Below are 55999 nucleotides of genomic sequence, written 5' to 3' on the forward strand. Positions count from 1 at the left end.
GAAGATGGCGTGTGCGGCGTCGGCCATGATCTCCGGCGTGCGGCAATAGGCCAGTCCCGCCTTGCCGGTCAGGGCGAATTCGATGGCCGCCGTGGCGATGCCGGTGCGGGGCCACAGGGCGTTGCAGGCGATGCCGTCCCCCTTGAACTCTTCCGCCATGCCCAGCATGGCCAGGCTCATGCTGTATTTGGCCATGGTGTAGGCCACGTGCGGCCCGAACCATTTCGGCGACAGGTCCAGCGGCGGCGACAGGGCCAGGATGTGGGGGTTCGCCGCCTGCTTCAGGTGCGGGATACAGGCCTTCGACACCAGAAAGGTCCCGCGGGCGTTGACCTGATGCATCAGGTCATAGCGCTTCATGTCCGTGGCCAGGGTGCCGGTCAGCTGGATGGCCGAGGCGTTGTTGACGCAGATGTCGATGCCGCCGAACCGGGCGACCGCCGCCTCCACCGCCGCCAGCACCGAGGCCTCATCCCGCACATCCACGATCAACGGCAGCGCCTGTCCGCCGGCCGCCTCGATCTCGGCGGCCGCGGAATAAATGGTGCCCGGCAGGTGCTTGTGCGCCTCGGCCGTCTTGGCGGCGATAACCACATTGGCCCCGTCCCGCGCGGCTCTCAGGCCAATGGCCAGTCCGATGCCGCGGCTGGCGCCCGTGATGAACAGCGTCTTGCCCTGAAGTGACATGAGGCTTGGCTCCCGGTTGGTTTCAATAGAAAACGCTTGGATCGCCACAGACGCAGATTCCGCACAGGAGCGAAAGACCCATGTCGGCCTTCGAGATCACCCGCGACGGCGCCGTCGCCCATCTGCGCCTGTCCCGCCCGGAAGCGTCCAACGCGCTGGACCTGTCGTTCTGGCGGGAATTCGGCCCGGCCCTGAAGGCTCTGGATGCGACGGGCGAGGTCCGTGCGCTGGTCATTTCGGGCGAGGGCCGCAATTTCTGCGCGGGCATGGACATCTCGGTCTTCTCGGGCGGCGCCATCCTGCAGACGGACACGCCCGCCGAGCGGCAGGCCTTCCATCAGGCCGCGCGGGAGCTGCAGGAGACCCTGACCGCGATCGAACGGGTGCGGTTCCCGGTGATCGCCGCCGTCCAGGGGGCCTGCGTCGGGGCCGGGCTGGACATGGTGGCGGCCTGCGACCTGCGGCTGGCCGCCACCGGAGCTTATTTCCGCATCGAGGAGATCAATATCGGCATGATGGCTGATGTGGGCAGCCTCCAGCGCCTGCCGCACGTCCTGCCCGAGGCGGTGGTTCGCGAACTGGCCTATCTGGGCACGTCGCTGACGGCGGACCGGGCCGAGCGTCTGGGCTTCGTCAACGCCGTCCTCCCGGACCCCGAGGCCTTGGCGGCCGCCGCGCTGGAAATGGCCCGGGCCATCGCCGCCAAGGCGCCGCTAGCCATCTCGGGATCCAAGGCCGCCGTCACCTATGCGCGCGACCATTCGGTCGCCGAGGGACTGGAATGGGCGGCGGTGATGCAGGGCTCGATCTGGAACTCGGCGGACATTCTGGCCGCCATCCAGGCCCGGATGACCCGGACGCCCGCCGGGTTCGCGTCCCTCTCGCCCCATGCAGGGATCGGCAAAGGCTGAACCTCGGTATGCGACAAGATGGACGGGGGCGAAGGGTCGCGACCGTCCCCATATGGGGTTTGCCCCTGAACCCCTGGACCGCACGATCATGAAATCGAAACTCGCCGCCGTGGCCGCGGCCCTGCTGACCACGGCCTGTTCGACCGTCGGCGTCCGCTCCGGCACTGAAGAGCCGGCCTTCACGGAGGTGGAGCGCGTCGGCGCCGTCGAAATCCGCACCTATGGCGAGCGGATCGCCGCCCAGACCGTGGTGACAGGCTCCAGCGAGGCGGCCCGCAATCGCGGCTTCCAGCGGCTGGCGGGCTATATTTTCGGGGGAAATACGGCCCGGACCAGCATCGCCATGACGGCGCCGGTCGCCCAAGCCGGCGAAGGTCCGTCGCAAAGCATCGCCATGACCGCGCCCGTGGCCCAGGGCGCCGTGGGTCAGGATCGCTGGACGATCCAGTTCTTCATGCCGTCGGAATATACGATGGCCAGCCTGCCCGTGCCGCGGGACCCGGCGGTCGTTCTGGCCGTGGTTCCGGCCGAGACCTATGCGGTGCTGCGCTTTTCCGGACTGGGTTCGGCCAGGGCCGTCGCCGAAAAAGAGGCCGAACTGGACGCCGCCCTGACCGGCAGCGGCTGGACCAGCGCAGGCGATCCGGTCGTCTGGTTCTATGACCCGCCCTGGACCCTGCCGCCGCTCCGCCGCAACGAGGTGGCGGTGCGGGTGACCCGTCAGGGCCGCTGACCGCGGCCCCTGACGACAATCCTCAGGCGGCCAGCGAGACCACGCCCGCGTCGATCCAGCGGCGCGCCGCCTTCTGGGCTTCGGCGATCTCGTCCTGCTCCATCTCCTGGCTCATCTCGCGGCGATAGACGCGCGCTTCGATCGAGCCCTTCATGGCGGCGAGGTTGAAGATCATGTGGGCCGAGACGCGGTCCATGGGGCAACCGCCCTGGCCGCTCGAGTACATCATGCCCAGTCGGAACAGATCGTCGCCGCTCATGTCGGCGGTCGGCAGGGGCAGGCCCTGCTCTTGATCGACTTGCGGCGCGGTTTCTTGCGCGTTCATCACCGTATCTCCCGAACCGGCGCCGTTCTGGCCCCGTCCTCTGAGACGCGATCAAATACCCGCGGTTTGAAGGTAAAGTTAACAGCGCAGGCTCCGAACGGCCTTTTCAGTACAGGAACGGCGATTACTGCACCCTTGTTCAGACCTCTGAAATAACTCGGAAATCCCTGATTCACACCTGCTAACAGGGCATGACCGGGAGCCTTACGAACGGTTACCGCGCCCGTTGTCCGAACAGCACCTTGCGCGCCGCCTCGGCCGCCTTGCCCGACGCCGCGAGGCTGCGGCGCATCTCATCTCCAAGCGCCCGGCCCGCGATCACGGCGGGGCGCGCACCCACCCGCGCCATCCAGGCCTTCAGGTTCGGGAACTCCGCCAGGTCCTGTCCCTGCAGTTCCGGCAGCACCCACGGCCAGGCCGCCATGTCGGCGATGGAATAATCGCCCGCCAGATAGTCCCGGTCGGCCAGCCGCCGGTCCATCACGCCATACAGGCGGTGCGTCTCGTCCGTGTAGCGCCGGACGCCATAGGCGATCTGGCGCTGGTCCCTGACGATGGCCGGAGCGTACTGGCGGAAATGGTGCGTCTGGCCGGCCATCGGCCCCAGCCCGCCGACCTGCCAGAACAGCCACTGATCCACCTCGGCCTTCCCGCGCGGATCCTGCGGATAGAATTGGCCGGACTTGACCCCGAGGTACTGCAGGATCGCGCCGGATTCGAAGATCGACAGCGGTTGTCCGTCCGGACCGTCCAGATCGACGATGGCCGGCATACGGCCGTTCGGGCTGATCGCCTGGAAGGCCGGGCTGAACTGTTCGCCCGCGCCGATATTCACCGGCTTCATCTCATACGGCAGGCCCATCTCCTCCAGGGCGATCGAGACCTTCCAGCCGTTGGGCGTGGGCCAGTACCAGAGTTCGATCGGCGCGGTCATGGGGGGTCCTGGGAGTGGCTAGTGGCTAGTGGTCAGGGTTGCTGCTTGGAGTGCGCAAAGGCGGCCCAGTGGATACCTTCGCCGAAGCGCCAGCTAATCACTAGCCACTAGCCACCCATTCCTGACATTCGCGTTCAGGGAGAGTTCATCCGCCCGCAGAGACGCTGGCGCATGATTAACGGGCCGGACCCGGTTTTCCGTCGCCGTCCCCCAGCTGGAGAGTGATCATGAACCGCTTGACCAGGGCCGCCGTGCTCGGACTGGTGCTGGCCACCGCCGCCCCCCTGGCAGCCCAGGCCCAGGACCGGGGCGACCGCCGCGAAAACCGCCGCGACTATCGGGAAGACCGCCGCGACGACCGCCGTGAGTTCCGGCAGGAACGCCGCGATGACCGCCGCGACTGGCGCAACGGCGAATACGACAACCGCCGCGACTTCCGTCAGGACCGTCGCGACGATCGCCGCGATTTCCGCCAGGAACGCCGTGAGGACCGCCGGGACTTCCGTCGCGACCAGCGCTGGGACCGCAACAATCGCGACTGGTGGCGCGGACGCGACGACTTCCGCGACTACCGCGGCGCCCGAAATGGCTACTGGTACGCGCCGAGCTACGGCTACTACCGCGTCGAGCCGCGCTACTACGGCTACCGCTGGCAGCGCGGACACTACCTGCCCCATAGCTACCGCAACTACTATGTGCGCGATCCCTACGCCTATGGCCTGCGCCCCGCGCCGCGCGGCTATCGCTATGTTCACGCCGGCAATGACATCGTCCTGATCGCCATTGCGACCGGCCTGATCGCCAGCGTTCTGGCGGGCGTCTACTAGGCTCCGATCGAGGATCGAAAATGCGCCCCGCGGGCTCTGGCTCGCGGGGCGTTTTCGTTTCTGGCGCGCCGCTTAAAATGGCGCCGCCTGTTCAGTCACGGTTCATGATGAAAGCGCGACCGTAACATCAAGCCGTCTGACAGGGACGTGCGGGGAAAAGACGAGAATGAAACGCTCATTGATGATGGCCGCCGCGATCGCGGCCTTCGCCGTGCCGGCGATGGCTCCCTTGACCGTCCTGGCCCAGGATGGAGAACGCGGCGGCGGCCGTCGCGGCGCCTCCAACCAGAACGGGGACGAGGCACGCGAAACTCGACCCGACCGCCCGAGCCGTCCGGATCGGCCGGCCCGCGACAGCGGTGACGGCGGCGGACAGCGCCCTGAACGCCCGACAGGTCCCGGCCTCAGGGGCGGCGGCGATCGCCCTGACCGACCCGACCGGCCTGATCGTCCCGACCGGCCCAACCCGGGCGGTGGCGGTGGCGGCGGCGGCCGTCCGGATCGCCCCGACAGACCCGATCGCCCTGACAGGCCTGATCGTCCCGACCGACCCAACCCGGGCGGTGGCGGCGGCGGCGGTGGCCGTCCGGATCGCCCCGACAGACCCGACCGTCCTGACAGGCCCGATCGTCCCGACCGTCCCAATTCAGGCGGCGGCGGCAGGCCCGACCGTCCTGACAGGCCTGACAGGCCGCAGGATCCTCGCGGTGGCCGGGATGATCGGCGTGATGATCGCTGGGATCGACGGGATGACCGTCGCGACGACCGCTGGGATCGCCGCGATGACCGTCGCGACCGTCGTGAGGACCGTTCCGAACGGCGTCAGGATCGCCGCGAGTACCGGGAGTTCCGCAACCGCTTCAACAGCGACCAATGGCGGCGCAACTGGAACCGGAACAACCGCAGCGACTGGTGGCGCAACGATCGGCGGTTCCGCGGCTACAGCGGCCTTCGCATCGGCTTCTATTTCGCGCCCGGCTACGGCTACTACAGCGTGCCGCGCAACTACTGGGGCCAGCGCTATCATGTCGGCGACTATCTGCCGTCGATCTTCTGGCGCTATCAGCTGAACGACTGGCGCACCTATGGCCTCGGCTATCCGCCCGAGGGCACACGCTGGGTGCTGGTCGACAACCACATCTATCTGATCGACGAGTACGACGGCTACATCATCGACGTCATCTTCGACGCCTGGCGCTGGTAAGCCGTCAGGACACGGAGGAAACGCCGTCCGATCGCGAGATCGGGCGGCGTTTCCCATTTTCAGAGCAAGGTTGCGGCCATCGCCGCGCCGGGCCAGAACCGGCGACATGAGCGATCCGGCGATCAGCGACACGACCACCGGCGAAGAGGTCCCTTCCTCGCGCGCGCCGCAACTCGAGCTGTCCGAGGCCCTGATGGCCTCTCCGACCCGCTTCTTCAACCGCGAGATCTCCTGGCTGGCTTTCAACGGCCGCGTGCTTGAAGAAGCCGCCAACCCGGCCCACCCGCTGCTCGAGCGGCTGCGCTTCCTGTCGATCTCGGCCAACAACCTCGATGAGTTCTTCATGACCCGCGTCGCCGGCCTCAAGGGCCAGGTGCGCGAGCGGGTGCGGGTTCTGTCCGCCGACGGCCTGACCCCGGCGGAACAGCTGGACAAGGTCAATGTCGCGGCCGGCGCCCTGATGGCCGAACAGCAGCGCCGCTGGCGCAAGCTGCGCAAGGAATTGGCAGGCGTCGGCATCGAGGTCGTGGACGCCGGCCGGATCACCAAGACCGAACGCGAGCGGCTCGAACCCGAGTTCCTCAACCAGTTGTTCGCCGTGCTGACGCCGATGGCGATCGACCCGGCGCATCCCTTCCCCTTCCTGCCCAACCTCGGCTTCTCCCTGGCGCTGAAGCTGAAGCGCCGCTCGGACAACCGCACCCTCTATGCGCTGGTGCCGGTGCCGACCCAGGTGAAGCGGTTCTGGCCGCTGGCGACCGACGGGCGTTCGACGCCGGGCCGCAAGCGTTTCCTGACCCTCGAAAGCCTGCTGACCCTCTTCATCGACCACCTGTTCCCCGGCTGCGACGTGCTGGAGCGCGGCGTCTTCCGCCTGATCCGCGACTCGGACATCGAGATCGAGGAAGAGGCCGAAGACCTGGTCATGGAGTTCGAGGAGGCGCTGAAGCAGCGGCGCATGGGCTCGGTCGTGCGCATCAAGATCGAGTCGTCCATGCCCGACGACCTGCGCACCTTCATCACCAATGAGCTGGACGCCGCGCCGCAGGATATCGTCATGGTGCCCGGCATGCTGGGCCTCGCCCAGCTGGCTGACCTGATACCGGCGGGCCATCCGGACCTGAAGTTCAAGGGCTATGAGCCGCGCTATCCCGAGCGGGTCCGCGACAACGGCGGCGACATCTTCGCGGCGATCCGCGAGAAGGACATGCTGATCCACCATCCGTTCGAGAGCTTCGACGTGGTGGTCCAGTTCCTGCGTCAGGCGGCCCGCGACCCCAACGTCCTGGCCATCAAACAGACCCTGTACCGGACCTCCAAGGACAGCCCGATCGTCGCCGCCCTGATCGAGGCGGCCGAGAACGGCAAGAACGTGACCGCCCTGGTCGAGATCAAGGCGCGCTTCGACGAGGAGGCCAACCTGCGCTGGGCCCGGGCCATGGAGCGGGCCGGCGTCCATGTCGTCTTCGGCTTCGTCGAGTGGAAGACCCACGCCAAGCTCAGCGTCGTCGTGCGCCGCGAGAGCGAGGGACTGAAAACCTACTGCCATTTCGGCACCGGCAACTATCACCCGGTGACCGCGCGCATCTACACCGACCTCAGCCTGTTCAGCTGCGACCCCGTGCTGGCCCGCGACGCCTCGCGGGTGTTCAACTACATCACCGGCTATGCCCAGCCCGACGAGCTGGAGGCGCTGGTCGTCTCGCCGCTCAATATGAAGACCACCCTGCTCGACCTGATCGGCAAGGAGATGGCGGCGGCGGCCAAGGGCAAACCGGCGGCGATCTGGGCCAAGATGAACTCGCTGGTCGACCCCCAGATCATCGACGCCCTCTACCGCGCCAGCCAGTGGGGCGTCCGTATCGAGCTGGTGATCCGCGGCATCTGCTGTCTGCGCCCCGGCGTTCCGGGCCTGTCGGAAAACATCCGGGTCAAGTCCATCGTCGGCCGCTTCCTTGAGCACAGCCGCATCGTCGCCTTCGCCAATGGTCGCGACCTGCCTCACGACAAGGCGAAACTGTACATTTCGTCAGCCGACTGGATGAACCGGAACCTCGACCGCCGCGTCGAGCTTATGACCCCTGTGTTGAACGCCACCGTCCATGATCAGGTGCTGGACCAGATCATGGTCGCCAACCTCAAGGACGACGCCCAGAGCTGGGTGCTGGCCGCGGACGGCAGCTATCACCGGGTCACGCCCGCCGACCCCGAACGGCCGTTCTCGGCGCACAAATACTTCATGACCAACCCCAGCCTTTCGGGTCGGGGCCGCAAGGTGAAGACCCTGCCGGGCCACCTCAGCTACGAGCCGTCCCGGAAGAAGCGCTGATGCCGACCGCCCTGCTTTCGGCCCTCGGCGCGCCGCGCGACGTCGCCGCGATCGACATCGGCTCCAACTCGGTCCGTCTGGTGCTGTACCGGCTGGAAGGCCGCGCGATCTGGACGGTGTTCAATGAGAAGGTGCTGGCCGGCCTCGGCCGGGACCTCGCCTCGACCGGCCGGCTGTCGGTCGAGGGCGCGGCCCAGGCCCTGACCGCGCTGAAACGCTTCGCCGCCGTGATTGAGGGTGTGCAGCCTGCCCACACCTTTGTCGCCGCCACGGCGGCCGTGCGCGAGGCCGAGGACGGCCGCGACTTCTGCGACCGGGTGGCCGCCGAAACCGGCCTGAGGATCCGGGTCCTGTCGGGCGAGGAAGAGGCGCGTTACGCCGCCCTCGGCGTCCTCGCGGGCATTCCCCACGCCGATGGCGTGGTCGGCGACCTCGGCGGGTCCAGCCTCGAGCTGGTGCGACTGACGAAGGGCGAGGTCGGGCGCGGCGCCACCCTGCCCCTCGGCCCGTTCGCCCTGGCGGATGCAAGCGGCTTCGACGCCGACCGGCTGCGGGGAACCATCGCCGACCGGCTCAGGACGGCCGGAGACTTCAAGGCCGACACCCTCTACGCCGTCGGCGGCGCCTGGCGGACGCTGGCCCAGGTGCATATGGAGATCACCGGCTATCCCCTGCGGATCGTGCACCAGTACGAGATGGAGGCCGCCGACCTGATGGACACGGCCCGGCTGGTCGCGCGGTCATCGAGGGCCTCGCTCGAAAAATGGCCCGGGCTGTCGCGCAAGCGCGCCGACACCCTGCCCCACGGCGCGCTCGTGCTGGAGGGCCTGATCGACTGTCTGGGGCTGAAGCGCATCGTCCTGTCGGCCTGGGGTGTTCGCGAAGGTCTGCTGTATGAGGCTCTGGAGCCCGATATCGCCACCGCCGACCCGCTGCTGGCGGGTTGCACGGCGCTCGGCGCCCGCCAGGGCATTTCACCGGCCTTGCCCGGCGCCCTGAACGGCTGGATCGCGCCCTTGATGGCCGCCCTGCCGCCGGTGTTCGATCGCGAGCGCGACGCCGTTCTGGCTGACGCCGCCTGCCGGCTCGCCGATCTCGGCGCCCGCCTGCATCCCGATCACCGCGTCGAACTGGCCTTCGATCAGGTTCTGCGTGCACCGGTGCCGGGCCAGAACCACGCCGAACGGGCCTACCTCGCCGTGGCGGTGAACGCCCGCTACGGCGGCGGCGGCTCGACGCCCGAGCCCCGGACCGTGACCCGCCTGCTGAACGAGGAACAGCGTCAGGGCGCCCGCGCGCTCGGCCTTGCGATCCGGCTGGCCTGCGACCTGTCCGGCCGCTCCCCCCAGCTGCTGGTCAACGCCCGCGCCGGGGTCAAGGACGGCGCCCTCGTCCTGACAGCCTCCGACGGCTACGCCGACGTCCTGCTCGGCGAACAGACCCGGCGTCGCGGCAAGGCCCTGGCCGAGGCCATGAGCCTGAAGCTGGATATCAGAAGCGGCGATTAGGGTCTGTTCCAATATTCCGCTCATCCCCGCGAAAGCGGGGACCCAGTGCTGTCCAGCGTGAAGGCGGCGTTTCAGGACTAGCGAAAGAGCGCGACAGGAATGATCTGTCGCCCAAAGAACTGGGTCCCCGCTTTCGCGGGGATGAGCGGATCAAGGTTCGAATTCAGTCCCCCGCCCACCAACGCAGCTGGACGGACTGCGCCGCCGCGTCGCCTACCGTCAGCCGGCCCGTGACCACCACGCCTTCATCCCCGAGATTGCGCCGCGAGCTCGCCAGGGCGCCGGGATCGAGGTCGCCCTCGAACCGGACGGCGCCCAGTTCAGCTGAACGGCCCTCGAAGGTGATGCGGGTGTCGGTGACCGAATAGGCCGTCGGCAACACGCGGGCGGTGATGCTTCGCGCCTCGCCGATCTCGGTCTGGACCATCGGGCTGGTCACATCGTCGAACTGCAACATGACCGGGCCGAACGTCGCGCTGCGCGTTCCGCCTTCCCAGGCCTGGAACTCCGGCGCCTGGCCGACGAAGACATGGTCGAACGACCATTTCCCGATCCGCACCTCGCTGGCCGGCATATAGTAGCCGGACAGGTCCGAGCTCATGCTGTGGCTGAACGCCGTAGCGGCGGGGGCCGGGGCTTCGGCAGGCGCCTCCGGCCGGTCGCAGGACGCCAGAATCAGCAGACTGGCCGCCAGACCGATCAAATTACGCATGACGAGACTCCCTGAACGTGCGGCTCCAACCGGACCACGGAGCCGCCCGCCTGTCCACCTTCAGGGCAGGTGGGCGATGACCCGCAGCCAGCCTGTCGCCTGACCGGCGTCGATCAGTTCAAACACCGGGATCGCCAGAAGGAAGACCAGTCCGTCGCGGATCGTCGTCACAAACAGGGTCGGCCGGATGGTCAGATCATCCTCGTCCCGCCACAGCGAAAAGCGCGGCCAGAAACGCGGCGTGCGGGCCTTGTAGGCAAGGTAGACGGCCCCGAACTCCCGTTCCAGAAACGCCTCCTCACGCCGCACCGTCAGATAGAAGACGGCCATGGCCGCCAATACGAAGCCGAGGCCTGTCGTGACGCTGCCGCTCTGCGCCCCGATCCCGAAGGCGCCGATGTAGCTGAAGACATAGAGCGGGTTCCGCGTGATCGAATAGGGACCGCGATCAACGATCTCGGCCTTCTTGCGCCCGCCGATGTACAGCGAGCACCAGGCCCGGCCGACAATCGACAGGATCATGGCGACGAAGCCCGCCGATTCGACATGCTCATGCCATTCGCCGTCGACCCCGCCGTACGACTGGGTGACCAGGGCGAGCCCGACCAATGCCAGGAGAGCCGCGAGCACGGCAGCCTTGCGGATTTTCTGAACCGCGCCGAGATCCAGCGCGGGCCGGTGAATGGTGGTCATGGGGTCGCCTCCGATCATCAAACCAGACGACCGAAGCGTGACCCTTTCAAGCCCGTATCATTACGAGCGCGGGCCGCCCCCGATCAGCGGCTCAGCCCTTGGTCAAGCGCCCGGAACGAGGCGATCGAGAGCTCGGTCGCGCTGATGAAGACCGAGGGGGTGATCTTCTCGAAATCGTCCGACGGACGGTGATAGTCGGCGTGGTAGTTCACGCCCAGATACAGGAACGGCACCTGGGCCCTGTAGAAGGCGCCGTGGTCCGACGCCTCCACCCAGTTGTCGGCGCCGGTGTCCTGCGGCGTGTCCTTGCCGAAGGCGAGGGCGACCGCGCCGTTGGCTGGAATGCCCTCCAGGATCGGACGGAAGGTCGGGTGCTGATAGGTGCCCGTGACCCACAGCTTGCCGTCGGTCTCGGCGCGGGCCGTCATGTCGAAATTCAGGTTCATGGCGATGGATTCGAGCGGCATCGGCGGGGCCTCCACGAAATGCTTCGCCCCCAGCAGTCCGTGCTCCTCGCCGTCCAGAGCCACGATCAGCACGCTGTGCTCCGGGGCCTGCCGCTTCAGATCGGCGGCAAGGGCCAGCATGGTCGCGACGCCCGAGGCGTTGTCGTCCGCGCCGTTGAACACCTGGCCCTCGGCATTGACGCCGACATGGTCGTAGTGGGCGGTGACGACGATGTAGCGATCCGTCACGCGCGTACCGGGGATCATCCCGATGACGTTGACGCCATTGTACGTCCGCGGGCCCGCACGGGTCCGGCCCTGCATCTCCCACGGCTGCAGCCGGCCCATGGGCGGGGCGACAACGCCCAGCCCCTCCAGCCGGCCGACGATATAGTTGCGCGCCATCTCGCCACCCGGTGCGCCGGTGTCGCGTCCCTGCATGGCGTCGGCGGACAGGATGCGGACGTCTTCCAGCAGCTGGGTGTGCATCGCCGAGGGCGCCGGCGCCGCCGCGACCGGCGGCGTCGCTTCCGGCCCGAACAGGCTTCCGCAGGCCGAAAGCAGCAGGGCTCCGCCGAGGGCGGTGGACAGGGCGAGAAGACGGGCGTGACGCATTGGAACTCCTTGGAATCGCCAGACGCTAGCGGACAGCCGGGACGGTGTCAGTTTAACTCCGTGTCATCCGGAATTCTCCGACCGTAATCCGACGGCGGACCTCGAAACCCGGCCGGGCGATGCTAGAACAGCCTCGAGATTCCTTCCGGCGAGCCCTTCATGTCCGACACCCCCGTCGATCAGCTGTCCGAGTCCGCCGCGCGCGAGGAACTCGACCGGCTGACCGTCGAACTGGCCCGGCATGACGCCCTCTATCACGCCGAGGACGCCCCCGAGATCAGCGACGCCGACTACGACGCCCTCAAGCGCCGCGCGCTCGAGATCGAGGACCTGTTCCCCGACCTGACCAGCGCCGCCTCGCCGTCCCAGGTGGTCGGCGCCGCAGCCTCCAGCCAGTTCGCCCCGGTGCGCCACGGCGTGCCCATGCTGTCGCTCGACAACGCCTTCTCGGCGGAAGAGGTGACCGATTTCGTCGCCCGCATCCGTCGCTTCCTGAAACTACCCGTGGACGAGGCCGTCGCCTTCGTCGGCGAGCCCAAGATCGACGGCCTGTCCGCCAGCCTGCGCTACGAAAACGGCGTGCTGGTCACGGGCGCCACGCGCGGCGACGGCCGCACGGGCGAGGACGTCACGGCCAACCTGCGTACCATCGCCGACATCCCCCAGACCCTGTCCAGCGCGGGCTGGCCCGACGTCATCGAGGTGCGCGGCGAGGTCTATGCCCCCAATGACGCCTTCGACGCCTTCAACGCCGCCGCCGAGGCGGAGGGCCAGCGCACCTACGCCAACCCGCGCAATTTCGCCGCCGGCTCCCTGCGCCAGAAGGACCCCGCGATCACGGCGAAACGGCCCCTGCGCTTCTTCGCCTACGCCTGGGGCGAGACCTCGGCCGCCTTCTCCGATACACAAGCTGACGCCCTGAAAGCACTGGAAAGTTGGGGCTTTCAGGTCAACGCCCGCTCCCGCAAGGTCGAGGACGCCGCCGGCCTGCAGGGGCTGTACGGCGAGCTCGAACGCGACCGTGCCGGCCTCGGCTATGACATCGACGGCGTGGTCTACAAGGTCGACCGGCTGGACTGGCAGTCCCGCCTCGGCTTCGTCGCCCGCACCCCCCGCTGGGCCATCGCCCACAAATTCCCGGCCCAGCAGGCGACGACCGTGCTGGAGGATATCGACATCCAGGTCGGGCGGACGGGGTCGCACACGCCCGTCGCCCGGCTGCATCCCGTCACCGTCGGCGGCGTCGTCGTCCGCAACGCCACCCTGCACAACGCCGATGAGATCGCCCGGCTCGACGTCCGCCTCGGCGACACTGTCACCCTGCAACGCGCGGGGGATGTCATTCCCCAGATCCTTGGCGTGGTCGATCCCGACCGCCCCGGCCGCGGCGAACCGTGGGAATTCCCGCACGCCTGCATCTGCCCGCTGAAGACCGCGCTGGTGAAGGAAACCAACGCCTCGGGCGTCGAGAGCGTCGTGCGCCGCTGCACCGGCGAACTGGCCTGCCCGTTCCAGCGGATCGAACACCTCAAGCATTTCTGCAGCCGGCGCGCCTTCGACATCGAGGGTCTCGGCGAGAAGCAGCTGATCGCCTTCCACGAACGCGGCTGGATCAGCCAGCCGGCGGACATCTTCCGCCTCGCCCGCGACGCGGAGAAACTCGACGCCCTGCGCGCCGAGGACGGCTATGGCGAGACCAGCGTGCGCAACCTCGTGGCCGGCATCGACGCTCGCCGCACCATCGCCCTGGACCGTTTCATCTACGGCCTCGGCGTGCGCGACATCGGCGAACAGACATCCATCGTCCTGGCCCGCGCCTTCGAGACCTGGCCCGCGTTCAAGGCCGCCTGCCTCGCCGCCGCCGACGGCATTCCGAGCGAGAACTGGATGCGGCTGAACGAGACCCACGCCGTCTCCCCGCGCGTCGTGGCGACCCTCGCCGAAGCGACGCCGCCCGCCGCCGATCCCTGGCCCGAGGCCCCGATCGACCAGAAGATCGCCCTCGCCTTCCCCGGCCTCGCCGCTCCGGCCCGCCGCGGCCTGGCGACCCTCGCCGATGACTGGGCCGGTCTGGTCCGGCTGGCGGCCGTGGCTCGCGACGAAGGCCCCTCAGAAGGCCTCGGCCAGATCGCCGGCGTCTCGGGCGTCGGCCCGGTCGCCGCCCGGGCGCTGGCCCTGTTCTTCCGCGAGACCCACAACCGCGCCATGGTCGACGCCCTCGTCGCCGAGATGGAGCAGATCGAGGACGCCGAAAAGCCGAAGTCCGACACCCCCGTCGCCGGCAAGACCGTGGTCTTCACCGGCGCCCTCGAACGCTTTACGCGCGACGAGGCCAAGGCCCGCGCCGAAAGCCTCGGCGCCAAGGTGTCCGGATCGGTGTCAAAGAAGACCGACTATCTCGTCGCCGGCCCCGGCGCCGGCTCCAAGATGGCCGACGCGCTGAAGCACGGCGTCACGGTCCTGACCGAGGACCAGTGGCTGGCGTTGATCGGCGGCTGAAAGCCTAGCGGTTCAGCGCGGCCCGCGCCGCCTCGGCATAGCGGTGGCCCGACGCCGCCCCCCTGGGAAATACCGCCTCGATCCGGGCCAGATCGTCGGCGGTCAGCACCAGATCGGCGGCCGCGGCATTCTCCTCCAGCGTCCGGATGCGGCGCGTTCCGGGGATCGGCACCAGCGTCTCGCCCTGGGCCAGCACCCAGGCCAGGGCCAGCTGCGCCGCGGTCACGCCCTTGTCCGCCGCGATGGCCGCGACGGCGTGGACGAGGTCGATGTTCTTCCGGAAATTCTCGCCCTGGAAGCGCGGGTTGGAGCGGCGGAAGTCGTCGGCGGCCAGGTCCTCGACCGATTTGATCTCCCCCGATAGAAAGCCCCGGCCCAGCGGGCTGTAGGGCACAAAGCCGATGCCCAGCGCGTCGCAGGTGGCGAACAGTTCGTCCTCCGGCTCGCGGCTCCACAGGGAATACTCGGTCTGCAGCGCCGTGATCGGATGCTCGGCATGGCCCCGGCGCAGCGTCTCCGGCGAGGCCTCCGACAGGCCGAGGAAGCGCACCTTGCCCTCGGTCACCAGCTCGCCCATCGCCCCGACCGTCTCCTCGATCGGCGTGTTCGCATCGACCCGGTGCAGATAGTAGAGGTCGACGTGGTCCATCCCCAGCCGCTTCAGGCTGCCCTCGATGGCGCGGCGCACATTGGCCGGTGAGCCGTCGACGGTCAGGGCCGTCCGCTCGGCATTGTAGCCGATGCCGAATTTGGTCGCCACGAAGGCGCGGTCCCGCCGGTCCGCCAGCGCCTTGCCGATCTGGATCTCATTGGTGTGCGGGCCGTACATCTCGGCGGTGTCGAGAAAGGTGACGCCGAGATCGAGCGCGCGATGGATCACCGCCGTCGCCTGCGCCTCGTCCGACGCCTGGCCGTAGAAGGCCGCCATGCCCATACAGCCTAGGCCGATGGCCGAGACTTCGGGACCGGCCTTGCCGAGACGACGGGTTTTCATGGAGCGCTCCTGCGATGCAGAGCCTCAGGTCGGCGCCGCCGCCTCGTTTCGCAAGGTCAGAGCGGCGCTGTCTGCGCCTTCAGCCAGTCGAGCACCTCGCCGTCCAGCAACGGCCCGACCTTGGCCAGCACCTCGGCGTGATAGGCGTCGACATAGGCGCGTTCGTCCGGGGTCAGCAGCTCGACGTCGATCAGCTTGCGGTCCAGCGGCGCGAGCGTCAGTTGTTCGAACCCATGCATCGGTCGCTCGCCGCCCGGGATCGGCGTCGGCGGGGTCACCACCTGCAGCGTCTCGATGCGGATGCCCCAGTGGCCCTCGCGGTAATAGCCGGGCTCGTTCGACAGGATCATCCCGGTCAGCAGCGGCTGGCTGTTGACCGCCTTGGCGATCCGTTGCGGCCCCTCATGGACGCCCAGATAAGACCCGACGCCATGGCCCGTGCCGTGGTCATAGTCGTGACCCGCCATCCACAGCGGCAGCCGCGCCATCGCGTCCAGCTGATGCCCCGTGGTCCCGGCCGGGAAGCGCACCACGGCCATGGCGATATGGCCCTTCAGCACGAGGGTGAACATGCGCCGCTGGTCCGGCGTCGGCTCCCCCACGGCCATCGTCCGCGTCACATCCGTGGTGCCGTCCAGATACTGGCCGCCGCCGTCCACCAGCAGCAGACTGCCCTTCTCCATCCGCCGGATCGTGCGGGTCACGGGCTTGTAGTGCGGCAGGGCGCCGTTCGGCCCGCAGCCGGCGATGGTGTCGAAGCTCAGGTCCTTCAGCGCGCCCGTCGCCTCGCGGAAACCCTCCAGCGCCTCGGCGATCTGACGCTCGTCCGGCAGGGTCTCCTGCCCCACCGTATCGACCCAGTGGAGGAACCGGGTCAGGGCCGCACCGTCGCGGATATGGGCCTGGCGCGTGCCCTCGATCTCGACCGGATTCTTGCAGGCCCGCGGGAGGGTGCAGGGGTCCATGCCGCGCACCACAGTCGCGCCCGTCGCTTCCAGCCGGTCGAAATACCACGCCGGCGACTGGCCCGGATCGACCAGCACCTTCTGACCCGACAGGGCGTCGAGCGCGGCGTCCAGCGCAGCCGGAGCCTCCAGCGTCACCGCATCGCCCAACCAGCCGGGCAGTTCATTGGTCACCTTGCGCGGGTCGAGGAACAGCTGCGCCGTCCCGTCCGCCCTCACAACCGCCTGCCCGAGCGGGAGCGGCGTGCGGATCACGTCGCCACCCCTGATGTTGAACAGCCAGGCCAGCGACGCCGGCGCGGTCAGCACCGCCGCATCCGCCCCGGCCTTCGCCACCGCCTGGCCGATGCGGGCGCGCTTCGAGGCGCTGCTCTCGCCACTGTAGCGGTCCTCGTGCGGAACCACCGGCGCGGTCGGCTGCTCGGGACGTTCCTCGGCCCAGGCCAGATCCAGCGGATTGGGCTCGACCGGCCTGAGCTCGGCCCCGGCCTTCTTCGCCGCCCGCTTCAGGGTCGCCAGCGCATCGGGGCTGTGCAGTCGCGGATCGTAGCCGATCACGGCCCCTTTCGGCGCGCGCTCCAGCCAGGCCGGAACGCCGCCTTCGACGAGGTCCAGAATCTCGAACTGCGCCGGATCGACCTGGGCCCGGACCTGCACCGTATAGCGCCCGTCCGCGAACACAGCGGCGCGGTCCATCAGTACGGCGCCCGCCCCGGCCGACCCGGTGAAGCCGGTCAGCCAGGCCAGCCGGTCGTTGGCGGCGGGCAGATATTCGTTCTGATGCTCGTCCTCATGCGGGACCAGCAGGCCGTCGAGCCCCTGTTCGGCCATCTTCGCGCGCACGCGCGGCAGGTGTTTCGCCCCGAAGGACGGATCGGTGGTTTCATCGAAGGACTGGCGCATGGCGGCGAAACTAGCGTCCCGCCGCCATGTCGCAAGCCGTCAGTTCTGCGGCAACGTCGGCGTGACCACAGCCACCCCGCCGCTGGGCGCCGGAACCTGCACCTCACGCTCGATCACCACCGGCGTCGCGGCGCGAGCTTCCGCGGCCCGAGCCTCGCTGGCGGCGCGGATGGCGTCGGCCTGCGATCGGGCGGCGTCGGCGCGGGCGAGGTCGACGCTGGCCTGCGCCCCGGCGACCTGGCCCTGGATCAGCGCGGAGTCTGCCTGGGCCTGGGCGGTGGCGGCGTCCATCCGGGCTTCCAGCAGCGCCTCGTCGGTCTGAGGCTCCCCGCCGCGTGCGAACAGAATCCAGAACACGGCGATCAGAACGACCCCGCCCAGGATGCCGGCGATCCACCAGCCGGTGTTGGACTCGCGAACCACGACGGTCTCGACGGTCTCGGTCACATGAGCCGGCGAGACGACAGTCTCGGTGATGATCGTCTCGCGGCGCTCGGGATCGTTGTTCGGATCATAGTGGGTCATGGGCAGTCCTCCATTGAACTGCCGCAACGGTTGCCTGGTGCGCCTGTTCCGCCGTTAACCCACCCGCCTCAAAACCAGCGCGCTCCACGCGTCCCGATGGATGCGCCGTTCGAGCACGAAGCCGCGCGAAAGATAGGCCGCCGACACCCGCCGCTCCTGCGTCCGCAGCAGGCCGGACAGGATGGCCACCCCGCCGAGGCTCAGCGCGTTCTTGATGTCCTGCGACAGCGAAACCAGCGGCGGCGCCAGGATGTTGGCGAAGACCAGATCATAGGGGCCGTGCTGGCGGACCTTGCGGTCGTTCAGGCCGAAGGCGTGGACGAAGCGCGCGTCGGCCATGTTCAGCTTCGCGTTCTCGTTGGCGATCCGGACGGACGGCTGGTCGATGTCGGTGCCGACCGCGACCTTCGATCCGGTCTTCGCTGCCGCTATGGCCAGCACCCCCGTCCCGCAGCCGACGTCGAGCACGCGCTCGAACCGCTCCTTCTTCAGCAGTTCGTCGAAGGCGATCAGGCAGCCGACCGTGGTGCCGTGGTGGCCGGTGCCGAAGGCGGCGCCGGCGTCGATCTTCAGATTGACGGTGTTGTTCGGAACGATGCCCTCATCGTGGGCACCGTAGACGAAGAACCGTCCGGCGCGCACCGGCGGCAGGCCGGACAGCGACATGGCCAGCCAGTCGGCGTCGGCCAGCTTCTCGACCTTCACGGTCAGCCCGTCGTGCGCCTTCAGCCGCGCCTCGATGCCGCGCGCGTCGTCGGCGTCATTGGGAAAGGCGTCGATGCGCCAGATCCCCTTGTCCTCGTCTTCCTCGAGAATCGAATAGGTCGCGCCCTCCAGCAATGGATCAGAATCCAGCGAGACGGCGGCGGCCTCGGCGACGGCGCGCGGGCCGCGGGCGATTATTTGAACTGCGGACTCGGACATTTCTCAAACACCGCTATCATTGCGAATCGAGACACGCGCTGGCGTGCTCTCCTGCGCCAGCATCAACCAACTGAACCGAGGGGTCGGGGTATTCATGGCTAAAGCACCATCCAAGCCTAAGGCGGCCGCCAAACCGAAGGCGGCGCCCGCCGCTTCCAAGCCGAAACCGGCGGCAAAGTCGAGCGCCGCGCCGAAGGCCGCTGCGAAACCTGCCGCCAAGCCCGCCGCTCCGAAGGCCGCCGCCAAGCCCGCCGTGAAGGCTGCGCCGAAGCCCGCAGCGAAGAAGCCCGCCGCGAAACCTGCCGCCAAGCCTGCGCCGAAAGCGGCTCCGAAGGCCGCCGCCAAGCCGGCTCCCAAGGCTGCCGCGAAACCCGCTGCTGCGAAGCCCGCTGCGAAGAAGCCGGCCGCAAAGGCTGCGCCGAAAGCCGCTGCGAAGCCTGCCGCCGCGCCCAAGCCCGCTGCCGCCGTGCCGGCGCCCGCTCCGAAGCCCGCCGCTCCGGCTCCGGCTCCGGCTCCGGCCGCTGCCCCCGCTCCCGCCCCGGCCAGGCCCGCCGAGGACAAGGGCTTCTTCGCGACGCTCGGCCGGATCATCTTCGGCAAGAACTGACCGCTCCGGCCTGAAACGACGAAGCGCCGGAGGATCGCTCCTCCGGCGCTTTTTCGTGCGCGGTCTTTGCCGGGCGATCAGTCCTGCGGCAGGTCCTCCGCCAGGATGGCCATTTCGAACATGAAGCTGCCGGCCTCGTCCTCGTCCTCGAAGACGACGCCGATGAACTCGTCGCCGACATAGACCTCGCAGGAGTCATTGGGCTTGCCGCGCGGCTTCAGGATGATTCCGCCCGTGTTGAAGGTGCGCTTCAGGTGCGTCTCGACGCGCTTCATGTCGGCGGTGTTCATGGTCGGCCTCAGGTCTGTCGTGAAGGCGCGGACCCTAGAGAAACCGCCGCGCGAGGGGAAGGTCAGATCACGAAGTCGTAGACGATGTCCGCCAGCGTATGATCCATGGTCCGCGCTGGCATGGCCTCGGTCGGGCAGTTGACCAGCCGCGCGGGCACGCCCGCCACGGTGCAGCCCGCGGGCACAGGCTTCAGCACCACAGACCCCGAGGCCACCTTGGCGTAGTCGCCGACGGTGATGTTCCCCAGCACCTTGGCGCCGGCGCCCAGCAGCACGCCCTTGCCAATCTTCGGATGGCGGTCGCCGCGCTCGGCCCCCGTGCCGCCCAGGGTCACGGCGTGCAGCATCGAGACTTCGTCGCCGACCACCGCCGTCTCGCCGATGACGATGCCGGTGCCGTGGTCAAGGAACAGGCCGGACCCCAGCTTCGCCGCCGGATGGATGTCGACCTGGAACAGTTCGGAGATGCGGCTCTGGAAATGGAAAGCCAGCGTCTCCCGCCCCTGATTCCACAGCCAGTGCGACACCCGGTGCGCCTGCAGGGCCTGAAATCCCTTGAAGTAGAGGAAGGGCTGCAACAGCGTCTTGATCGCCGGATCGCGCTCGGACACGGCACGCAGGTCGGCCTCGGCGGCGGACACGATGGACGGATCGGCGGCGAAGGCGTCGCGGCACACTTCGCGCACCGACATCGGCCCCAGTTCGCTGTCGCCCAGCTTGCGCCCGATCTGGAAGCTCAGGGCGCTGGCCAGGTCGTCGTGCGACAGGATGACGGCGCTCATCTGTGACGCCAGATGCGGCTCGTCCCGCACCGCCGCCTCGGCGGAGGCGCGCAGGGCCGACCATATCTCATGCTGGACGGCGACGACTTCGAGCTTGGGCATCGAGGGCTCCTTCGCGACTATCATACGCCCGCCAGCATGGCCTTCGCCAGTTCAGGCGGCAGTTCGCCTTCCCGCGCCATATGGTAGGCCCTCAGCGCCGTCGCCAGCGTGAACATGTCCCGGATCGCACCGGTCCCGATCTCGCGCAGCAGATCGCCGAATGGCACGCGAACCACGCGGATGATCTCGGTCGGGTCCGGCGCGACCGGCACGGGCGTCAGCCCCCAGGCAATCCAGGCCATGGCGCGCTCGTCGGTGACGGAATTGCTCATTTCGGCCTTGTAGGCGGGCAGCCAGTGCGCCGCCTCCAGCCCGGCCTCCTCCATCAGTTCGCGCCGAGCGCCTTCGATCGGATCCTCGTCGAACGGCGCCCCGCCCTCGGGCATCTCCCACGACCAGTTCATCAGGGCGAAGCGCTGCTGGCCGACCAGGGTGACCGTGCCGTCCTCATGAACGGGCAGCACCCCGACGGACAGGTTCTTCGGCCGCATCACCACATAGTCGGCCTTCACGCCCGTCGGCGCCGTCGCATCGTGCCGCGTCATTCGCAGCCACGGGTTCTCGAAGGCGAGGCTCGAACCCGCGTCGCGCCAGGGCGGGGGGCGGTCGCTTCCGTCATCCCAGCCGGGCAGCCGCCGGTCGTCGTCAAAGGTCTTGTGGGAGTCGCTCATGGCCGTGGGTATGGCGCCGACGGCCTTGCACGCCTAGTTCAGACCCATGACCGATGCCGATCTGGGAGCGCCCCTCCCCCTCCCCATCCCGTCCGCCGAGATGCAGGACCGTCTCGCCCGCCGCCGCTCGGCCCCGGCCCAGGCCCTCACCGCGCCCGGTCCGTCGCAGGCCGAGGTCGAGCGCATCCTGATGCTCGGCGCCCGCACCCCAGACCATGGCAAGCTCTTCCCCTGGCGGTTCGTGGTCATGGGCCCGCAGAGCCGTGCGGCCCTCGCCGCCGCCCTGACCCCGCTGGCCGCCCGTCAGGCCGATCCCGGCAAGGCGGCCAAGGTCCTGTCCAAGCTGACCGCCCCGCCCCTGTCCATTCTGGTGCTCTCTGTCCCCATCCCCGGCCACAAGGTGCCGGAATGGGAGCAGCAGCTGTCCGCCGGCGCCGTCTGCATGAATCTCGAACACGCCGCCAACGCCCTGGGCTTCGCCGCCAGCTGGATCACCGACTGGTACAGCTACGACCCCGACGCCCTGGCCCTGTACGACGTCCGCGCGGGCGAGCGGGTGGCCGGCTTCATCCATATCGGCACCCTGGCCGAGCCGCCGCTCGAACGCCCCCGTCCGGACGTGGCGGCACTCACAACCTGGCGCGACTAGGCTTCAGGGACGGAACAGGCCGAGGCTCACAAGCGTCGCCACGGCCATCAGGGCGGTGACCACGACCAACAAGGCCGTCAGCAGGTTTTCAGTCCGGTCAGGGCGGCTGCGCATGCGGCCATCCTGCCGCGATTCGGCCTCGTCTAGGCGTCCCAGACGCCGCCGATCATCCGCCGCGTCAGCAGGGGCTTGCCCAGCCAGTAGGCCAGTTCCGCCGGGCGTTCGATGTCCCAGACCGCCAGATCGGCGGACTTGCCCGCCTCCAGCGTGCCGATCTCGTCTTGCAGCCCCAGCGCCCGCGCGGCGATCCGTGTCGCCCCCGCCAGCGCCTCTTCCGGCGTCAGCCGGAACTGCACGCAGGCCAGGTTGATTGCCGCCGTCATCGAGGCGACCGGCGACGTCCCCGGATTGCAGTCCGTGGCCACCGCCATGGCCACACCATGCCGCCGGAACAGGTCCATCGGCGGAAGCACCGTCTCGCGCAGCATCAGCCAGGCCCCCGGCAACAGCACGGCGACGACGCCGGCCTCCGCCATCGCCCGCACCCCGGCCTCGGTCGTGTGCTCCACATGATCCGCGGACAGGGCCCCGTAGCGCGCCGCCAGCGCCGCGCCGCCGCCGTCCGACAGCTGGTCGGCGTGCAGCTTCACCGGCAACCCCAGCGCCTTCGCCCTGTCGAACAGCCGCCCGACCTCGTCCGTCGAGAAGGCGATCGGCTCGCAATAGGCGTCGACCGCATCGACCAGCCCCTCGGCATGCGCCGCCGGCAGGATGTCGTCCACGGCCAGATCGACATAGCGCCCGCGCGCCGTCCTCCACTCCGGCGGCACCGCGTGCAGGCCCAGATAGCTGGTGCGCACCCGCACCCCCGCCTCCCGCCCGATCCGCCGCGCCACGCGCAGCATCTTCAGCTCGCTGTCGTGGTCGAGGCCGTAACCCGACTTGATCTCGATGGTCGTGACCCCGGTCGCCTTCAGGCCCGCCAGCCGCCCGAGCGCCGAGGCGTAAAGCTCATCCTCCGACGCCGCCCGCGTCGCCGCGACGGACGAAACGATGCCGCCGCCCGCCCGCGCGATCTCCTCATAGGTCGCCCCGCCAAGCCGCTGTTCGAACTCGCCCGATCGGTCGCCGCCGAACACCAGATGCGTATGGCAGTCGACCAGCCCCGGCGTGACCCAGCGCCCGTCCAGCCGGTCGGTCCGCGCCGCCTCATGGACCGGCAGTTCGGCCCGCGCCCCGGCCCAGACGATCCGCCCGTCCCGGACCAGCAGCGCCCCGTCCTCGACGGCGCCGTAGGCCGCGCCGCCCTCAGCCATCGTCGCCAGACGGCAATCCGTGATGAGCCTGTCAGCACGGATCATCGCGACGCGAACCCCGCCAGCAGCTCGCAGAACCACCGCCCCGCCGTCAGCGAGCCGAGGTCCCCGATCTCCAGCGACGGATCGTACTCCGTCAGGTCCACCGCCCGCACCTTCGGATGCGCCCCGATCACCCGCGTCGCGTCGAAGAAGTCCTGCACCGACACCCCGCCCGGCCGCGCACCCGGCGAGGCCGGCCACTGGCCGCGGTCGATCACATCGATATCGAAATCGACATAGATGACCTCGCACAGCCCCGACAGCCGCTCCAGTTCCTGCGCCACCACCACCGCCATACCCAGCTCACGACAGGCCCGCGCTGTCCTCACCGAGATGCCCGCGGCCTTCGCCTTGTCATGCGCCCGCTTCGTATTGGCGAAGGGCGCCAGGCCGATCTGGCTGATCCGCTCCCCGTCCAGCCCGTCCTCGAGCAGCGCCTGCACCGGATTGCCGTTGGTCAGCCCCTGATCGGTGTCCCTCAGGTCGAAATGGGCGTCCAGCGTCAACAGGCCCGTCCGCGCCAGGCCCAGTCCGTGCACACCCGGCCGCGTGATCGCATTGTTGCCGCCGATCAGCACCGTCAGCCCGCGCGCCTCCTGCGCCGCCACAGCGTCACGCACGGGCTCGAACCCGTTGGCCGGCGTCACAGCCTTCAGCGCCAGATCGCCCGCGTCGTGGACCTTCACATCCAGCGTCTCACCGGTTTCGACGTCATAGGTCGAAAACCGCGGCAGGACGGCCCGGAACGCCTTCGGCCCCAGATCGCACCGCCCCGGCGTCAGCGACCGCTCGTTCAGCCCGGCGCCGATCAGGGCGACCGGCGCGTCCGGATGGTGTCCGACGAGGTCGGCGATGCTCGTCCAGCGAAGGGCTTCGGATTCGGTCATCTGCCCATCTAAGCCCTTCTCCCCTTCAGGGAGAAGGACCTCGCGGGCCGGATCGCGTTACGCCCGGCCGCGCGGCTTGTCCTCGGTCTGATACATCGAAAGGACGTGGCCGTCGGGGTCGGCGAACTCGGCCGAAAACCCGCCCGGCGCCTCGCTGACCGGAGTCACGATGGTCGCCCCCTTTTCGGCCAGGGCGGTGACGATGTCGTCGATGCCGCCGTCCGCGATGTCGAAGACCACGATCGGCGTATTGCCGGGCCTCGAGTCCTGTTTGAAGAAGATGAGATCGACGCCCCCCGCCGTATTGGCCATGAGCCAGTCGTTTCCCGACCCGTCATCGCCCATGTTCATGACCTCAAGCCCGAGCACCTCGCGATAGAAGGTTTCGGTACGGACCGTGTCCTTCACATAATAGCAGATGGTGCCGATCCGCGTTTTTCCGAACATCGCAATCTCCTTTTCAGCTGTCAGATGACCCTTGTTGCCGCTGCAGGGGAATTCGTGACGACACGACGAAGAGATTTCCGTCGGGGTCGTGCGAGCCGAACGCCCGGCCTCGATCACCAACCCGGCCCAGCAGCGCGCGCCGCATCAGCCCGAACGGCAGATCGCCCCGCAATTCCATGTCCGCGACACCGTCTCCGGCTCCGACCAGTCGACGCCGGATTTCGCTGATCCGCTTGCGCAGGGCGACATCGGAAAGCCGCAGCAGCCAGGCGATCTCGGCCCGGGTATGTCCGGTGAGCGCCAGAAGCGCCGTGGTCCGGAGCGCAGGCGGCAGGTCGGGAATCCGCCCGGCGCCCGGGAAATCCGGCAAGACCATATCCGGCACGGTCGCCTGGAAGTCAGCCTCGCGTCGCCGACGGCGCGCGGCGCTCCTCGCATCCAGCAGCCCGCGGTTTCGCATCACGCCGGCCAGCCAGCGTCGGTTCTCGGCCCGCGTCAGGTCTCCGCGCCCGGCTTCCAGGGCGATCAGCAGCGCGTCCTGCAACAGGTCCTCGGCCTCCGCCAGGCGCCGGACGCGCCTGCGGGCCTGGCCCAGCAACAGCATATATGTCCTGCGATCCATCGAACCCCCGACGCCCGGGGGAAGTCTACAGACCGGCGACAGGAGACGGCAACGCCCGGCCGCAGCCGGCTTTCGTCCCGCCTTCTCGCCCGCCGGGAGACGGGCTAGAGAGGCCGCCATGACGATTCAAACCCCGAACACCCGCGTCATCCGCAGCCCGCGCGGCATGGAGATGACGGCGAAGACCTGGGCCGCCGAGGCCGCCCTGCGCATGCTGATGAACAACCTCGATCCCGAGGTGGCCGAACGGCCCGAGGACCTCGTGGTCTACGGCGGCATCGGCAAGGCCGCGCGCGACTGGCCGTCGTTCGACCGCATTGTGACCGAGCTCCGCAACCTCGAGGCCGACCAGACCCTGCTGGTGCAATCCGGCAAGCCCGTCGGCGTCTTCCGCACCCATGCGGACGCTCCCCGAGTCCTGATCGCCAACTCCAACCTCGTGCCCAAATGGGCGACCTGGGAGCATTTCAACGAGCTCGATCGCAAGGGCCTCATGATGTACGGCCAGATGACGGCCGGCTCGTGGATCTACATCGGCACCCAGGGCATCGTTCAGGGCACCTACGAGACCTTCATGGAGGCCGGACGCCAGCACTATGGCGGCGACTGGTCCGGCAAATGGATCCTGACCGCCGGCCTCGGCGGCATGGGCGGGGCCCAGCCCCTGGCGGCGACCATGGCGGGGGCCTCCTGCCTCGCCGTCGAATGCCAGCGCAGCCGGATCGAGATGCGACTGCGCACCCGCTACCTCGACGTCATGGCCGAGACCCTCGACGAGGCCCTCGCCCTGCTCGAACAGGCGAAGTCCGACGGAAAAACCATATCCGTCGGCCTGTTGGGTAACGCAGCTGATGTTCTGCCTGAACTCGTCCGTCGCGGCGTCCGGCCCGATCTGGTCACCGACCAGACCAGCGCCCACGACCTCGTCAACGGCTATCTGCCGCAGGGCTGGACCGTGGCGGAATGGGAGGACAAACGCGTCTCCGATCCCGAGGCCGTAAGGGCCGCGGCCGCCGCCTCCTGCGCCGTCCACGTCAAGGCCATGCTGGACTTCCAGGCCGCCGGCATCCCCACCACCGACTACGGCAACAACATCCGTCAGGTGGCCTTCGACGAGGGTGTCAGCAACGCCTTCGACTTCCCCGGCTTCGTCCCCGCCTACATCCGCCCGCTGTTCTGCCGCGGCATCGGCCCCTTCCGCTGGGCCGCCCTGACCGGCGATCCTGAGGACATCCGCAAGACCGACGCAGCGATGAAAAGGCTGTTCCCCGACAACGCCGGCCTGCACCGCTGGCTCGACATGGCGGGCGAGCGCATCGCCTTCCAGGGCCTGCCCGCCCGCATCTGCTGGATCGGCCTCGGCGACCGCCACCGCGCGGGCCTGATGTTCAACGACATGGTCGCCTCGGGCGAATTGAGCGGCCCGATCGTCATCGGCCGCGACCATCTGGACAGCGGCTCGGTCGCCAGCCCGAACCGCGAGACGGAATCAATGATTGACGGGTCGGACGCCGTGTCCGACTGGCCCCTGCTGAACGCCCTGTTGAACACCGCCTCGGGCGCCAGCTGGGTCTCGCTGCATCACGGCGGCGGCGTCGGCATGGGCTACAGCCAGCATTCGGGCGTGGTCATTGTCGCCGACGGCACCCCGGAGGCCGCCAAACGCCTCGAACGCGTCCTCTGGAACGACCCGGCCACCGGCGTCATGCGCCACGCCGATGCGGGCTATGAGATCGCCAGGGAAGCCGCCCGCGAGAATGGCCTTAACCTGCCCGGTCTGACCTGATCTGACCCGGCCGCCCCCCGCCTCCTGAGGAACACCGCATGGAATTCGCCGCCATCGCCCTGCCCCTCGCCCTCGGGGTCATCATGTTCGGCCTCGGGCTGGACCTGACGCCCGCCGATTTCGTCCGGGTGGTGAAACAGCCGAAGGCCGCCGCCGTCGCCCTCGCCTGCCAGCTGCTGCTGCTGCCGGCGATCTGTTTCGGCCTGGTGCTGCTGTTCCGGCTGCCGCCGATCCTCGCGGTCGGGATGATGCTGCTGGCGGCCTCGCCCGGCGGTACGACCGCCAACCTCTACAGCCACCTGTTCCGGGGCGATGTGGCGCTGAACATCTCGCTGACCGCGATCAACTCGGTCATCGCCGTGGTCACCCTGCCCGTCCTCACCAACCTGGCCATCGCCTATTTCCAGCCGGGCGACCTCAGTGTCGGCCTGCAGTTCCGGAAGACACTGGAGGTTTTCCTGATCGTCCTCGGCCCGGTGGCGCTGGGCATGACCGTGCGGGCCATGAAACCGGGCTTCGCCACCGCCATGGACAAGCCCGTCCGCATCGCCTCGATCGCCATTCTGGTGCTGGTGATCGCCGGCTCCGTCGCGAGCAGTTTCGACCTGCTGGCCGCCAACTTCCTCCTGCTGGGCGGGATCGCTACCGCCTTCTGCGTGCTGAGCCTGACGGTCGGCTATCTGGTTCCGCGCCTGCTGAAGGTCGAGAAGTCCCAGGCGGTGGCCAGCGCCTTCGAGGTCGGCATCCACAACGCCACCCTCGCCATCGTTATCGCCCAGGGCGTGCTGGGCCGGTCGGACATGTCACTGCCGGCCGCCATCTATGGCGTGCTGATGTTCCCGATCGCGGCCTTGTTCGGGCTATGGGTCACCCGGCGGCGGCCCGGCTGAGCCGCTGACCAATTTTCCGTACCTTCCGCAACGGGACAAGCAGAAGCAGATATGACCCTCACCATCGGCCACGCCCCTCTCACTCTCGCCCAGCTGCGCGCCGTGCTGGACGCCCCCTGCACTGTCGCCCTGGCCCCCACGGCGTGGACCGCCGTCGAGCGCGGCGCGGCCGTGGTCGCCGCCATCGTCGCCGAGGGGCGCACCGTCTATGGCGTCAACACCGGTTTCGGCCTGCTGGCCAACACCTCCATCGCCACGGACGATCTGGAGACCTTGCAGAAGAACCTCGTCCTCAGCCACGCCTGCGGCGTCGGCGCCCTGCTGCCCGACGAGGTCGTGCGCCTGCTGATGGTGCTGAAGATCGCCAGCCTGTCGAAGGGCGCCTCGGGTATTCGCCGCGAGACGCTCGAGGCCCTGATCGCCCTCGTCAACGCCGACATCCTGCCCTGCATCCCCTCCAAGGGCTCGGTCGGCGCCTCGGGCGACCTCGCGCCGCTGGCCCATATGTCCTGCGTCCTGATCGGCGTCGGCGAGGCCCGGCACAACGGCGAGACCCTTTCCGCCGAGGCCGCCCTCGCCCGCGCCGGCCTCAAGCCTCTGGTGCTCGGCCCCAAGGAAGGCCTCGCCCTCCTCAACGGCACCCAGTGCTCGACGGCCCTCGCTCTCGCCGGCCTTTTCGCGGCCGAGGCCGCCTTCGCCGCTGGGATCGCCGCCGGGGCCCTGTCGGTCGATGCGCTGAAGGGCTCCGACGCCCCGTTCGACGCCCGGATCCACGCCCTGCGCGGCCAGCCCGGCCAGATCGCCGTCGCCGCCCGCCTGCGCGCCCTGATGGCCGGCTCGGCCATTCGCGACAGCCACCGTGAGGGTTGCCACAAGGTGCAGGATCCCTACTCCCTGCGCTGCCAGCCCCAGGTCATGGGCGCCGTGCTCGACGTCCTGCGCAACGCAGCCGCTACCCTCGAGCTCGAAGCGAACGCGGTCACCGACAATCCGCTGGTCTTCATCGAGGAAGGCGACGTGATCTCCGGCGGAAACTTCCACGCAGAACCCGTTGCTTTTGCAGCTGATATGATCGCCATGGCCCTGTGCGAAATCGGCAATATCTCCGAACGCCGCACCTCCATCCTCGTCGACCCCAAGATGAGCGAACTGCCCGCCTTCCTCGTCAAGGAATCCGGGCTGAACTCCGGATTCATGATCGCCCAGGTCACCGCCGCCGCCCTCGTGGCCGAGAACCGGATGGTAGCCCATCCCTGCAGCATCGACACGGTGCCCACCTCGGCCAATCAGGAAGACCACGTCTCCATGGCCACCCACGGCGCCCGCCGCCTGCTGGAAATGGCCGAGAACACCGCCGCCGTGGTCGGCATCGAGCTTCTGGCCGCCGCCCAGGGTCTGGAATTCCACCGCCCGCTGACGTCGTCGCCCGATCTGGAAAAGGTCTGGGCCATCGTGCGAGAGGCCGCCGCCGCCTACGGCTCTGACCACTATTTCGCGCCGGATATCGCCCGCGCGACCGACGGCGTCCGTGCGGGCCGCTACCGGGTGTTCGCGGGGGATCTGCTGCCGTCGGCGTAGCCTCTCCCGCTATCGTCATCCTCCGGCGAGCGCAGCGAGACCGGGGGACCCAGCGGCGCGCGATAGCGCGAACCTGCCGAGAGCGCGGATGGACAGATCGCCTTCGGCGCCGCTGGGTCCCCCGGTCTGCGCCGCGAAGGCGCGGCTTGCCGGAGGATGACGAAAGTGACGGGAGCAACAGTGTAATCTCGCCCCCCATCTTCCCGCCCCTTTGAACCCCGAAACCACCCTTTCGACCCCTCAGGGCCGACCGGATACGCGCCGTTTCCTCCCCCACGACCGAATCCGACGCACCCGCGTGCATCAATGCTTCCACGCCCACGGGCGCGGTCATTGACACGCTGAATTCTCCCGACAGGACCGCACCCAGGCCTGCCGATCCCCGCGCAAGGCCCCCCCCCTGCCGACGCCGCGAAATGCGACGCAATTTTTCGGCTGAAACAGTGTCTTTCCGCCCCTCGCGGGCGTCCGGCGTCAGCCCTGCAGCGGCGCCTTGCGCAGGGCCGCCAGATTTGCGGAGCCGGTGCAGAAACAGACGGTGCGCATCTGGCGCAGCACGGTATGGAAATGCTCCACCACCGCCTCCGTCGAGACCGTCGCGGCGCCCAGAACCCCGGCCGCCTGACCAACCATATCCGCGCCCAGCCGGATCGCCTTGGCCGCCTCGACCCCGTCGTGGATGCCGCCGGAACCGATGATCAGACCCTTGGGACAGGCCGCACGGATTTCGGCGATAGCCGTCGCCGTGGGTATGCCCCAGTCGGCGAAGGCGGCGGCATGGGCCTTGTCGCCCTCGCCCTCGGCCCGCTCGCCCTCGACCGTAGCCCAGTTCGAGCCCCCCGCGCCGGCCACGTCGACCGCCGCCACGCCCATGGCGAACAGCCGCTTTGCGGTAGCCGCCGAAATCCCGGCCCCCGTCTCCTTGACCACCACCGGCGCGTCAATCGCCTTCACCAGCGCCTCCAGCGCCGCGCCGACGCCCCACCAGTCGCGGTCGCCCTCGGGCTGGCAGGCCTCCTGCAACGGGTTCAGGTGCACGATCAGTGCGTCGGCGGCGATCATGTCCAGCACGCGCCGGGCCTCGTCGACGCCGAAGCCGCGCGTCAGCTGGGCCGCGCCGATATTGGCCAGGATCGGCGTGTCGGGAGCCCGAAGCCGCAGGGCCATATCCAGCCCCGGCGTCGCGCCCTCTGCGTCCAGCGCCGCCCGCTGCGATCCGACGGCCAGGGCGATGCCCAGATGCTGCGCCGCCTCGGCCAGCCGGGCGTTGATCGCCTCGGCCCGCGCCGGCCCGCCCGTCATCGAACTGATCAACAGGGGCGCTTTCAGGCGTCGGCCTAGGAAATCTGTCCCGAGGTCGATCTTGCCGTGATCCAGATCCGGCAGCGCCTCGTGCACGAAGCGAACCTCGCCGAAGCCGTTGTCCAGCCCATGGACCGCCATCCCCGCAAGGATGACATCGAGATGCTGATCCTTGCGGTTCACGATATCGGACACGCCGTCACTCTACGCGTCCGGCATGCCCGGGGCGATACCCCTAGGGCTGCTTCTCGACGTTCAGCGCATAGGCTCCGGTCTGCCCCTGCTGGAAGGTGCCGGCCCGGACCTCGTAGATTCCGTCCGCGGGCGCGGTCCATTCCAGCTTGGCATGGGTGTCCGACAGACTGTCATCGTCCGAACCCAGCACCTCGAAGCCGCCGCCGTCCTGCTCGCGTCCGACCACCAGGAAGCTGTCGACCTCGTTGGAGACCATGGTGATCAGCAGCTTCTCGTCTTCCTTCAGGGTCACGCGATAGGCGTCATAGAAGCTGTTGTCCTGGGCGGTCGCGTCGGTTTCGGTCAGGATGCCTCTCGCCGTGGCGCCGACCAGAACGCTGCCTGGCTGAGGCTGCGGCCCGCGGTCGATCAGCTCAAGGGCGTAAAGACCCTTTCCTTCCGATCCCAGCGGCGAGACCCGGAGCACATAGTCGCCGTCTTCCGGCAGGGTGTAGTTGAGCCGGGAATCGGTGCCCTCGCCCAGACCGTCGTCGTCAGAGGCCAGGGGCTCGAACTCCGCCCCGGCGCGCCCGATCTGCAGATAGGTGTCGAAGTCGCCGGACCGCATGATCGCCTGGACCCGCTGGCCCGCCGCGCCGCTGAAGGAGAAGGCGTCATAGCCGCGATCGTCGCCGTCGACCGGATCGGTCTCGCTGATCTCTCCCTGGATCGGCGAGCCGAAGGCCAGCGTCTCCGGAGCCTTCTCCGGCTCGACCTCGGAAACCGACAGCGAATAGCCGCCCGTCGATTCCGTGAAGGCGCGGGCCTCGATGAAATAGACGCCGGTCCGCGGCAGGGTGAAGGTGAGCCTCGAATTAGTGCCCTCGGCCCCGCCGTCGTCGTCCTCGGCCAGGCTGACGCGGCTGGCGTCGAACAGCTCGATGTAGGTGTCGAATGCGTCCGAGCTCATTTCGATGCGGATGCGCTGGCCCTCCCGTCCGGAGAAGCGATAGGCGTCGGCGGTGGCGCCTCCAACGCCCTTGCCGTCTCCCTCGGACAGCGCCCCTTCGACCGAGCCGCCGATCTCGATCTCCTGGGCGGCGGCAAGTTCCGGCCCGCGCGCCAGGGCCAGGGTGTAGGCGCCTTCGTCGCCCGCGCCGAGCGGCGTCGCCCGGATGATGTAGTCGCCGCTCTCCTCCGCCATGAAGATCAGCCGCGAGTTGAGGCCCGTCTCCAGCGTGTCGTCGTTCATGGCCAGTTCGTTGAACTCGCCCGCCCGCATCTGGCCGACCCGGACCACGGGATCGAAATCGTCGGCGGTCAGGTCGATGACGAACCGGTCGCCCGCGCGGGCCCGGAAGGTGTAGGCGTCATAGGCTCGGCCGCCTTCGCTCTCCGGATCGCCCGCCGTCAGCGCGCCCTGGATCGACTGTCCGACGCGGATGCCCGACGGCCGCGGTGGGCGACCCGCCGGCGGACGCTGGGTCAGGCCGAGGGAATAGGCCCCGCCCCGGATGCCCGAGAGGGTGCGGGCCCGGAGCACATAGGTTCCCGCCCGGTCCGCCGTGAAGCGCAGCCGCGAATGGGTGCCTTCGCCGAGACCGTCGTCGTCCTGCGCCAGGGCCTCGCTGTCGCCCTGGTGAAAGACTTCGAGATAGGCGTCGAAGTCGTCAGCGCGCATGATAGCTTCCAGCCGCTGGCCGGCGCGGGCGCGGATCAGATAGTCGTCGTAGCGGTAGGCGTCGTCGGCCGCCGTGCCGTCGCCCTCCGTGATCTGGCCCTCAATGGTCCGGCCAGGCGAAAGGGTCTCCGCGCGCTGGGCAAGCGCCGGCGCCGAGATCGACAACGCCAGCAGGCTGACGGCGGCGAGAATGGTCTTACGGCGCATGGATATCCCCTTGAATGCGACTCCGATCATAGACGCCGAACCGCGCCCTCTGTAAATCGCGGCGACCGCACGATTCCTGACGACCGGAGCCGAAATCCATGACGGCCGACCCCGCCCGCGCGACCCTGATCGACGGCAAGGCCTTTGCGGCCGGCTTGGTGGAGCGCGTCGCCGCCGCCTCGGCGCGGCTGGAAACAGCGCATGGCGTCAAGCCGGGCCTCGCCGTCGTCATCGTCGGCGAAGACCCCGCCAGCCAGGTCTATGTCCGCAACAAGGGCGAAACGACCCAGCGCGCCGGCATGCGGTCCGACACCCACCGCCTTGCCGACACGACCTCGCAGGTGGACCTGCTGGCCCTGATCGCGGCGCTGAATGCCGACGCCGGCATCCACGGCATTCTCGTCCAGTTGCCCCTGCCCGGCCACATCGACGCCTCGGCCGTGCTGGACGCGATTGATCCGGACAAGGACGTCGACGGTTTTCACGTCGTCAACGCCGGGCGTCTGGCTGTCGGCCTGCCAGGGCTGGTGCCCTGCACGCCGCTGGGCTGTCTGATGCTGCTGAAGGCCGAACTGGGTGATCTGTCCGGGCTGAACGCCGTGATCGTCGGACGCTCCAACATCGTCGGCAAGCCGATGGCGCAGCTGCTGCTGGCCGAGAGCTGCACCGTGACCGTCGCCCATTCCCGGACCCGCGACCTGCCCGCCCTGTGCCGCACCGCAGACATACTGGTGGCCGCCGTCGGCCGACCGGAGATGGTGCGCGGCGACTGGATCAAACCCGGCGCGGCGGTCATCGACGTCGGCATCAACCGTGTGCCGTCCCGCGATCCGGTCAAGGCGGCCGAGGGCAAGACCCGCCTCGTGGGCGACGTCGCCTTCGCCGAGGCCGCCGGGGTTGCTGGACAGATCACGCCAGTGCCTGGAGGCGTGGGCCCGATGACCATCGCCTGCCTGTTGGCCAACACCTATTCGGCCGCCTGCCGGTCCATCGGCGTCACGCCCGAACCTCTGGACGCTTGAACCTGCGCCATTGAACCCCGATAGTCGGACTCTGGCCTGTCAGGAGACGTCGATGATCCGCTTCTCGCCCCGTGTTTCGGCCCTCGCGGCCGTCGTGATCCTGACCCCCGCCATGGCGGGTTGCGGGATCAACGCCATCCCGACCAAGGAAGAGGCCGCCAAGGCAAAATGGGCCGATGTCCAGTCGCAGTACCAGCGCCGCGCCGACCTGGTGCCCAATCTGGTGGCCACGGTGCAGGGCGCGGCGATCGCCGAGCGCACCACCCTGACCCAGGTGATCGAGGCCCGGGCGCAAGCGACCGGCGTGACGGTCACGCCAGAGACGCTGAACGACCCGGCGGCCTTCCAGCGCTACCAGGCGGCCCAGGGCCAACTCTCGCAGGCGCTGTCGCGGCTGTTGCTGGTTGTCGAGCGCTATCCGGACATCAAGTCGAACCAGAATTTCATCGCCCTGCAGTCCCAGCTGGAAGGCACTGAGAACCGGATCGCCATCGCGCGGCGCGACTACAATGAGGCCGTGCGGGACTACAACACCTCGCTGCGCACCTTCCCGACGGTGATCTGGGCCAACACGATTCACGGCGGGTCCGAGCCGATGCAGCTGTTCTCGGCGACCGAGGCGGCGCAATCAGCGCCGGGCGTGAATTTCGACGCCCTGAACCCGGCCCAGCCCGGTGGCGCGGCGCCTGCCGCCGCACCCGGCGCGGCGCCGCCTGCAGCTCCGGCCGCAGCCCCGGCGGCGCAGTGATCCGCACCCTCCCGGGTTCTCTTGTGATCAGGGCCGCCGGCCTGATAGCGGCCTTGCTGGCCGTCGTCTGGCTGGCGGCCGTCGCCCCGGCGCTGGCCGCCGGCCCGACCTTTCCGCCCCTGAACGGTCGGGTCATCGATCACGGCGACCTGATCTCTGACGCCAAGGAACTGGCTCTGGCCGGAAAGCTGGAGGCGCTGGAGCGCGATACGACCGATCAGGTCGTCGTCGTCACCGTGCCCGACCTTCAGGGCTATGAGATCGAGGAATACGGCTATCAGCTCGGCCGCGCCTGGGGCATCGGCCAGGCGGAGAAGAACAACGGCGTCCTGCTGATCGTCGCGCCGCGCGAACGCAAGGTCCGCATCGAGGTCGGTTACGGGCTCGAACCCGTCCTGACCGACGCCCTGTCGGCCCTGATCATCCAGAACGAGATCCTGCCCTCCTTCCGCGAGGGCCATTTCGAACGCGGCATCGAACAGGGCGTCGACGCCATCGACCGCCAGCTGAGGCTGGATCCGGCCGAGGCCCAGGCCCGCGCGGCAGCGGCGGAGCGACCCAGGTCCGAAGCGCCCATCGGCGTCGGGGTGGTGATCGCGGTGATCTTCATCCTGATGATCCTCGCCATGATTGGCGGCGGCGGGGGACGCGGTCGCCGACGCCCCAGCGGGGTCGGTCCCATACTGCTGTGGGCCGCGACTGAGGCGCTGAGAAGCAGCGGCCGCGGCGGCGGCGGCGGATTTGGTGGCGGCGGAGGCGGTTTCGGCGGCGGCGGCGGCAGCTTCGGCGGCGGGGGAGCATCGGGCGGATGGTGATCAAGCTGACTCCCCAGGTTCAGGGCCGCATCGGCGACGCGATCGCAGCCGCCGAGACCAGGACTTCAGGCGAGATATTCTGTGTTCTGGCCCGACGGGTCTCGTCCTATCGCGACATCTCGCTCGGCTGGGCGGCCGCCGCGGCCCTGCTCCTGCCGCTGGGCCTGATCCCGTTCGGCTTCGATCCAGCCTGGATTCCGGGTCTGGGAGACGGGTGGCAGGCCGCCCATCTGGCTTCCACCGATGTCGTTGTAGGCCAGTCGCTGGCCGCCTACGCCCTGATCCAGTCTGCGGTTTTCGTGACCGTCTTCCTGCTGACCTCGATCCCTGCCGTTCGGCGTGTCGTCACGCCGCGCAGCGTCCGTCGGGCCCGGGTGCGCCGCACAGCCATGGAACAGTTTCTGGCGCACGGTCTGCATGTCACCCGCGAGCGGACCGGAGTCCTGATATTCGCCGCGCTGTCCGACCATCAGGTCGAGGTCGTCGCCGATGAGGGCATCTACAGCAAGGTCGACCAGGCCGTCTGGGCCGACGCCGTCGAGGCGCTGGCCAAGGGCATGAAGAAAGGCGACCCCGCCGCCGGTTTCGAGGTCGCGATCGGTCTGTGCGGCGATGTTCTTGCCGCGCACTTTCCACCCCGGGCTTCAAATCCCAATGAGGTCGCGGATCGTCTGGTCCTGATCTGAACCAAGGTCGCCCTTCGCCGCTTTGGTGTCGTATTCCCCGTGGTATTGGCCTGACCACCGCCCGGACTGTTCCCAGGACGTCATGCCCCGTCTGCTGACCTACAATGTTCACCGCTGCGTCGGCGTCGACCGCAAGCTCGACGTCGCCCGCATCGTGGGCGTGATCGCCGAGCACGAGCCGGACATCGTTTGCCTGCAGGAGCTGGACGTCGGACGCGCCCGCACGGGCTATGTCGATCAGGCCCGGTCAATCGCCGACGGTCTGGCCATGACCTTCCATTTCCACGCCGCCATGCAGGTCGAGGCCGAACAATACGGCGACGCCGTCCTGACCCTCAGGCCCGAGCGGCTGGTGAAGTCCGGACCGCTGCCGAGCATTCGCGGCGTGCCGGGTCTGGAGCCGCGCGGCGCCATATGGGCGGCCGTTGACTTCGACGGGGTCGAACTTAACGTCATCAACACCCACCTCGGCCTGGTACCCCGCGAGCAGAGGCTGCAGGCGGCGGCGCTGGTTGGACCGGACTGGCTGGGCCATCCCGACTGCGTCGGCCCGACCCTGCTCACCGGCGACTTCAACGCGACGTCGGTCACCCGACCGTATCAGACGCTCGCCCGGCGGCTTGCCGACTGTCAGCGTAGTCTGGGGCTGAAGCCCTCGGTCAAGACATTTCCATCAAGCTTCCCGGCCATCCGGATCGACCACTGCTTCACCAGCCCTGAACTGGTGGTCACGGCGGTGAAGGCGCCCTTCTCTCCCCTGGCCCGGATGGCGTCCGACCACCTGCCGCTGATCATCGATTTCGAGATCAGGACTCCCTAGGCGCCGGCAGGGTGCGGTGAGACCGGCTGCGTCGCTTCCAGGGGCGGAACGCATCCCGCGTCGAGGTCGGATCGCCAAGCTGGAATTCGGCGATGACGCGTTCGATACGCGAAGGCGGCTCGGCGCCGAGCACCTTCATCCGGCCGGTGTCGAACCGATGGATCGCTTCGCCCACCTTCCCGGTAACGGCCTCCACCGCGGCAAAGGCCTCGCCGTCGATACCGATCCAGTGGCCAATGGTGCGGTGGCGGAACCGACGAATGGCGTCCCGGCCAGCGGCGTCCGCCGGTTCCGCCGCAATGTCGCACTCCGTGTCGAAACCGAATGACCGGTTGTTCAGATTGGTAGAGCCGATCCGTAGCACCGCGTCGTCATAGATCGAGACCTTGGCGTGGACGATGATCCGCTCACCTTTTCGGGTATGGGGCGTGAAGGCGAAGAACCGATTGTGACGGTCGGCCTGCTCCAGTCGGAACAGGACCTCCGATCGGGCCGTATCCATGGTGATCCGGTCGAACCAGCTGGGGCTGGTTCCAGTCGAAACAAGCACGATTTCAGGCCCGTCCGGATCGCCCAGCCGCGCGGCCAGCGCCTCGGCGATCGCGGGCGAGGTGAAATACTGGTTCTCCATATAGATCAGGTGCTTCGCACGCCGGATCGCGTCGAGATGAAGGGCCTCATTCTCACGGACCTCGGCGCGCCCGGCAGCGGCCGGTTCGGTGCGGGCGATAGCCACCGGCGTCCCGAGCAAGTCGGGTTCCAAACCATCGGGCCAGGCATCGCTGTCGGCTTCGTCCGGGATGGTCCGTTCGCCCGTCGACCGAAACCACCGCTCCCGCGCCAGATCGCCGAGCGCTCTCGCAGCCGCCCCGTCCATGACCGCCATCACCTCATGCCGGGGCGGCGGGATCAGACCGGACGGCTGACAGCGACGCGGATCGCCATCCAGATGTTCTTCGGAATCCCATCGGTCCGTTGAGATGTCGCCGCCGCCGCAGAAGGCCACGGCGTCGTCGATAATGATCACCTTCTGGTGGTGGCAGGCGCCGAACGTCGGGGGCGGATCAAGCCGGAACTCCACCAGCCGCTTGCGGAACCAGACTTGAGCCTTGTGCGGATAGAAACCTTGCGACGCCGCGATCAGAAGGGGCGATTTCCAGATCAGCAACCGCACATCCAGATTTGGATGAGCCTTCACCAGCATGCGCAACTGGTGACCGATCTGGGCCTGATGGTCGTCATGCGAACTCTGCGGATCCAGCCGCGTGCGAGGATCGAACTGCCAGCCCAGAATGACGATCGAACGGCGCGCCTTGCCCAGGGCCGACCGCAGGGCGTCGAAATACGCGGCATTCTCCATCAGAACGGCGAACCGGTCCGCCGTCTCGACCCGCCAACAGTTGCGGCCCGGCGTCAGCAGGCTGTGGCTCTGGTCGTGCCCCGTTTCGTTCATGGCGCAGGTCTGGCCGATTCGCGTGACGGCGATGTGCGCCCCAAGCTCTACAGGACGCACGCCAGCCACTTCCGTTCCATGTGAAAGCGTATCGGGTCAATCGTGACGCTTTGTTCATGTGGAGCAGGATTGTCCGAACCTTGTTTTAGGGGCATAAGAACCGCCGTCAGTCGGACAGGGGAGATCGGCGATGCAAGCGCTGATCGAGTTTATCGCAGGGTTCGTCGCCATGCTGGCCGCTGCGGCCTTGTCGCAGTTCGGCGTGGATCTCGACTCGCGTCAGACGCCCCAGCGGGAAATCCATCGCGTCCGTGATTGCGGAGACAGCCCGTCCGCCGCCGTCCTGGCAGCATCGACCGATCGCAAGCAGGATTGCTGATCCCAGGGGCGCGACTGTCCCCTGAATCATACACCCCTGACTTTGCGCACCGCGATTGACTCGTTAGGGTCGAAACGTCCTATCGCGCGCCAGCTGTCGGCGCGCACCGTGACGAGATCGCCGCTCCATGAAATCACCCCGTCAACGGCCCGCGCTGAACCTGACCGAACCGGAACCGGCGACGCTGGTCGACGGGTCGGTCATGGATGCCACCGATCTCTCGCTGCCAGACAAGGATCCGGGCGCAGCCCTGGAACGGCCGATGTCCGAGCGACGGCGACGCAGGCTGGCTGAAGAGCAACGCCGCGCTGAAGAACGGGCGCTGGCTGAAGCGGAGCGCGCCACACCGCCACCGACCGTCACACCCGAGTTGGCGGTATCAGCAGATGCGCCGCCCGTGACGTATGAAGCGCCACCAGCTCCGGCGCGCGTCCAGGGCCGTGAGAGTCCTGCCCCATCTGGGCGACACGCCTATCTGGTCGCCGGCGTCGCTTCTGCGCTCTGGATCGGCGGCGTGGCTGCATGGCTGGCTTTCGAGGTGGGTTCCGGCGCCGTCGAGCTGGAGCCGCTTCGGTTGGCCGTCTATGCGTTGATCGCCCTGGCGCCCGCCGGCATGGCCATCATGCTGGCCCACGCCGTGCGCCAGGGCGCGGGGCTGGCGGTCGAGACCCGCCGGGCGCGCGAATTGGCAGAGGCCTTGATCGCGCCTACCGCCCTGGCGGCCCAGCAGACCGGCGAGGTTCTGAACTCGCTGCGCAACGACATCGACCAGGCGTCGCTGGCGGCCGAACGCGCCCGAAGCGACATGGCACTGCTACGCGAGGCCCTGTCGCAGGAGACTACCCGGCTGAACGAGGCCGCCGAGACGGCCGGGCGCACCGCGCGACGCCTCGCTGAACAACTCGGCGGCGAACGTGAGAAGATGCAGGATCTGGCCACCCGGATGGACAGCCAGGCGTCCGGCGTGATCGACGCGGTCGAGCGGCAGTCTCGGATGGTGGTGGACGCCTCCGACCTGGCCCAGACCCAGCTTCGCGAAGCGGAAGCCGCCCTGGCCGCGCGCGCCGCCGACCTCGCCGCAGCCGCCAGCGAAGCCCAGGACGCCGCCCGTGTCGCGGCCGACGATCTGGCCCGTCAGACCTTGCGGCTTGAGAATGCAGGATCGGGCGTCGCCGAGCAGATCCAGTCGGTCGAAGAGGGCCTGGGTCAGCAACGCGCCGCCCTGGTCACCGCCGCCTATGCCCTGCGCACCGACCAGGAGGACTTCTCGGCCCAGGTTGAAAGCCAGCGAGCTCAGCTGAGCGAACAGCTGTCCGCAACCCGGAACGCCGCTGGCGAACTCGGGGAAACCTCGACGCGGACGACCGAGACCATCAAGGATCTGGTCGAGGCCGCGACCGACCAATTCCGGGCGCTGGTCGAAATGTCCCAGCGCGAGGCCGACGGCTTCGACGCGGCGACCAAGCTGGCGCTGGACCGGTTCGAAGCCCTGGCCGCCGAGGCGCGCGACGCACTGGTCGAAGAGACCCGCTCCGCGCTGTCCGCCCTGCAGGCTACGGCCGAAAAATCCCGCGAGGCTGCCAGCCATGCAGCGGAACAGGCCCAGATTCGCGCCGACCGGCTGGGCGAGGCGCTGTTCGACGCCGCTCAGAAGGCCGACCAGGCGGCGGACGCCCGCGTCGATACGGCCCGCAAGATTGTCATCGAAACCACCGGACTGGTCGACGAGGCGGGTGATCGGGCGCTGGAGCGTCTTGAATCAACGGTCGAACGGATGACCGCCGCCCTCGCCCGGATCGACGAAACGATCGGCGACCTCGATGAACGCGCCTCTCGCCTGCCCGAAGAGGCCCAGAAGCGGGTCGAGGCCGTCAGAGCCACGGTTGAGGAAGGCCTGGCCGCGCTGGCCGCCGCCTCGCAAAAGGCCGCCGCCGACACCGAGGCGCTGGACGCCGGCTTCCAGGAGCGGGTGCGGCGCAACTACGACATGCTGACCGAGGCCGTGCGCCTGATGGGAGTGGTGTCCGGCGATGCGCCCGCGCTGCGCCGCCGCGAACCTGTCCCGCCGCCTGCGGCAGGCCAGTCCGAGGCTGACACCGGCCGCTCACGCACGGCCAGGGGCGAAGAGCCGCGCGCCTTCGGGCTGAGGGGGCGGTTGAAGCTTGAGCCCATGCCTGGCTCAGGCGCTCCGTCCGGTGATCGACTGGACTGGAATGATCTGGTCGATGACGGTCCGGGCGAGGCCCCCTTGGATCTGGATACCCCCGTGATGCCCGCAGAGGCCGCCGAGGCGCTGGAGGCGCGGATCACCGCCGCCATTCGGCGTATGGGCGTCGATCCGAACGCCCTCCTGCCCCGTTCTCGGGTCGAGGAGGCGGCCCAGGCCGTGGCCGAGCGCGATCCGGACCGGGCGCGCCAGATTGTTCGGCGCGTGGCGCCGGCGGCGGTTCGCAGCGTTTCGCGCCGGGTTCTGACCGACCCGGATCTGCGAGCGGACGCCGAGGCCTATGTCCGCGGCTTCTCGCGCGATCTGGCGACCCGTGCCGGGGCGAGCGATGGGTCCGGAATTCTCGGGCGTCTGACATCGGATGGCGGACGGGCGTTCATGCTGCTGGACGCGGCGGTCGGTGATCTCGCCTGAGGGGCGAATTTCATGAGGGCGGATGCCCCCGATGGCGATTGAGCCTTGACGCCGGGGCCCGGGTAGCCACACCTTGCCGGCCGGTGTCACACTTCTGTCATATACAGGCCGGTCATGCTTGAGCCCAAGGACGAGGCAGCCCCGGACTACCGGCCGGCGCTCGTCATCTGCGCCTGGGAGGTAGACGAGGCAGGCTGGGATCCGGTCGAAGACCTGTCGGGCGCTACCTGGAACCCGATCGGCGCGCGGACGCTCGCAGTCGCCGCGGGCGAGCCCGAGGCTCTCGCAGCCACCCTGTCCGCCCATCTCGAGGACCGGAGCTGCCGGGGCCTGCTGTTGGTGGGACGCACGCGGCGCAGCGATGCCTTCCGGCTCCAGATCCGGGCCGAAAACCGGTCGCTTGACGGCGGCCGGCTGGACACCGTCGGGCCAGGGATGGCCCGGGCGACCGCGCCGGTTACGGACATCGTCAGGGCCCTGAACAAGGCCGGACTGACCGCCGACGCCAGTTCCGAGTCAGAAGAGGATGCCGGCAGCTATCTGCTGTACCGCGTCCTGTCCGGTTTGCCGGACGGGCCGGATACGCCGGCGATCGGGCTGTTGCGCGCCCCGGAGCATGAGAGCGACGCGGCGGTGCAGCGGGCGGTCAAGGCCGCGGCCCAGGCCATGGCGCATCATCTCCCGCCCCTGCCCCGCTCCCGCGCCAACTGACCGCGCAGGGGGATCGCGGCCAGCAGGCCGGCTCCGGCCAGCGCGGCCATCGCCCAGTACCCTCCAGCTCCGAAGCGATCGTAAAGGGGCCCCGATACCGCCGTCGCCAGACCGATCAACACGCCCGCGGACAAGACCGAACTGAGCATCTGGGCGGCCGTATGCGTATCGGGCGGCGACAGGCGTTCGACCAGTTGGACTCCGGCGAGGAAGGTGGCGGCGAAGGTCAGGGCGTGCAGGGCCTGCAGCGGCCATAGCAGCCAGAGCGGCGGGGCCAGCGCCATGAGGCCCCAGCGCAGGACGGCGGCGGCCGAACCGACCATCAGCAGACTCCAGGGACCGATGCCGACGCGCCGGCGCCAAGGCTCGAACAGCCACATCAGCGCGATCTCGACCACGACGCCGAAGGCCCAGAGTTGGCCGGTCACGGCTTCACTGATCCCCTGCGCCTTCCACAGGATGGCGGAGAAGCCGTACTGGAAGGCATGGGCAGCCTGGACCGCGCCGACGGCGAAGATCGTCGTCAGAAAGACGGGATCGACCATCAGCCGGCCGAGGCCCCGGAACCGCTCCCGGCCCAGGACGGGCGCGCCGTCTGCCACGGGTTCCGGCGGCAGGGCCAGGATGGCGGCGGCCGCGAAGGCAAACGACGTCACCACGATCCAGACGATGATCCCGTCGACGGGCGTGGTGAGGAGAAGCACGCCCATGCCGATATTGGCGACAACGAATGCGGCGGAGCCCATGCCTCGCGGCCGGGCGAAGGTGAAGCCGAGGCGTGATGCGAGGCGCAGGGTCATCACGTCGGTCAGCGGCACCAGCACCCCCATGGCCGTGGCGCCGATGAACCAGCCGACGGCGCGCAGGGCGAATCCGTCGGCAAGGCCGGCCAGACTGTAGCCAAGAGCCATGATCAGGCCGAGCAGGGCGATCGGCGTGCGCCTCAGCCGGAAGCCGTCCGCCCAGACGGCCAGCAGCGGCCCGGTAATGATTCGCGCCAGCATCGGCGCCGCCAGCACGGTTCCGATCTGGGCCCCGCTCAACCCTTGCGCGCTCAACCACAGGCCTGCAAACGGGAGGCTCACGCCAGTGGCGCCGAAGAGCAACACATACTGCAGGGACATGCGCTGGGCGGCGGTCATGCCGGCGGGATAGCAGACGCATGGGATTCTGTCGGCTAGCGTCTGGGCCGTGCAGATTCATCGCAATCTTGCGGCCTTCGCGGCCTTGAACGGCGCGCTTGCCGTGCTGATCGGGGCGTTTGCGGCGCATGGGGCCGGACCGCAGGTCAAGTCCCTGCTGACCACCGGATCGCACTACCAGATGGTCCATGCCGTTGTGGCTCTTGTCTGCGCGATCTGGCCGGGCCGCGAACGACTGGTGGTGCTGGCCGGCTGGCTGGCCTCTGCGGGCGGGCTGGTGTTTTGCCTCGCCTTGTCGGCCATCGCTCTGCTAAGCCTGACGGCGATGGGTGCAATCGCACCAATCGGCGGCGTGCTGATGATCGCAGCTTGGCTTTTGCTGCTGATTGCCGCATTGCGGTCACAATCCACACCCGCCTGACGGCGCGAACGAGACCGATTACCCGTATGGCCTTCCCTGCGCCCGACGCCCCGCGCCGCGAACTGTTCCCTGAAATCGAGGCCTATGCCTCCGGCTTCATGCCGACCGACGGCGTGCACGAGATCTATTACGAGGAATGCGGCAATCCCCAGGGACTCCCGGTCGTGGTCCTGCACGGCGGGCCGGGCGGTGCGGTCAATCCGGGCATGCGGCGCTATTTCGATCCGGCGAGATACCGGATCGTCCTGTTCGACCAGCGCGGCTGCGGTAAGAGCCGGCCGAACGCGTCGCTGGAGGACAACACCACCTGGACGCTGATCGAGGACATCGAACGGCTGCGTGAACAGCTTGGCATCGACAAATGGGTCGTGTTCGGCGGCAGCTGGGGTTCGACGCTGTCGATGGCCTATGCGATCACCCATCCCGAGCGGGTCGCGGCCTTGCTGCTGCGCGGCATCTTCCTGCTGACCAAGCCGGAACTGCACTGGTTCTACCAGGATGGGGCGTCGCAGATCTTCCCGGACGCCTGGGAGCGGTTCGTCGCGCCGATCCCCGAGGATGAGCGTCATGACCTGATGGGCGCCTATTACAAGCGGCTGATCGGCGACGACAAGGCGGAGCGCGAGCGCTGCGCCGTGGCCTGGTCGAGCTGGGAGGGCGAGACGGTCAGCGTCGAAGGCCCCGACGCCCGGCCGGACAAGTTCGCCGAGCCCGAGTTCGCGGTCGCCTTCGCCCGGATCGAATGCTGGTACTTCATGAACGGCGGCTTCTTCCCCGAAGAGGGCTGGCTGCTGAAGAACATCGGGCGGATCAAGCACATCCCCTGCTGGATCGCCCAGGGCCGCTTCGACGTGGTGACGCCGATCACCAGCGCCTGGGCCCTGCATCGGGCCTGGCCCGAGGCGAAGCTGGACATCGTCAAGGACGCCGGCCACGCCTCGAGCGAGCCGGGCATCGTGGACAGTCTGGTGCGGGCCACGGACTGGGCCGCTTCGCTGCAGGGATAAGGGATAAGGGATAAGGGATTAGGGATTAGGGATTAGGGAGACTGCTGCCGGGCCGCTCGCCTGCGGCAACCACCCTCTGAACCTAATCCCTAATCCCTTATCCCTAGCCCCTCACTTCGGACTGGTCTTCCTCACCAGTTCCGAGAGCTGGAAGCCGATGCGGCGGGCTTCGCGTTCCTCGGGCCGCTTGCGGGCATCGAGCAGGACGTTGATCTGGGCATAGTGCTGGATCAGGCGGACCGGCTTGCCATCCGAATTCTTGCCCAGGAACATGATGAAGTCCGGGCCCCAGAAGCCGAGATCCTCGATCGACATGGTGCCATCGCCCGGCAGGCCGACGATGCGGGCGCCGATCTCGTCGTCCTTGTCGAGCCCCTTCTCGAAATCCTCGATCAGTTTGGACAGGCGGACGAAGGCCCATTCGGCGGGGTTCTCGCGCATCTGCACCCCTTCCATGAGGGCGGCGGCGCGTTCCGGCGTGGTGGCGGGCAGGCCCGGCTTCGGACAGGGTTTGTCGCCCCAGTCGGGAACGAAGGCGGGCGGTGCGGCAGGCTTGGGCTTGTCTGTCATGCCAACACCGTAGCGGTCCCTTCCGTTCGTGGGGAGGGCGTGCATGCTGTTCTTAGGTACGACGGCCGGAAGGTTCATCACAGCGGACACAACGAGGTCACAACGGACACGACGGGAGCGGGGAGTCGCAAGGTCAGCGCTGCGTGTTCGGCTTGGTTGCGGCTTCGCCGCATTGTGAAATCAACCAGGCCCAGTGTCCGGGGTTGTCCCGATGCATCGAGCGCGGTGGGGGACAGCGGCGCTGCGGACCCGTTGTGCCCGCTGTGACCTCGTTGTGTCCGCTGTGATGAACTTCCGCCGGCTGAAGTCTGGGTCGCCCCCTAGAACAGCCCCTGCCCTTTCGGCAGCTCGGCGTAGCGGTGGACGCGGGTGGACAGGATCAGGCCGAAGCCGAACATCACCGTCATCATCGAAGACCCCCCGTAGGAGAGCAGCGGCATCGGCACCCCGACGACCGGGGCGAGACCCATGACCATGGCGCCGTTGATCAGGACGAACAGGGCGAAGAAGGCCGTCATCCCGGCGGCGGCGATCCGGCCGAAATGGCTGTGGGCCAGGGAGGCGATACGCAGGGCGATCAGGATGATGGCGATGTAGCAGGCCAGCACGGCGAACGACCCGACGAAGCCGAATTCCTCGGCCACCGTCGAGAAGATGAAGTCCGTGTGCCTTTCCGGCAGGAACTCCAGCTGGCTCTGGCTGCCCAGACCGTAGCCCTTGCCCAGGACCCCGCCCGATCCGAGGGCGATCTTGGACTGGATGATGTTGTAACCCGTGCCCGACGGATCGGACTCGGGGCTGAGGAAGGTCAGGACGCGGTTGCGCTGGTATTCCTTCATGCCGAACATGACGAAAGGCGGGATGATGGCGGCGGCGGCGACCGCGCCGGCGGCGATGACCCGCCAGCTGAGGCCGGCGAGGACCATGATCGCGCCGCCGGTCAGACCGATGATCATCGCCGATCCGAGATCCGGCTGTTTTGCGACCAGAACGAATGGCAGGCCGATCATGCCGGCCGGGATCAACAGCTTCCACGACCAGCGGGCCTCCTGGGCCGTATGGCTGTGGTACCAGCGGGCCAGAGCCAGAACGAGGCCGAGCTTCATGAACTCGGCCGGCTGGATGCGGATGAAACCGAGGTTGAGCCAATTCCTTGCGCCGCCGGCGACGTAACCGAGCGGAGTGAATTCGATCATCAGAACCAGCAGCAGCAGCACCGCATAGAGCGGATAGGCGGCGCGGAACCACCATTTCGGATGCAACATGGCCAGGGCCAGCATCACGACCAGCAGGAGGCCGAAGCGGATCGCGTGCTTGATCGCCCAGGGCTGCCATTCGCCGCCCGCGATCGAATAGAGCATGGCGGTGCCGACGAAGGCGACCATGCACAGCAAGGCGACCAGGCGCCAGTCCAGTTCGGTGATCTTGGTCGAAAGGCGATCGCGTTCGCCGGGACGGGTCAGGGCCGAGGCGGTCATTGCGGCGGCTCCGACAGATAGGGGCGTGGTCCGCTGGTCGCGGTCGGGGCGCGGCGACGCGCCGGTGCGGCGGGCGCAATCTCTTCGGCCGCGGCGCCCGTGACCTCGCCACCCGGCCCGGCGCCGAGTTCGCCCTCGTCCGCGCCGGCGGGGGCGACCGCTTCGGGCGGCAGGGGGCGCTCGATCCGGGCGCGCATGTCGGGGTCCTTGAGCAGGACGGTCTTCATGATCTCGCGGGCGCGGGGGGCAGCGTCAGCCGAACCGCCGGACGGCGCGTGCTGGATGATCAGGGCGATGGCGTAGCGCGGCGCGTCATGCGGGGCGAAGGCGACGAACAGGGCGTGGTCGCGGCGCGTCCAGACGGCGTCACGTGGCCCACGCGAACCCGTGCCGTAGTCTCGCGACTGGGCCGTGCCGGTCTTGCCGGCCATCTGGATGTCGCCGAGGCCGAGCTGGGAGGCGCGATAGGCGGTGCCGGTGACATCGTTGGCCACGGCGGCCATGCCGGCCCGGACGATATCGAGGTGCTCCTCGCTGAAGGGAAGGTCCCGGCCAGCGCCTGGCGCCGGGCGTTCGACGCCGCCCACCGACTTGATCAGACGTGGTGTGATGGCCTTGCGGCCATGGGCGAGGCGTGCGGTCATGACGGCCAGTTGCAGGGCCGTCGTCGAGACTGCCCCCTGGCCGATGGCGACGGACAGGGTCTCGCCCGGATACCAGGTGCCGGCGTCCGGATGGGTGGCGCGGGTGCGGCGGGCGTAATCGGCCTTCCAGGCGCGGCTGGGCATGGTGCCCCGGCTCTGGCCGCCGATGCCGATCTCATAGACCTGATTAAAGCCCAGATCCTCGGCGACGCGGGCGATGCGGTCGACGCCGGCGCGATTGCACAGGTGGTAGAAATAGGTGTCGCACGAGTTCTTGATGGCGTTGTGCATATCCATCGAGCCGTGGCCGCCGCGCTTCCAGCAGCGGAAGGTACGGTTGCCATAGCGATAGCCGCCCGTGCAGTTGACCCGCTCGGCCGGATTGACGCCCGCATCCAGCAAGGCGAGCGCGGTGGTCATCTTGAAGGTCGAGCCGGGCGGGAAGCTGCCGTAGATGGCCTTGTCCAGCAGGGGCTTGCGCTCATAGTCGCGCAAGGCGTTGTAGATGTTCGACGGGACGCCCCCGACGAACATATTGGGGTCGAAGGATGGCGCCGAGACCATGCAAAGGATGTCGCCGTTGCGGATATCCATGACCACGCAGCCGCCGGATTCCTCGCCATAGACCTCGAGCGCGCGGTTCTGGACGTCGGCGTCGAGGGTCAGGATCACGTCCTTGCCGGGGATCGCCTGGCGCGAGCCGCCGATGTCCTCGGCCACGACCCTGCCCCGCGCATCGACCTCGACGCGGTTGCCGCCGGCCTCGCCGCGCAAATCGATGTCGAACGACTTCTCCACCCCCTGACGTCCGATACGGAAGCCGGGGTTGTAGAGAATGTCCGGGACCTTCTCACCGCGATCCTTGATGGCCTGGATGTCGCGGTCGTTGGGCTTGGCGACATAGCCGATGACGTGGGCGAAGGCCCCGCCGAACGGGTAGTAGCGGGCCTCGTTCATGTCAGCCATGACGCCCGGCAGCTCGTTGGCGTAGAGATTGACCCTGGCGAACTCCTCCCAGCTCAGATCGCTCTTGACCGGCACCGGCGAAAAGCGCGGGGCGGCGTTGACCTCGCGGATGATTGAGCGGCGCCGGTCCATGGTGTCGGGCAACAGGCGGCCGAGCAGATCCAGGGTCTGGTCCAGATCCTTGGTCTCGTCGCGCACCACCAGAACCCGGAAGCTGGGACGGTTGCCGGCGATGACCACGCCGTCGCGATCAAGGATGCGGCCGCGCGGCGGGGGCACGAGACGGAAGTTGAACTGGTTGTTCGACGCCATGGTGGCGTACTGGCCGGCCTGGATGACCTGAAGCTGGGCCAGACGGCCGGTCAGGGCCAGGCCGCCCAGCGTGGTCAGGCCGCCGAGCACGAAGGTGCGGCGCAGGAAGGAGCCCTGACGCTCGTTGACGTCCGAAAAAAAGATGGAGGGTTCGGAACTCACCGGAACCTCACATCGCCGTCCTCGAACCGCTCGATCATCCTGTCGGCGAACGGGAAGAGCAGCAGGGTCGGTACGATCTGGCCGATCAGGGCGAGAATGCTCGGCGGATTACGGGCGATCAGGGTGACCACCAGATACGCCATCAGGAAGGCCAGGGTGCAGCAGGCGGCGTACCAGGCGAACAGGACAGCCGTGTCCTGACCGATCAGGAAGCTGCGCGAGGCCAGAACCACAGCATAGATGGCCAGCAAGACGAGGGCCCACAGGCCGAGCGGGCCATAGGTCAGGATGTCCAGAAGCAGGCCGAGCAGGGTCAGCACCAGAGGGGCGGTCACCGAGGGGCGGATGAGCGGCCAGGCGAAGGCCAGCACCATCGGAATGACCGGCTCGGGCAGGTGAAGGCCGAAGAGCTCGACCGGCGTCGCGAGAAGGATGGTGACGGCGACCGTGACCACGGCCGGAATAATGATCCACTGCACCGGTCCGACGACGCGGACCGCGACCGGCCGTCTCATTCGGTCCCTCCGGGCGGCAGGGCAGCGGGCTGGGACGGCGGCGCAGCGGCGGCGGGCGGCGGGGCGGCGGGTTGCGGGCGAGCCGCCTCGGCGGCCGTGGCGGCGGCAGTGTCGGATCGTCTCTGCTCGGCCTGGGCGCGGGCGGTCTCACGGCGGGCGGCGGCGTCCCGGATGGCGGAAGCCTGTTCAGGGCTCGCCTCGGACAGGGTGCCGAGCGCGGCCAACGGCGGGGCGTTCAGATCCTCGGCGCCGATCAGCTGGCCGAAATCCTCGAACAGCATGACCCGGACGAAATCGATGGCGCCGCGGTCGCTGAACAGCTTCACGCGCCAGCTGCCGTCGATGCCGCGTGCAGCGACGCCGATCGGCACGCCCCGCGGGAGGCCGCCGCCGTCGCCGGACGAGAGAATGCGGTCGCCGACCTGGACCGAACCGACGCCGCGCATGAACTCGAGCCGCGGGTTCGGCGAGCCATCCCCCTTGAGGATGGCGCGGGCGTCGGTGCGGTCGACGAGCACGGGGATCTGGCTGGCGACATCGGTGACCAGCAGCATGCGGCTGATGCCGGGCGAGACGCCGACGATGCGTCCGACGAGCCCGTGTTCATTGATGACAGGATTGCCGACCTTGACGCCATTTGCCGAGCCGGCGTCGAGCAGCCGGGCCTTGGAGAAGGGGCCGCGTGTGTCGAGGATGGAGCGCGCGGTCTGCATCGCCACCGGCGGCTCGGGCCGGATGCCCAGCATGGTCTCATAGCGGGCGTTGACGTTCTTGAGCGCGATGGCCTGGTCGCGCCAGGGCTGGAGCTCGGCCAGTTCGCGCTTGAGCCGGCGGTTCTCCGACACGGCGAAGAAATAGCCGCCGACATAGTCGCTGGCATGGCCGAACCACCGCACCGGGGCCGCAAAGACGCCGCCGACCGGCCCGGCGACGGCTTCCACGCCGGAGCGCACGGGCTGGTAGGGCGAGGTCTGGGCGCGGGCGTCGCTGATCAGCAGCAGGATGCAGCCGATGGCGGCGAGCACGACTGTGACGGCCGCGGTCCAGACCAGCGGCACCTTGATGTTCTCGAACGGTCCGTCGCGAAACGCCACGGCGCGCCTTCCTCAGAAAATGGGAATCAGCGGGACGCCCCCGGCCGATCTGTCGAGCCTATCGCAAAATCCGTGCCGGTTGGGAACCGGCGACGGAGCGACGATAACGGGGATTTGCGGCGGTGTTTCGGCGCGCGCCCTAGAGGGCCGAGTCGAGGACGCCCTTCATCCACCGCGGATGCTCAAGAACCCGGCCGCAGCCGATGGCGACGCAGGACAGCGGATCGTCGGCCACCGAGACGGGCAGGCCCGTGTGGTCGCGGATTTCCGCGTCCAGACCGCGCAGCAGGGCGCCGCCGCCGGTGAGCATGATGCCCTTGTCGGCGATGTCGGCGGCCAGTTCGGGCGGGGTGGCTTCCAGGGCGACCTTCACGGCCTCGACGATCTGCGAGACCGGCTCGGCCAGGGCTTCGGCGGCCTGGCGTTCGGAGATGCGGACCTCGCGGGGCACGCCCTGCATCAGGTCGCGGCCCTTGACGTCGATCGACAGGCCTTCGCCGTCGGCGGGGATGCGGGCGGTGCCGATGTCCTTCTTGATGCGCTCGGCGGTAGTCTCGCCGATCAGAAGGTTATGGTTGCGGCGCATGTAGGAGATGATCGCCTCGTCCATCTTGTCGCCGCCGACGCGGACCGAACGCGAATAGACGATGCCGGACAGGGAAAGCACGGCGACCTCGGTGGTGCCGCCGCCGATGTCGACGACCATGGAGCCGGTCGGCTCATGGATCGGCAGGCCGGCGCCGATCGCGGCGGCCATGGGCTCGTCGATCAGGCCGACGCGGCGGGCCGAGGCGTTGAGGCAGGAATCGTTGATCGCGCGGCGCTCGACGGCGGTGGCGCCCGACGGCACGCAGACGATGACCTTGGGGTTCACGAAGCCCTTGCGGTTATGAACCTTGCGGATGAAGTGTTTGATCATCTCCTCGGCGACTTCGAAGTCGGCGATGACCCCGTCGCGCATGGGACGGATGGCTTCCATGTGGCCGGGGGTGCGGCCCAGCATCTGCTTGGCCTCGATGCCGACGGCGTGGACGATCTTGCGGCCGCCGACATTGCGCAGGGCGACCACGGACGGTTCGTTCAGCACAATACCCTTGCCCTTCATGTAGATGAGGGTGTTGGCGGTGCCGAGGTCGATGGCGATGTCGTTGGAGATCGCGCCGAAAATGCTGGAGAACATGGGTCCGGGATACCGTTCGTTCGGGCCTTGGAGGGGCGGGCGTCAGTCTCGATCCGCTTCGGCGACGCCCCGGCGACACGCATCCCCACGCGCCGCCTCCTGATCGTTATCGCCTGACCGACCTTACGGCTCGTTTGCCCTTGTGCGAGGGCGAATACAAGCCCTGTCGCCCGGCGAGATGCATTCAAAAGGCCCCAAGCTGCGCCTTTGGGGCGGTCTCACCAGAACGTGACGCCGAACCGCTTCGGGCGCGGCTGTCAGTCGGCGCCGGAGGCCCGCTCGCGCCTTTTCACGAGTTCCCGTGCGCCCAGCATCAGGCCGAGCCAGACGATCGCCACGCCGGCCAGAATCAGCGAGGTCCAGACGCCGTCGCCGCTGACCGCCGCCACCACGGCCCCGCCGAAGAAGGCCACCAGCGCGGTCTTGGGCAGGACGCCGAGGGCGCAGCCGGCGAGGAAGGCGGGAAACGACGCACGGGTGGCGCCGAACGCCATGTTGACGACGATGAAGGGCGCCGAAGGCACGTTGCGGATCATGAAGCTGGCGTAGAAGGCGTTCTTGCCGACGAACCCCTTGAGTCGGCCCATGGTGCGCCCGCCGAACCGGTCGACCAGCCGCGCCGTCGGCCCCCGCCCCAGCCAGTAAGTGACGCCCGCCGAGGCCACGGTCGCCGCCCAGCTGTAGAAGAAGCCCAGCGACGGCCCGAAGGCCACGACGCAGGCGGCGATCAGGATGAACTGGGGCATGCCGATGAAGGCGGCGGCGATGAACAGGCCGACGGTGGCGACGAAGGCCCAGGGACTGCCGCGATAGCCCTGCAGCCAGGCCTCGAGGTTCTCCTCGGCCGCCAGTCCGAACTGGCTCTTGCCGAAGAGCAGCAGCCCGACCGTGGCGCCGAGCAACAGCGCCGTCGCCAGGGCGGCCCGCCAGCGGCGGGCTTCCATGTTGAGGATGAAGTCGAGGAGGCGACGCATGGCGCACGACTAGCAGGCGCCGGCGGCGGCGGCGAGAGAGCGGCCGCCGTCAGCCGTGCGGCGCCCCCTGCCCCGCCGCCGGCGGCTGTCCGACCCGGGCGCGGATGCCCATGGCCGGGGCGTGCTCGAAGGTCAGGGTCAGGGAGACCTGTTCGCCCGCGACGAGCGGTTGTTTCAGCCCGATCAGCATGATGTGGTTGCCGCCCGGCCGGAGCGAAACAGCCTCGCCCGCCGGCAGGGGCAGGCCGGCCTCGAGTTCGGCCATCGACATCATGCCGTCGGCCACCTTCATCTCGTGGATCTGGCCCTCGCGGGCGGCGGGGCTGGAGACCGAGACCAGACGGTCGTTGCGGCTGGCGGTGAGGGTCAGGTAGCAGCCGGTCGCGTCGCGACCGTTGGGGGTGGGCCGGCACAGGGCGTCGGAGGTCGCGACGGCGGCGAGGGTTTCGGGCGCGGGCGACGGGTTACAGGCGGCGAGCGCCAGCAGGGCGGCGGGGAGGATCAGGCGTTTCATGACGGACTCCTTGAGGTTCGGGCGGCGAGACGACGACGCACCAGGGTTGCGGCCCGCTCGATCGCCAGGGCGGCGATCAGGCTCAGACCGGTGAGGGGATAGAGGATGGCCAGGGGCAGGACGATGCCGAGCACGGCGGCGCGAACACGCGGCCCGGGCGGAGCCTCGGGCGCGCCGAGACGGCCCTTGGACAGTTTCGGCGGGCGGCGCTTCCACCACATCATCACGCCGCTGATCGCCAGCAGCCAGATGGCGATACAGCCGCCCAGCATCAGGTAGCGGTTGATCCAGCCGTATTGCGTGCCCTGGTGGACGGCGATGCCCCATTCGAAGGCCCGGGCGCCGACCCCGAACTGGTCATAGCGGATGTCGGCGCGGACGCCGCCGGTGGCGGCGTCGATATAGAGGGTGCGGGTGTCCTCGACCTGTCTGACCTGACGCGCGGCGGTGAAGGCCAGGCCGGGATCGGACGGGATGGAGACCATATAGGGCCGGACCAGGCCTTGCGCCTCGGCGGTGTCGATCACCCGCGCCAGCCGGGCCGGGCCGGCGCGGGGGGTGGGCATGACCATCCCTTCCATGGTCCAGCCGACCCCGGCGGGCGCATCGGCCGGGTGGGCGGCGTGGGCGAAGGGACTGGCCGCCGGCGGGGCCTGGGGCCGGCCGAGGCCGTGGGTCTTGACCGCCGCCATATACTGATCGCCCCAGAAGGCGGACCAGGGCATGCCGGTGACGACGAGGAAGGCGATCACGGCGCCGGCGTACAGACCGGTGATGGCATGGACGTCGCGCCAGAAGGGACGCCGCCCCGGATCAGCCGCGCGGACCGAGACCACGCCGACCCCGCGGCCGCGCGGCCACCACAGGAACAGGCCGGTGGCCACGAGGATGATGGCCCAGCCTGCCACGATCTCGACGACATAGTTGGCCCAGGCGCCGAGCAGGATAAGGCTGTGGAGCCGTTTGACGGTCTCCATAACCCCGCCAAAGGGGGTGACGCCGATCAGCTGGGCGTCGTGGGGATCGACGAAGGCGGTGCGCTTGCCGCCGTCGGGCAGGTTGACGGTCAGGCGAACGGCCTGATCCGGCTGTGCGGGCACCAGCACATTGGCGACCGTGCCGCCGGTCCCCGCCTCGGCGGCGGCGACCCAGCGATCGGGCGAAGCCGCCGCGGCGCGCGGCTCGACCCGCGACAGGTCGCGATAGACAGCGCCGTCGATCTCGTCGGTGAAAAGATAGAGGGCGCCGGTCAGCGCCATCAACATCAGGAAGGGCAGGACCAGCAGGCCGGCGTAGAAATGCCAGCGCCAGACGGCGCGGAAGGCGCCGGACAGGGGCGGGTCGGAAGGGCTGTGGTTCATGGTCGAACTCCGTCGGGACGGGCCTTTCGGCCCGCCCCGGTTGTCGGATCAATAGGTCAGGCGAACGCCGACAAAGGCGGAACGGCCCTCGCCGGGGAAGAAGACCGAGGTCGAGGCGGTGCGGGCGTCGGTGACGGCGGAAAACTCGCCGACGTAACGCTCGTCCGTCAGGTTGCGGGCGTCGAGATAGACGGTCGCGCCCGAGCCGAGCTTGAAGCCGGCATTCACACCCAGCAGGGCGTAGGACGGCGCCTTCAGCGTATTGGCATAGTCGACCCAGACGTCCGAGATGCGCCACTCGACCGAAGGGGTGACGAACAGACCGGACGGATGACGCAAGGTCAGTTCGGCCCGGTACTGGTGCTCGGGCACGACCGGCAGGGTGTTGTCGCCCCACCGCGCATCATCGACGAAATGGAAGTCGCTGAAGGCATAGGTCTGGCGCAGGAGCAGCGAGCCGCCGGCGAGCTCCACCGGCAGCCGCCAGTCCAGCCCGGCCTCGATCCCCTGGTGAATGGTCCGGTCGGCATTGAAGGTCGCCGCCGGAATGTCCGGGCCGACGATGAAATTCAGGATCTCGCCGTCGATCCGGCTGCGATAGACGGTGAAATCCCAGGCGAAGGCGCCGCGACGGCCGCGGGCGCCGAGCTCGGCGGTCCAGGCGTCCTGGATGTCGATCGGCGTGAAGCCGACCAGCGGCGCCTGGACGAGGGCCCCATAGGCCGGGGGTTCGACCGAACGGGTCACATTGGCGAAGACCTGGGCGCCGTCTTCAGACTCCCAGAGCAGGCCGAGCCGGGGCGAGAACCACTCATAGTCGATGCCGTCGTTGTTCAACGCGTTCCGGCGATCGACATAGTCCCGGCCGGCACGGCCGAACGAACCGCCAGCGACCAGCGCCAGACGATCGCTGACGAACAGCCGACCCTCCGCAAAGACGTCCAGCCCGTCGGCTTCCTGGAAGCCGTTGGCGGTCAGGGCGCCGCGGAAGCCGCCGACATTGACGTAGCGCAGCGCGTCGATCTGACCGTCGCGATAGCTCAGACCATAGAAGGCGTCGGCGCGCATCCCGCCGACCGTTCCGGTCCAGTCGATCCGGGCAAAGGCCCCGCGGGTCTCGCTCTCCTGATCCACGACCTGGAAGATCGGGTGATAGAGCGATTTTTCCCAACCCCAGATCGCGCCCTCGAACAGGGTGCTGTCGTCGAACCGCCAACGGGTCTGAAGGGTCAGGCGTTTGAGGGTCTGGTCGCGGGCGTTGTCGTTGATGATGTTGTTGGCCGGTGCGATCCGCGGCGTGGCAAGCGCCTGGGTCAGGGTCAGCGGACCCGGCACGGACTGCTGGACGTCGGCGGCCTGGGCGATCAGGCGGATTTCGCGGTCCTCGCCGAAGCGGCGGCCGACGTTGGCAGTCAGGCGGCCCTGGCTCTGGTCGCTCTGGCGGCGATAGCCGTCGGTCTCAAGCGCGGTGACGCCGACGAAGGCGTCCCAGTCGCCCCATTCGCCGGCGAACGCGCCATGCAGGCGGCGGAAGCCGAAGGAGCCGGCTTCGAGCTGCAGCACCCGATCATCTGTGGCGGTGCGACCGGTGGGTGTGACCATGTTGATCGCACCGCC

Annotated in this window: 53 protein-coding genes (1 of these 53 only partly in view); 21 read left to right on the forward strand and 32 right to left on the reverse strand. The window is 68.7% G+C overall.

Features of this window, described 5'->3' with window-relative positions:
• The coding region (locus tag B3E43_RS04820; RefSeq protein WP_292027124.1) for an SDR family oxidoreductase at positions 1-687 on the reverse strand (687 nt) is incomplete at its 3' end.
• 80 nt (positions 688-767) lie between these two features.
• Here B3E43_RS04820 and B3E43_RS04825 point away from each other — a divergent pair.
• Positions 768-1598 carry an enoyl-CoA hydratase-related protein gene (locus tag B3E43_RS04825; RefSeq protein WP_292027126.1) on the forward strand — a complete coding sequence of 277 codons (831 nt, stop codon included), beginning with the start codon at positions 768-770 and terminating at the stop codon, positions 1596-1598.
• Between the two features lie 88 nt (positions 1599-1686).
• Complete coding sequence (locus B3E43_RS04830; RefSeq protein WP_292027127.1) at positions 1687-2331, forward strand: SOUL family heme-binding protein; 645 nt, start codon at positions 1687-1689, stop codon at positions 2329-2331.
• Between the two features lie 22 nt (positions 2332-2353).
• Here B3E43_RS04830 and B3E43_RS04835 read toward each other — a convergent pair whose 3' ends face one another.
• Positions 2354-2656, reverse strand: a complete 303-nt coding sequence (locus B3E43_RS04835; protein ID WP_292027130.1) for a sel1 repeat family protein — start codon at positions 2654-2656, stop codon at positions 2354-2356.
• A 214-nt stretch (positions 2657-2870) separates the two neighbouring features.
• Positions 2871-3590, reverse strand: coding sequence for a glutathione S-transferase family protein (locus B3E43_RS04840; protein WP_292027132.1), 720 nt, complete (start codon positions 3588-3590; stop codon positions 2871-2873).
• A gap of 227 nt (positions 3591-3817) precedes the next feature.
• Here B3E43_RS04840 and B3E43_RS04845 point away from each other — a divergent pair, with 227 nt between their 5' ends.
• The 4 genes from B3E43_RS04845 (at position 3818) to B3E43_RS04860 (ending at position 9458) form a co-directional block, all read left to right on the forward strand.
• Positions 3818-4417, forward strand: a complete 600-nt coding sequence (locus B3E43_RS04845) for an RcnB family protein (RefSeq protein WP_292027134.1) — start codon at positions 3818-3820, stop codon at positions 4415-4417.
• 166 nt (positions 4418-4583) lie between these two features.
• Positions 4584-5621, forward strand: a complete 1038-nt coding sequence (locus B3E43_RS04850) for an RcnB family protein (protein ID WP_292027135.1) — start codon at positions 4584-4586, stop codon at positions 5619-5621.
• 106 nt (positions 5622-5727) lie between these two features.
• Positions 5728-7950, forward strand: coding sequence for an RNA degradosome polyphosphate kinase (locus B3E43_RS04855; RefSeq protein ID WP_292027137.1), 2223 nt, complete (start codon positions 5728-5730; stop codon positions 7948-7950).
• Positions 7950-9458, forward strand: coding sequence for a Ppx/GppA phosphatase family protein (locus B3E43_RS04860; protein WP_292027140.1), 1509 nt, complete (start codon positions 7950-7952; stop codon positions 9456-9458). The genes B3E43_RS04855 and B3E43_RS04860 overlap by 1 nt, the downstream gene beginning before the upstream one ends.
• Positions 9459-9621: 163 nt before the next feature.
• Here B3E43_RS04860 and B3E43_RS04865 read toward each other — a convergent pair whose 3' ends face one another.
• The 3 genes from B3E43_RS04865 to B3E43_RS04875 form a co-directional block, all read right to left on the reverse strand.
• Positions 9622-10170: a hypothetical protein gene (locus tag B3E43_RS04865; RefSeq protein WP_292027141.1), complete on the reverse strand. Its 549-nt coding sequence runs from the start codon at positions 10168-10170 to the stop codon at positions 9622-9624.
• Between the two features lie 60 nt (positions 10171-10230).
• A complete protein-coding gene (locus B3E43_RS04870) occupies positions 10231-10863 on the reverse strand; it encodes a methyltransferase family protein (RefSeq protein WP_292027143.1) in 633 nt (210 codons plus the stop codon).
• A gap of 83 nt (positions 10864-10946) precedes the next feature.
• Positions 10947-11924 carry a M28 family peptidase gene (locus B3E43_RS04875; protein WP_292027145.1) on the reverse strand — a complete coding sequence of 326 codons (978 nt, stop codon included), beginning with the start codon at positions 11922-11924 and terminating at the stop codon, positions 10947-10949.
• A 159-nt stretch (positions 11925-12083) separates the two neighbouring features.
• On the opposite strand from B3E43_RS04875, the gene ligA reads away from it, so the two are divergent.
• A complete protein-coding gene (gene ligA / locus B3E43_RS04880) occupies positions 12084-14423 on the forward strand; it encodes an NAD-dependent DNA ligase LigA (RefSeq protein WP_292027147.1) in 2340 nt (779 codons plus the stop codon).
• A gap of 4 nt (positions 14424-14427) precedes the next feature.
• Here the strand turns inward: ligA and B3E43_RS04885 are convergent, their stop codons facing one another.
• The 8 genes from B3E43_RS04885 to B3E43_RS04920 form a co-directional block, all read right to left on the reverse strand.
• Positions 14428-15417: an aldo/keto reductase gene (locus B3E43_RS04885; RefSeq protein WP_292027149.1), complete on the reverse strand. Its 990-nt coding sequence runs from the start codon at positions 15415-15417 to the stop codon at positions 14428-14430.
• 56 nt (positions 15418-15473) lie between these two features.
• Positions 15474-17285 carry an aminopeptidase P family protein gene (locus B3E43_RS04890; RefSeq protein WP_292027151.1) on the reverse strand — a complete coding sequence of 604 codons (1812 nt, stop codon included), beginning with the start codon at positions 17283-17285 and terminating at the stop codon, positions 15474-15476.
• Positions 17286-17324: 39 nt separating this feature from the next.
• Positions 17325-17810 (reverse strand): hypothetical protein, encoded by a 486-nt coding sequence (locus tag B3E43_RS04895; RefSeq protein ID WP_292027153.1) that lies wholly within the window; start codon positions 17808-17810, stop codon positions 17325-17327.
• A gap of 54 nt (positions 17811-17864) precedes the next feature.
• Complete coding sequence (locus B3E43_RS04900; RefSeq protein WP_292027157.1) at positions 17865-18734, reverse strand: 50S ribosomal protein L11 methyltransferase; 870 nt, start codon at positions 18732-18734, stop codon at positions 17865-17867.
• Positions 18735-18737: 3 nt separating this feature from the next.
• Positions 18738-19334, reverse strand: a complete 597-nt coding sequence (locus tag B3E43_RS04905) for a hypothetical protein (RefSeq protein WP_292027159.1) — start codon at positions 19332-19334, stop codon at positions 18738-18740.
• A gap of 84 nt (positions 19335-19418) precedes the next feature.
• On the reverse strand, positions 19419-19631 hold the full coding sequence (locus B3E43_RS04910; RefSeq protein ID WP_055832479.1) for a DUF3126 family protein: 213 nt from the start codon (positions 19629-19631) through the stop codon (positions 19419-19421).
• Between the two features lie 62 nt (positions 19632-19693).
• A complete protein-coding gene (gene cysE, locus B3E43_RS04915; protein WP_292027165.1) occupies positions 19694-20515 on the reverse strand; it encodes a serine O-acetyltransferase in 822 nt (273 codons plus the stop codon).
• A 20-nt stretch (positions 20516-20535) separates the two neighbouring features.
• A complete protein-coding gene (locus tag B3E43_RS04920; protein WP_292027167.1) occupies positions 20536-21186 on the reverse strand; it encodes an NUDIX domain-containing protein in 651 nt (216 codons plus the stop codon).
• Between the two features lie 46 nt (positions 21187-21232).
• On the opposite strand from B3E43_RS04920, the gene B3E43_RS04925 reads away from it, so the two are divergent.
• Positions 21233-21835, forward strand: a complete 603-nt coding sequence (locus B3E43_RS04925; RefSeq protein WP_292027168.1) for a nitroreductase family protein — start codon at positions 21233-21235, stop codon at positions 21833-21835.
• Positions 21836-21978: 143 nt separating this feature from the next.
• Here the strand turns inward: B3E43_RS04925 and hutI are convergent, their stop codons facing one another.
• The 4 genes from hutI to B3E43_RS04945 are packed head-to-tail and all read right to left on the reverse strand — an operon-like array spanning position 21979 to position 25149.
• A complete protein-coding gene (hutI, locus tag B3E43_RS04930; RefSeq protein WP_292027430.1) occupies positions 21979-23193 on the reverse strand; it encodes an imidazolonepropionase in 1215 nt (404 codons plus the stop codon).
• A complete protein-coding gene (locus B3E43_RS04935) occupies positions 23193-24080 on the reverse strand; it encodes an agmatinase family protein (RefSeq protein ID WP_292027170.1) in 888 nt (295 codons plus the stop codon). Before B3E43_RS04935 ends, hutI begins: the two co-directional genes overlap by 1 nt.
• Before the next feature lie 57 nt (positions 24081-24137).
• Positions 24138-24527: a VOC family protein gene (locus tag B3E43_RS04940; protein WP_292027172.1), complete on the reverse strand. Its 390-nt coding sequence runs from the start codon at positions 24525-24527 to the stop codon at positions 24138-24140.
• A gap of 13 nt (positions 24528-24540) precedes the next feature.
• Positions 24541-25149 (reverse strand): RNA polymerase sigma factor, encoded by a 609-nt coding sequence (locus B3E43_RS04945; protein WP_292027174.1) that lies wholly within the window; start codon positions 25147-25149, stop codon positions 24541-24543.
• 118 nt (positions 25150-25267) lie between these two features.
• Here B3E43_RS04945 and hutU point away from each other — a divergent pair, with 118 nt between their 5' ends.
• Genes hutU through hutH form a run of 3 tightly spaced genes read left to right on the forward strand, consistent with a single transcriptional unit; the run spans position 25268 to position 29403 of the window.
• A complete protein-coding gene (gene hutU / locus B3E43_RS04950) occupies positions 25268-26935 on the forward strand; it encodes a urocanate hydratase (protein WP_292027176.1) in 1668 nt (555 codons plus the stop codon).
• A gap of 38 nt (positions 26936-26973) precedes the next feature.
• Positions 26974-27825 (forward strand): bile acid:sodium symporter family protein, encoded by an 852-nt coding sequence (locus B3E43_RS04955; protein WP_292027178.1) that lies wholly within the window; start codon positions 26974-26976, stop codon positions 27823-27825.
• 51 nt (positions 27826-27876) lie between these two features.
• Positions 27877-29403 (forward strand): histidine ammonia-lyase, encoded by a 1527-nt coding sequence (hutH, locus tag B3E43_RS04960; RefSeq protein WP_292027180.1) that lies wholly within the window; start codon positions 27877-27879, stop codon positions 29401-29403.
• Positions 29404-29877: 474 nt separating this feature from the next.
• On the opposite strand, the gene fni is transcribed toward hutH, so the two are convergent.
• Both fni and B3E43_RS04970 read right to left on the reverse strand, forming a co-directional pair.
• Positions 29878-30900: a type 2 isopentenyl-diphosphate Delta-isomerase gene (gene fni, locus B3E43_RS04965; RefSeq protein ID WP_292027182.1), complete on the reverse strand. Its 1023-nt coding sequence runs from the start codon at positions 30898-30900 to the stop codon at positions 29878-29880.
• Positions 30901-30940: 40 nt separating this feature from the next.
• A complete protein-coding gene (locus B3E43_RS04970) occupies positions 30941-32767 on the reverse strand; it encodes a PPC domain-containing protein (protein WP_292027184.1) in 1827 nt (608 codons plus the stop codon).
• A gap of 98 nt (positions 32768-32865) precedes the next feature.
• Between B3E43_RS04970 and folD the strand changes: the two genes are divergently transcribed.
• The 5 genes from folD to B3E43_RS04995 all read left to right on the forward strand — a co-directional run bounded on the left by folD (position 32866) and on the right by B3E43_RS04995 (position 36858).
• The gene (folD, locus tag B3E43_RS04975) at positions 32866-33789 is read left to right on the forward strand and encodes a bifunctional methylenetetrahydrofolate dehydrogenase/methenyltetrahydrofolate cyclohydrolase FolD (RefSeq protein ID WP_292027187.1); all 924 of its coding nucleotides are present in this window, start codon (positions 32866-32868) and stop codon (positions 33787-33789) included.
• 52 nt (positions 33790-33841) lie between these two features.
• A complete protein-coding gene (locus B3E43_RS04980; protein WP_292027190.1) occupies positions 33842-34537 on the forward strand; it encodes a LemA family protein in 696 nt (231 codons plus the stop codon).
• Positions 34534-35352 carry a TPM domain-containing protein gene (locus B3E43_RS04985; RefSeq protein WP_292027191.1) on the forward strand — a complete coding sequence of 273 codons (819 nt, stop codon included), beginning with the start codon at positions 34534-34536 and terminating at the stop codon, positions 35350-35352. The genes B3E43_RS04980 and B3E43_RS04985 overlap by 4 nt, the downstream gene beginning before the upstream one ends.
• Positions 35346-36038 (forward strand): TPM domain-containing protein, encoded by a 693-nt coding sequence (locus tag B3E43_RS04990; RefSeq protein ID WP_292027192.1) that lies wholly within the window; start codon positions 35346-35348, stop codon positions 36036-36038. The genes B3E43_RS04985 and B3E43_RS04990 overlap by 7 nt, the downstream gene beginning before the upstream one ends.
• Before the next feature lie 82 nt (positions 36039-36120).
• Complete coding sequence (locus B3E43_RS04995; protein WP_292027194.1) at positions 36121-36858, forward strand: endonuclease/exonuclease/phosphatase family protein; 738 nt, start codon at positions 36121-36123, stop codon at positions 36856-36858.
• Here the strand turns inward: B3E43_RS04995 and B3E43_RS05000 are convergent.
• Complete coding sequence (locus B3E43_RS05000; RefSeq protein ID WP_292027197.1) at positions 36845-38311, reverse strand: phospholipase D-like domain-containing protein; 1467 nt, start codon at positions 38309-38311, stop codon at positions 36845-36847. The two genes, B3E43_RS04995 and B3E43_RS05000, sit on opposite strands and share 14 nt — an antisense overlap.
• Positions 38312-38501: 190 nt before the next feature.
• Between B3E43_RS05000 and B3E43_RS05005 the strand changes: the two genes are divergently transcribed.
• The 3 genes from B3E43_RS05005 (at position 38502) to B3E43_RS05015 (ending at position 42042) form a co-directional block, all read left to right on the forward strand.
• A complete protein-coding gene (locus B3E43_RS05005; RefSeq protein WP_292027199.1) occupies positions 38502-38690 on the forward strand; it encodes a hypothetical protein in 189 nt (62 codons plus the stop codon).
• Between the two features lie 127 nt (positions 38691-38817).
• Complete coding sequence (locus B3E43_RS05010; RefSeq protein WP_292027200.1) at positions 38818-41331, forward strand: tipN; 2514 nt, start codon at positions 38818-38820, stop codon at positions 41329-41331.
• 114 nt (positions 41332-41445) lie between these two features.
• The gene (locus B3E43_RS05015; protein ID WP_292027202.1) at positions 41446-42042 is read left to right on the forward strand and encodes a hypothetical protein; all 597 of its coding nucleotides are present in this window, start codon (positions 41446-41448) and stop codon (positions 42040-42042) included.
• Here B3E43_RS05015 and B3E43_RS05020 read toward each other — a convergent pair.
• A complete protein-coding gene (locus B3E43_RS05020) occupies positions 42006-43184 on the reverse strand; it encodes an MFS transporter (RefSeq protein ID WP_292027204.1) in 1179 nt (392 codons plus the stop codon). The genes B3E43_RS05015 and B3E43_RS05020 overlap by 37 nt on opposite strands.
• A gap of 49 nt (positions 43185-43233) precedes the next feature.
• Between B3E43_RS05020 and B3E43_RS05025 the strand changes: the two genes are divergently transcribed.
• Both B3E43_RS05025 and pip read left to right on the forward strand, forming a co-directional pair.
• Entirely contained in the window at positions 43234-43605 is a 372-nt protein-coding gene (locus B3E43_RS05025) for a DUF423 domain-containing protein (protein ID WP_292027206.1), read from the forward strand.
• A 26-nt stretch (positions 43606-43631) separates the two neighbouring features.
• Complete coding sequence (gene pip, locus B3E43_RS05030; RefSeq protein WP_292027208.1) at positions 43632-44612, forward strand: prolyl aminopeptidase; 981 nt, start codon at positions 43632-43634, stop codon at positions 44610-44612.
• Between the two features lie 111 nt (positions 44613-44723).
• On the opposite strand, the gene B3E43_RS05035 is transcribed toward pip, so the two are convergent.
• From B3E43_RS05035 to B3E43_RS05080, 10 genes are all read right to left on the reverse strand, one after another.
• Positions 44724-45182: a DUF6173 family protein gene (locus B3E43_RS05035; RefSeq protein ID WP_292027209.1), complete on the reverse strand. Its 459-nt coding sequence runs from the start codon at positions 45180-45182 to the stop codon at positions 44724-44726.
• 320 nt (positions 45183-45502) lie between these two features.
• Positions 45503-46660 carry a rod shape-determining protein RodA gene (gene rodA, locus B3E43_RS05040; RefSeq protein ID WP_292027212.1) on the reverse strand — a complete coding sequence of 386 codons (1158 nt, stop codon included), beginning with the start codon at positions 46658-46660 and terminating at the stop codon, positions 45503-45505.
• A complete protein-coding gene (gene mrdA, locus B3E43_RS05045; protein WP_292027215.1) occupies positions 46657-48744 on the reverse strand; it encodes a penicillin-binding protein 2 in 2088 nt (695 codons plus the stop codon). The genes rodA and mrdA overlap by 4 nt, the downstream gene beginning before the upstream one ends.
• Positions 48741-49259 (reverse strand): hypothetical protein, encoded by a 519-nt coding sequence (locus B3E43_RS05050; protein WP_292027217.1) that lies wholly within the window; start codon positions 49257-49259, stop codon positions 48741-48743. The genes mrdA and B3E43_RS05050 overlap by 4 nt, the downstream gene beginning before the upstream one ends.
• Positions 49256-50353 (reverse strand): rod shape-determining protein MreC, encoded by a 1098-nt coding sequence (gene mreC / locus B3E43_RS05055; RefSeq protein ID WP_292027219.1) that lies wholly within the window; start codon positions 50351-50353, stop codon positions 49256-49258. Before mreC ends, B3E43_RS05050 begins: the two co-directional genes overlap by 4 nt.
• A 139-nt stretch (positions 50354-50492) precedes the next feature.
• Positions 50493-51533 (reverse strand): rod shape-determining protein, encoded by a 1041-nt coding sequence (locus B3E43_RS05060; protein WP_284222611.1) that lies wholly within the window; start codon positions 51531-51533, stop codon positions 50493-50495.
• Between the two features lie 257 nt (positions 51534-51790).
• Positions 51791-52507: a TVP38/TMEM64 family protein gene (locus B3E43_RS05065; RefSeq protein WP_292027225.1), complete on the reverse strand. Its 717-nt coding sequence runs from the start codon at positions 52505-52507 to the stop codon at positions 51791-51793.
• Between the two features lie 49 nt (positions 52508-52556).
• Positions 52557-53021: a copper chaperone PCu(A)C gene (locus tag B3E43_RS05070; RefSeq protein WP_292027227.1), complete on the reverse strand. Its 465-nt coding sequence runs from the start codon at positions 53019-53021 to the stop codon at positions 52557-52559.
• The gene (locus B3E43_RS05075) at positions 53018-54382 is read right to left on the reverse strand and encodes a PepSY-associated TM helix domain-containing protein (protein WP_292027229.1); all 1365 of its coding nucleotides are present in this window, start codon (positions 54380-54382) and stop codon (positions 53018-53020) included. Before B3E43_RS05075 ends, B3E43_RS05070 begins: the two co-directional genes overlap by 4 nt.
• 48 nt (positions 54383-54430) lie before the next feature.
• Positions 54431-55999, reverse strand: the 3' portion of a protein-coding gene (locus tag B3E43_RS05080; RefSeq protein ID WP_292027231.1) for a TonB-dependent receptor family protein. The gene runs 498 nt beyond the window's last position; only the last 1569 of its 2067 coding nucleotides appear in the window; the start codon falls outside the window, past its right edge; the stop codon is at positions 54431-54433.

Source organism: Brevundimonas sp. UBA2416, assembly GCF_002343105.1.
In the GTDB taxonomy this organism is placed as follows: domain Bacteria; phylum Pseudomonadota; class Alphaproteobacteria; order Caulobacterales; family Caulobacteraceae; genus Brevundimonas.

Excerpts from the sequence above, each read along its gene's own strand:
- B3E43_RS04825 (WP_292027126.1), top strand. The coding sequence starts at position 768 with ATGTCGGCCTTCGAGATCACCCGCGACGGCGCCGTCGCCCATCTGCGC.
- B3E43_RS04830 (WP_292027127.1), top strand. The coding sequence starts at position 1,687 with ATGAAATCGAAACTCGCCGCCGTGGCCGCGGCCCTGCTGACCACGGCC.
- B3E43_RS04835 (WP_292027130.1), bottom strand. The coding sequence starts at position 2,656 with ATGAACGCGCAAGAAACCGCGCCGCAAGTCGATCAAGAGCAGGGCCTG.
- B3E43_RS04840 (WP_292027132.1), bottom strand. The coding sequence starts at position 3,590 with ATGACCGCGCCGATCGAACTCTGGTACTGGCCCACGCCCAACGGCTGG.
- B3E43_RS04845 (WP_292027134.1), top strand. The coding sequence starts at position 3,818 with ATGAACCGCTTGACCAGGGCCGCCGTGCTCGGACTGGTGCTGGCCACC.
- B3E43_RS04850 (WP_292027135.1), top strand. The coding sequence starts at position 4,584 with ATGAAACGCTCATTGATGATGGCCGCCGCGATCGCGGCCTTCGCCGTG.
- B3E43_RS04855 (WP_292027137.1), top strand. The coding sequence starts at position 5,728 with ATGAGCGATCCGGCGATCAGCGACACGACCACCGGCGAAGAGGTCCCT.
- B3E43_RS04860 (WP_292027140.1), top strand. The coding sequence starts at position 7,950 with ATGCCGACCGCCCTGCTTTCGGCCCTCGGCGCGCCGCGCGACGTCGCC.
- B3E43_RS04865 (WP_292027141.1), bottom strand. The coding sequence starts at position 10,170 with ATGCGTAATTTGATCGGTCTGGCGGCCAGTCTGCTGATTCTGGCGTCC.
- B3E43_RS04870 (WP_292027143.1), bottom strand. The coding sequence starts at position 10,863 with ATGACCACCATTCACCGGCCCGCGCTGGATCTCGGCGCGGTTCAGAAA.
- B3E43_RS04875 (WP_292027145.1), bottom strand. The coding sequence starts at position 11,924 with ATGCGTCACGCCCGTCTTCTCGCCCTGTCCACCGCCCTCGGCGGAGCC.
- ligA (WP_292027147.1), top strand. The coding sequence starts at position 12,084 with ATGTCCGACACCCCCGTCGATCAGCTGTCCGAGTCCGCCGCGCGCGAG.
- B3E43_RS04885 (WP_292027149.1), bottom strand. The coding sequence starts at position 15,417 with ATGAAAACCCGTCGTCTCGGCAAGGCCGGTCCCGAAGTCTCGGCCATC.
- B3E43_RS04890 (WP_292027151.1), bottom strand. The coding sequence starts at position 17,285 with ATGCGCCAGTCCTTCGATGAAACCACCGATCCGTCCTTCGGGGCGAAA.
- B3E43_RS04895 (WP_292027153.1), bottom strand. The coding sequence starts at position 17,810 with ATGACCCACTATGATCCGAACAACGATCCCGAGCGCCGCGAGACGATC.
- B3E43_RS04900 (WP_292027157.1), bottom strand. The coding sequence starts at position 18,734 with ATGTCCGAGTCCGCAGTTCAAATAATCGCCCGCGGCCCGCGCGCCGTC.
- B3E43_RS04910 (WP_055832479.1), bottom strand. The coding sequence starts at position 19,631 with ATGAACACCGCCGACATGAAGCGCGTCGAGACGCACCTGAAGCGCACC.
- cysE (WP_292027165.1), bottom strand. The coding sequence starts at position 20,515 with ATGCCCAAGCTCGAAGTCGTCGCCGTCCAGCATGAGATATGGTCGGCC.
- B3E43_RS04920 (WP_292027167.1), bottom strand. The coding sequence starts at position 21,186 with ATGAGCGACTCCCACAAGACCTTTGACGACGACCGGCGGCTGCCCGGC.
- B3E43_RS04925 (WP_292027168.1), top strand. The coding sequence starts at position 21,233 with ATGACCGATGCCGATCTGGGAGCGCCCCTCCCCCTCCCCATCCCGTCC.
- B3E43_RS04935 (WP_292027170.1), bottom strand. The coding sequence starts at position 24,080 with ATGACCGAATCCGAAGCCCTTCGCTGGACGAGCATCGCCGACCTCGTC.
- B3E43_RS04940 (WP_292027172.1), bottom strand. The coding sequence starts at position 24,527 with ATGTTCGGAAAAACGCGGATCGGCACCATCTGCTATTATGTGAAGGAC.
- B3E43_RS04945 (WP_292027174.1), bottom strand. The coding sequence starts at position 25,149 with ATGGATCGCAGGACATATATGCTGTTGCTGGGCCAGGCCCGCAGGCGC.
- hutU (WP_292027176.1), top strand. The coding sequence starts at position 25,268 with ATGACGATTCAAACCCCGAACACCCGCGTCATCCGCAGCCCGCGCGGC.
- B3E43_RS04955 (WP_292027178.1), top strand. The coding sequence starts at position 26,974 with ATGGAATTCGCCGCCATCGCCCTGCCCCTCGCCCTCGGGGTCATCATG.
- hutH (WP_292027180.1), top strand. The coding sequence starts at position 27,877 with ATGACCCTCACCATCGGCCACGCCCCTCTCACTCTCGCCCAGCTGCGC.
- B3E43_RS04970 (WP_292027184.1), bottom strand. The coding sequence starts at position 32,767 with ATGCGCCGTAAGACCATTCTCGCCGCCGTCAGCCTGCTGGCGTTGTCG.
- folD (WP_292027187.1), top strand. The coding sequence starts at position 32,866 with ATGACGGCCGACCCCGCCCGCGCGACCCTGATCGACGGCAAGGCCTTT.
- B3E43_RS04980 (WP_292027190.1), top strand. The coding sequence starts at position 33,842 with ATGATCCGCTTCTCGCCCCGTGTTTCGGCCCTCGCGGCCGTCGTGATC.
- B3E43_RS04990 (WP_292027192.1), top strand. The coding sequence starts at position 35,346 with ATGGTGATCAAGCTGACTCCCCAGGTTCAGGGCCGCATCGGCGACGCG.
- B3E43_RS04995 (WP_292027194.1), top strand. The coding sequence starts at position 36,121 with ATGCCCCGTCTGCTGACCTACAATGTTCACCGCTGCGTCGGCGTCGAC.
- B3E43_RS05000 (WP_292027197.1), bottom strand. The coding sequence starts at position 38,311 with ATGAACGAAACGGGGCACGACCAGAGCCACAGCCTGCTGACGCCGGGC.
- B3E43_RS05005 (WP_292027199.1), top strand. The coding sequence starts at position 38,502 with ATGCAAGCGCTGATCGAGTTTATCGCAGGGTTCGTCGCCATGCTGGCC.
- B3E43_RS05010 (WP_292027200.1), top strand. The coding sequence starts at position 38,818 with ATGAAATCACCCCGTCAACGGCCCGCGCTGAACCTGACCGAACCGGAA.
- B3E43_RS05015 (WP_292027202.1), top strand. The coding sequence starts at position 41,446 with ATGCTTGAGCCCAAGGACGAGGCAGCCCCGGACTACCGGCCGGCGCTC.
- B3E43_RS05020 (WP_292027204.1), bottom strand. The coding sequence starts at position 43,184 with ATGACCGCCGCCCAGCGCATGTCCCTGCAGTATGTGTTGCTCTTCGGC.
- pip (WP_292027208.1), top strand. The coding sequence starts at position 43,632 with ATGGCCTTCCCTGCGCCCGACGCCCCGCGCCGCGAACTGTTCCCTGAA.
- B3E43_RS05035 (WP_292027209.1), bottom strand. The coding sequence starts at position 45,182 with ATGACAGACAAGCCCAAGCCTGCCGCACCGCCCGCCTTCGTTCCCGAC.
- rodA (WP_292027212.1), bottom strand. The coding sequence starts at position 46,660 with ATGACCGCCTCGGCCCTGACCCGTCCCGGCGAACGCGATCGCCTTTCG.
- B3E43_RS05050 (WP_292027217.1), bottom strand. The coding sequence starts at position 49,259 with ATGAGACGGCCGGTCGCGGTCCGCGTCGTCGGACCGGTGCAGTGGATC.
- B3E43_RS05060 (WP_284222611.1), bottom strand. The coding sequence starts at position 51,533 with ATGTTCTCCAGCATTTTCGGCGCGATCTCCAACGACATCGCCATCGAC.
- B3E43_RS05065 (WP_292027225.1), bottom strand. The coding sequence starts at position 52,507 with ATGCGTCGCCTCCTCGACTTCATCCTCAACATGGAAGCCCGCCGCTGG.
- B3E43_RS05070 (WP_292027227.1), bottom strand. The coding sequence starts at position 53,021 with ATGAAACGCCTGATCCTCCCCGCCGCCCTGCTGGCGCTCGCCGCCTGT.
- B3E43_RS05075 (WP_292027229.1), bottom strand. The coding sequence starts at position 54,382 with ATGAACCACAGCCCTTCCGACCCGCCCCTGTCCGGCGCCTTCCGCGCC.